Origin of the sequence: Rhodococcus sp. ARC_M6 (genome assembly GCF_022810305.1) — a bacterium.
Lineage (GTDB): Bacteria > Actinomycetota > Actinomycetes > Mycobacteriales > Mycobacteriaceae > Rhodococcus_F.
Window position 1 is genome coordinate 1 of sequence record NZ_JALGQH010000041.1, and the last position, 41,896, is coordinate 41,896.

The window sequence follows — 41,896 nt, forward strand, 5'->3', positions numbered from 1 at the left end:
CCCCGAACCTGTGGGCACTGCGGCATGAACGAGACAGTGTGGTGGGCGTTGACGGTAGGCGGAACCAACCCGGGCATGCTGACCGACACGCAACGCGCGACCATCGAACGCATCAACGGCGAGCCTGCATCGATCACAGTCGAGACCGAGCCCTGACCACCACCGAGTAGTACGTCCGCTCCCCCACCCTCCGCACCGCGCTCCTCGAACTGTGGGACCTCTGATCAACCGGAAACCATGTCGTGGTCGAGTGCCGATCGGCGCTACCCCGTTGCCATTTTTCACAGTCGGTACACCCGTTTCTGACCACGCCATGCTCCGAGACGGCACCCTCTATCGAACGCCCCAGCGGAACTTCAGCGGCTGCGTGACGGGCAATGTAAGGGCAGCAAAATGCTGCTACGAACGGGCCCCGACTGCCACGAGGCTCGGGGTCGGACACCGCCGCCTTGGGCTCAGAACCTCCGAAAGATGCTGTCCTCATCGGCAGAGGATGCAAATTCTTCGAAATCCATACTGGGCAGCGATAGATTGTTCTCGATCGCCGCCATTTCGCTGAGCGCCACCCGCAGGGTAGGGATCTCATCTCGTTCCGGATCTCTGTTGCTCGTACCCATGGCGAGAATCAGATGCTCAGGATCTGACAGCGTCCGACTATCCGCGAGCTTGGCCACGGGTTCGCCTTTTTCGGACGCCAGTACCACTTCGAGGTCGGTGAACAGGACTTCTACATCGACCTGTTGTTCGGCCAACTGGGGCAAGCGAGGTTTCGTCGTCGAACTGAAGGTGGGAAGATTCGAACCAGAATACGCCGGAAGGCTCGGGCTCGATGATGATTATTCGGCGGCCATTCGGTAGAAGTGCAAACCGATCACAGCCGGTATCGTTTTCTCGAATTCTTCGAGGGTTCTACGATAGTCACCATGAAGGATTCTATGCGTTTTCAGATATGCGATAACCTGTCCTGTTTCCATCACATTTCATGCACTGATCTGTTGAAGTTTTCCTGCTCGTCAATCAGGTCCTAGTGGGATGGTTTCTTGATGGGGTGATCAGGTGCTTCCGATATGGCCTTTGCCGCAGAGCCAGTTCTGCGGGTCCAGGGTCTCGAGCACGCCGGACAAGTCCAATGAAGCACTGTCGGAGATCCAGACCAACCGACCGGACCGGTCTCACGCTACCTGCACATGTACGCCAGTCGCATTGTGCTTACCGGAGCGCAACTCGGGTGCATTCGAGCAGGAGCAGCACGGAAGCAGTGTTCCGTCGACGATTCACCCGGTGGTCGAGAGGTCTTGCGCAGTCGACACCCAACGGTCGGTGACCCTGCGATCACCAGGGTCGGTGCGTTGATCACCCGCGAGATCGCGTCCTGGGACACCCCGTGATGTCCGGACCATTCGTGTTGCACGTGATTCCGCCGTAGGTATGTCAATGTCACTGCCATCGCTTCTAACAGTCCGATGATCAATGGGCACGAATACCAATTTTTCGATGATTGCCTCGCGGTGTGGATCACTGCCCGCGGTCCAGTGATGTCACCTTTTCGAAACCCGTTGCACGACACATTCGCGGTAGTCTTTTCTTGGACTATTCTTTAGTGATTCAATTCTTTCAAGAATAGATTTTCCGATCTAATTGACACGCTTTTTCGGGTTTTAATTCACCGCCGCTGAATATACATCTATTCCAGTCGGCCGCCCACACTGGAGCCGACCGAGGCTGACGCAACTTGGCCACCTCATTCCGTCGTGCTATTCTAATGCCCTAGATAGTCAAATTTGGAGAACCTTCCAACTTATGGGTACTATCAATTCCTGGTTCAGGAACCATAATATCTGCATACGGTGCAAATGAGATGGCGCCTGTTTGCGTGATATAAAGATTGAATTAATTTCCTATGGATCGTCCTATCCGCATGATGCAACAAATTTTAAGGAATATCAATGCAGCACACGCTAAAAGAAACTGCGAGTGACCCGATTCATGTACTGATTGATAGCTGTCGCAAGGCAAAGTACGGACCTTATGCCGATGTGATCGAGCAGGCTACGGCAGTCGAGGCGCTGGTCGGCGCGTTACCCTCGGCGGCGAACGCCGCACGCCTTTTGGGCACTAGCCAGGCCTGGGTATCTCAGCGTCGTGCGTTGCTGCGACTGGCACCCGAATTGCAGGCGGGACTGCGGGCGGGGGAGATAGGCATCCGCGAAGCTCGCGCCTTGGGCAAGGCACAGGCCAGTTCGCAGGCTCTGGCGAGGGCGAGGACTCTAGCGAGGGCAAAAGCAAGGGCGATCGATGAGATCGTTCAGGCACTCCAGGGTGCGGAGCCGGAGAGTGTGGTCGCGGCACTGAAAAAATGCTTCGCCGCGGAGGATTTGATCCAGCTCAGGAATTTGATCGGGGAATGACCCTTTTTCTTCAGCATTGCCCTGCGCTTCGCGGCCCGCTCACGGTCCTTCTAGAAGCGGTAGAGGTTTCCGAACCGTCTCCCAATACCGCCGCCTCAGGCGAGCTGGCAGACGCACCAGAGGTGCTAGTCCGGGCTGGCGATGCCCGTACAACGGGCGCCTGGGATGACCAGGGGTAGCGGCAAATAGATGCGGGGACCAGCGACTCAGGCTGCCCCGCCCCACATCTCGCCGTTCAACGCTTCGAGGACCAGTGCCGGACCGGAGACTCGGATCACGTCGATTGGGCGAGCCCCGCCCAAATAGACGTTCGCGCTCTCCAACCACGTCCGAGCAGCTGCCCCGCCCCACACCAGACGGGCGCGGGCCAGGACATGCTCGAGGTCGATCAGCAGCGGCGCCGCACCCGGCCCCGGCCGCTGCTCCCCCGCCGCCCAGCGCAAGAGTTGCAAACGGTGCACACCCACGATCGACGCCAAATGAGTGTCGCCGAACTCCGCCAACAGGTACCGCACCCGCAGCGCCGACAACGAATCATCCGCGACCACACCCGCAGAGCCTGACCGGCCGCCCGCCAAACCGGTGCGCCCGGATGACGCCGACGAATGAACCCGCTTCGTAGCGGCGGATTTCTTCTTCGGACCGGCCATACCCCAAAACTACTCAACATTTGTGTTACGTCGATGCGATGACAGCTACCTGACTACCGATGCGACGGGTGATCATTGCCAATGCCTGCAGCAATCACGGCATCACAGCCACAGACGCCATCTCGATGCCCGACGCACGACCCGCCTGAATTGCTCTCAGCACCGATGACCGCGAGACCTACGAAGGTCGACGTTTCGTGACGAAAATTCTTTCCTGGCAACGCTATTCACATATCCAGGCGGGATTTAATGCGGCGAGCGTTCACCGCGCGGTTGCGCAAGGGGACGGGTTTCGTGGTCTTTGGCGTGGCCGCCAACAGAATCCTCGTTCTCGTCGATGCCCGCACCCTGTTCGTCGTAGCGGATCCCGCCGGCTGTGCGAGTCCGAATCACCTGGTGGTCTGATCGCCCGCCCGGATCCGTTTCTCACTGGTGGAAAATGCCAGAACCAGAGGCTCTTCGAAAATGAATGCGGCCCTGCTTTCTCGTCAAAGAGCTCTACTCGGTTTCCTTCGGATGCCCAGTTACACAACGCTCCATCAGCACCCGTCCCGCGTTCTTCGACTTCGCGCCCTTCGGTGCCGGTTCGACGAAGAACCAGATACGCCCGCCATCGGTCACCTTGTGCTGGTAGCGGGCATAACTTCGGCCTTCATACGTGCCATACGCGAAATCACCCTTGAGCTGGTACAGCCGCGCAGATTCGACCGTCGGATCGTGAGTGAGGCTGTCCCACGCATCCGCAGTCGCATTGCGAGCATCGGCGAGCAGATCCGACCATCCCTTTTGCGCTTCCCTGCTCGCGAACACGATCAGCCATTCGGCCCGCTTGATCGGCCGAGGAACCTCCGACCCGCGTTTGCTCACGCCTCGGAACGTTCGGGCGCAGCAACCAGTTCAGGCGTCTCGAGGTACTCCAGATTCGACCCGTCAGCCATCAGCCGGGGATCGGCATATGCCTCCGCCGTCGCCTCCCACGCGTGCAGAAGGATGGACAGCCGCTCGAATCGGCCCACCGAAATGCATGCACGTGCGGTGTCCTGAAACTCGGCCACGAACTCCGCATGAACCGCCTTGGGAAGCAGTGCGATCCACGGCAATGTCACCGATAATCTGGTGGCGACGCGATCGAGCGCGCTCTCGTCGAGTGAGGCCGCGAACAACTGCCCCACCACTCCGAGCGTGGTCAATTCCTCACGACTCGTCGATTCCTGTGTCAAGCGCAGCGACGGTGCACTGCGGCGCGTCAGTACGACCTCGCCGGCATCGGCGAGGACGCCGAGGACGTCATTCGGGGCCCGCAAGAACTCCGAGAACGTGGTGGTAGCAGCTGTCTTACTCATACACACCATTACATCAGAACTAGTTCAGATATTCCAGGTGTCGTGCATCTCCCCTCACTTCCGGAGAGGATGTCGGTCGCGCAGCCACGGAGACGCAGTACTTCCCCGCCACTTCAGACAGCTCGTGCGATGCGGCTTTTCTTCATCAGGCTCCGTTCGTCGAGCCTGACAGGACGGGAACGAATGGGGAAGGCTTACATCGAAATCGGATATCCCGCCCACAAGCCACCGCACTGCCACCCGCAGAGCTCAGATGCTGTGCAGTACGTGGAGCACTCACGCCGAGAGCCGTTCCGCCATCCGCCGCGCCAACGCCGCGACATCCGGCACCTCGCCGGCAACGAGAGCCGCGCGCGGTGTTCGTCCACCCAACTCCATCTGCTCCGTCGACATCCACGACGCAACAGTCCACGGGTCCGCCGCGGCAGAAATCCAGGCGGTGAGCACTTCTTTGATCCCCGCGATCGGGCGATGCGGAACCGTATCGGTCAATCCACCCGACCAATACCCTGACGTCGTTCCGTCCGCCGCACGCAGACGCAACACTCGATTCTCCTTGACTGCCTGGCTGAGGTACTGCTTCGACCAGCCTGTCGCCTCGAGCGCCTGCTTGTGGGTGAAAATCGGGCCGACATGATTTTCCCAGACGCGGCGCGCGCGCAGGCTCGACAGCACTTTTCTCACCCCGGCGGCGACGTACTCGGCGTCATCGGCGTTGAGCAGTTCCGCTGCCATTGCGCTGGCCTCTACTTGGTCGTCGACGACCTTCTTCAGCGGTGTGCTCATAACCGAAATCTTCGTTGGTCAACCTGGTCAAGTCAACCAGGTCAAGTCGATGAATGCCCGCGCAGCACGGTGCACCGATCTCGAGAATGCCTTCGGGGTGTTCGATCCACAGATCCTCCGCCTGATCATGCCTGGGCGCCGGCAATACCCCCCGTTATCTTTTAGGTGGTCCTTGAAACCGAGGACCACGGTCGCCAGACCTGGTATGACTTCTTGCCCCTGTCATCAATGATCCGGGGGGTGGTGTCGCCAGGTGTGGTGGCGTCGATGGACCGCTGATAGGGACAGGGCCGCTGATCGTGAGCAGGTCTCCTCATAACGTGGGTGTCGGGTGTTGACGTCAGATCGGCGACCGGATTAAACCGGACGAAGGACTGCTTTATGGATACGAGTTACGCCGTATTTTGCGGCATTGACGTGGGCAAATCCGAACACCACGCCGTCGGAATCGATGCGGCTGGAACTCGCCTGTACGACAAGGCTCTGCCCAATAACGAGAACCGATTACGGGCGGTCTTCGACCAGCTCGCAGCGCACGGGCGGGTGTTGATCGTGGTCGATCAACCCAACACAATTGGCGCGCTGCCGGTCACCGTAGCCCGCGCATGCGGGCACCCGGTGGCGTATTTGCCGGGTCTGTCGATGCGGCGAATCGCTGACCTGTACCCCGGGCAAGCCAAGACCGACGCCCGCGATGCGTTCATCATCGCCGATACCGCCCGGACCATGCCACACACCTTGCGACGAGTCGATACCGGTGATGACACGCTCACAGAGCTCGGCGTACTCGTAGGTTTCGATGACGATCTCGCCGGCGAAGCCACCCGTATCAGCAACCGAATCCGTGGCCTGCTGACCAGCATTCACCCTGCCCTGGAACGAGTCCTGGGCCCTCGGATTGCCCACCTGGCAGTCCTGGAAATCTTGTCTCGCTGCGGTGGTCCGACCGGAATGCGCACCGCAGGTACCCGCAAACTCACCGCGATTGCCACCAAACACGCACCGCGCATGGGTTCCCGGTTGGCCGCCGACATCCGTACAGCGCTCGAGGCACAGACCGTCGTCGTTCCGGGAACCGCAGCAGCGGAGATTGTGCTACCCAAGTTGGCCGATTCATTGAAAGAGACTCTCCAGCAGCGTAAGTCAATCGGCGATGATGTGGAGAGGATGCTCGATGACCACCCTCTTTCCCAGGTCCTGACTTCCATGCCGGGCATCGGGGTCAGGACCGGCGCACGAATCCTACTCGAGGTCGGTGACGGATCAGCGTTCGCCTCGGCCGGGCACCTGGCCGCCTACGCCGGCATCGCACCCGTGACCCATCGATCCGGAACTTCGATCCGTGGGGAACACCCCGCCCGGACAGGTAATCGCAAACTCAAACGCGCACTGTTCCTCTCGGCGTTCGCCGCCTTGCACGACCCCACCAGTCGCGCGTACTACGACAGAAAACGAGCCGAAGGCAAGAAGCACAATGCTGCCCTCATCTGCCTGACCAGACGTCGCTGCGATGTTCTCTACGCCATGCTCAAGAACCACGAGCCCTACCGATCACCCGCAGCAGCCGCTGCTTGACGAAAACCATAGGGACACCCCCCGGTCGCGCTCCGCCGTTCCAGACGCGGAAATCTCTCTCCCGGCAGGTACTGGTGGTCGCCGACCCACGTTCGACTGACCGGATAAGTCGTCGGATTCAGACCTACCCACAGGGTCGTGCCGTCGAGTGCGATGGTCCATTCTTCAGTGATCCTGCCGAGGAGGTACCTGATCCAGATCCGGCCGAAGGTAGAACGGGAACCCGCGCGAGAGCTCAAAACTCTCCGGCAGGTAGATACCACGAAAACGCTGCTACCCGGCCCCTCGCAACATCAGTCCACACGCGGTCAAGATCGACTCAGTCTCACTTCGCCACAAAATATACTCCGCACGAACGTACTTCGCGTTTCCTCACATCAAGTACATGCACCATAGTCCGTTTCCTCGACCGGCGGGATCCATGCCAACCCTCGGCCGCAGATCGCATCAGCGGAAAGCACGTCGAGAGCGGTGACATCGGATCCGGTCGACCGATCAGGCCGACAGAAGATGCTGTCGCCAAGGTGGAGCATCAGGGAGAGAGTAGGAGCCGCCCGATAGACGAAAATCTGATGCCCACAACGAAATAGACGCAGAGTCGCGATCGCCAAGGGATGTCGCCATCGCCGACCGGAACATACTCGCAACCCTTACCGGCAATGAGTACGTACACGGCATACTGGTGCCATCGGTCTTCGTCGCTTTCGAAAAACGAAAAACACTGTGCTGCGGCAATGACCGACAAGAATTCGGTTGCCGACCAGGTCGCCCCTGCTCTGCATATCTACCGAGAAGGCTTGAGTGAATGTCGCAGAACCGTCACACCCCACCGGAGTTGACCGACCTCGAACAAGCTCGCCTGCAGGCGATGCAGGCAATCGGCGATTCTGCATCATCGGCCGCTCGGCGCCGAGACATCGAGGGTGTCGCGGTCTCTGTCATCCGGATGAGTCAGATCGACCTCGATGGCGATCGCGCCAGGAACTCGCTGCACCTACCCACAGATGCAGGTGAACATACCGAAGCGCTGAAAGAGATCTTGCTGCGGATCCCTGACGGGTGGGGACGGTGGATCGGCCACCGTAAAGGTTGGTATCCCCTGGTCGTCGGCCTCGACGCGGCGTTGGCCGAGATCGACCCGGACTACGACGTCTGCCAAGTCAAAGAGAAATTCGGGGTCCTGCGGTACTACTACAATCCGCACATCGACAACAAGGAACTGTGTCAGCAGATGCGGACCTTGGTCGATGCCGCCGAATCGGAATCCGAAGCTACCTGTGAGGAATGCGGAGCGACCAGCTCTGACGTGCAGCTGCGAACCGGTCGCTACATCGTTGAAACCCTGTGCGATGCATGCGAAGACGCACATCCTGGCCACACGACTGCCTCGGATGACAGTTAGTCCCCGGGCGGTGCACCCCCACCTGGTCCTCGCCATGATGTTCGTGGACAAACGCGTGAAGGCGCCGGGGATTGGGCACTCAGTTGAGCACCGTTGCACGAACTAGTCAACAGTGCAAAACACAGGGAAACTGAGTTTACGTCAGTTCTGTTCGCGGTTGCCGAGCAGCGAGCCAGCGGAGACTTCCGAGCACTTGGTCGATGTCGAACAATCGCTCGTAGAGCAACCCTCGCCGACCGTGTTCGACATGGATGGGTCACTCACGCGAGTCCGCCCTCACTCCGGGCCTTTGAGCACGATCTCATCAAAACAGCCGGCATGCTGGACGGATCCGCTCCGGACCACGCACGAATCTACGGCACATGAGGTCACCTCGCGGAGTGCACGTGCTCTGGCGGTACAGAACACGTCGTGAAGATGCTCGGGGCAAGCCGTCGGCGATCATCACGTCGATCTGTGCGACACGCTATGACGAAAGTCGGTGAATTTTTCTGCCCTCCCACTGAAGATTTGCAAGCCGTATCGCATGTGCGCCAATGCATTTCGCACGATGGATGTAGCGGCAAATGCTCGCCGACGGACAGCGGAACCTGGTAGGTCGACTCGGTGGACACCACTTTTCCGTTGCGGATCAAGTCACGGCTGATGATTGTCGTCTATCGCCACCTTTTCGGTGAGAAGTCGGGCAGTGATATCGAAAGTTTCGACGGCCTCGACCAAAGCGCCGAGCATCTCCGGGAGAAGGTCGATGCCGCAACGTTCGATATCGTCCTCGACCTCTGCGCCCTGACTTTTACTCATCCCCATAGTCAAGAGGTCCGTGCCGTGCACAACCGCCACCGACGCCGCATAGTCCGCGGTGGACGTGGCTGTGTCGTAGGCGCTCGGCTGAAAATTCATCAGGTCGATCACTGCGGCTCCGGTGCCTTGATAGAAACCGTCGGCGAGTTTCACCGAGTCCGCACCGTCGACCACCTGAACCGGGTCCGTGGGGTGACCGTGGTCGACCACGACGGTCAGGTGCTTGATTGATTTGACGGGAAGAGCGCTGAGGTGGATATCGATGTCCGGGGATTTCGCCGATGCGTTGTATGTCGCGGCCCACCGTTGAACACACGGGCCGGTGTCCGATTGCAGACACATATCGCGGCTGAGATGGTGCGTTTCTCGAGTGCAACGGTGCGGGGTTTCACGATGGTCATCAGCCCCGGCTCGGAATCCTCATGAAGAGGATTGAAGGTTCCGTGCAGACGTGTTCGTGGCCGAGACAAATCGACTGACTACTTTTGCCCAGAGCCGCGTCGGCATCACCGCCGATATAGCCGCCTGCTGACGCAACGGGGTTTCCCCGTATTCCGAGTGGACGGACACCGATCTTCATGACGACGAAAAAAATTCGCCGGCGGCAGTGATCTCGGCACAACCATGCGGTAGCGCATCAGGCGAGTGCTCGACCCTGGGCGATCGAGACGCGCGCCCGCAGGCCGCAGTCGACCACACATTCTCGTCGGCACATGACCGATCACGGTGAACGCACCGCTGCCGGCCGACGACCTGTGCCACCAGAGACATGGCCACAACCTGTGCATGCCAACAGGTTTTTGGGTTAGTAAGTTCTCGGGTCAGCGTCGCAGGACACCTCGAAGCCAGTCAATGGAGCGGGAGAGTTTCGTGCCGTCATGCGACTGAGGTGACTGGTCGATCACGGCCGAATGTTCACGAGTTTCCTTGCGGGCGAGATAAGCGCTCCGGCGGCGCTGGTAGTCGGCATCGAGATCCGCGCGTAATTCGGCGCGTAGATCCGCGAGCGGCGCGGTCGCTCCCAGCAATCCGAAAAACGTCGGAAGGGTAAACGTACGCATGACGCCATGTCTGGTCCAGTAGATCCCGACTCGTTCGATGTGGTGCTCGTCGTCGAAGTCGAGCAGGGTGTAGCCCGCCAACTGATAGACGTCGGACTTGCTGATGGTCGTCGCAGCGTGCGCGGATTTGAAATCGAGGAGCAGGCCGTCAACGAGAAGGTCCGCGTCGGCGCCACCGATAAGCACCGATCCAGCGAAACTCATCCCGGCGTCTGCTCGGGTTGCGTTGGCGTGCAATGGACCGAGGCTCATATTTGCGATGCTCACCTGGTCGTGGATCTGGTCGATGACGAACCAGGGGACTTGGGCGCAGGCTTGATCGAAGGTGACGATGCTCCCGGCGTCGAGCAGTGCTGTCTTGTCGATGACGAACGGGTAGTTGCGGTAGAGCTGATCGAGTTGGCCTGCGACGACACACAGTCGAATCAGGTCGTTCTCGAGCGATTCGGGAAGTTCGATCCGATCGGCGGCGAACGGAGCTGCATCTGCGAGAACGACGGCCGTCGCCGTGGCCAGATCGACGAGCAGCGAGGATGATTCGGGATAACTTCTCGAAAGGTCGGCGTACCCGCGCCGCGCCGACGGCGGGACGAGATCTGTGGTGGTGAACGCGAGCCGCAGCCGGAAGTCGATCGCCGTGCCGATCAGACCCCAGTCCGGTCTGGATCCGGTGTGGCTGGACTTGGTTTTCACCGCTGCCCGGTGAACGCCGTCATGGACCGCGGTGACTGCGCTGGAATTGGGGATCGAACGTTGTGCGAAGCGCATAAACGGCGAGTCGGCCGATTCGATCTGGGAGGTCAAGGACACCGGCGAACCGTAGCCGATCACGAAAACGGCAGGGCTGCGAGCGGTCCTCCTACCTGGTTGATAGGAACGAAATTCGCGCCCTCACACGAGCACAGTTCCCTGCCACGACATAGGGAAACCCGGGTACGTCAGTTCTGTTCGTGTTCGTCGAGCAATGAACCAGCAGAAACTCCGAGTACTTCGGCGATGTCGAACAACCACTCGTAGAGCAAACCCCGCCGACCATGCTCGACATGGATTAGCACATTTCGTGTGACTCCCGATTCGAGCGCGAGCACCTCCTGCGTCAAGCCCTTGCTCGATCCGCAGTCTGCGGATACGGGATCCCACTTGCACTCGGTATTCATCCCAGCGGCGCGCACGCGCGGGATCTGTCTGCAATGCATAACAGCCAGTGGTAGCGACTACGCAACTCATTCGACGCCCATTCCTGTGGGATACCGCGGAGGTGCCGGCGCAACGTCGGCGAGGGTGCGACGAAAACGCTCCGATCTCGTCCGCAGATCGCACCTGCGGTAAGCAAGTCGGGGGTGGCCGCCAGAAGCAATAGGTTCTCGCCTCCACCTCGAATATTTGTACGTCACTGCGCGGTAAATACTTCACCGGCGGAGAACCATCCGGCAGAATATCGGCCACGAACTTGCACGGAGCTTCACTCGATGCATCAACGCCACCAGCATCCCCGACCGCACGGCAAACATGGTGTGTTCCTGCTTCGACGGCTCCACGGTCGCGATCACCAGATCCCCGGCATCGCACCAACGCATCGCCAACGATTAACCGGGTGTCCGCAACTCCGCCACAGACCAGGAGCAACCGCCTGAGAATTCACAGACAAATTTCGCACACAATCATGACGGGTGGGTAGGCGGACGTCGCCGGAAGCCAGCGATGATCGGTGCGGGAAATTTTCGAGCTCCGCAGCGAGTGGGATGAGGCACGATGCACTCCGCAAGGTCGTCTCGTGCGCTGCCGACCCTGGCGATGAAACTCGGGCACGTGCGTTTCAGCATGCTGGTGCGCTGGTAGCTTTTGCCATCTCACAGTCGTCCATCCCGCATACCGGTAATGCGGCATCCTCACGATGTCGCTCCCAGATTCTTTGTTCGACCTCGGTCGGATCCCTCCGGTTGGCCGGTGATATGGCCCTCGTCATGGCGAGGGCCATGGCGAGGGCCATGGCGAGGGCCATGGCGATGATGTGCCCTCCTGGAGGGGTTAAAATCCCGAAAATATTGAATGTTTAGCCAGTTCAGAGCACTCCATTGGATTCTAAGTCGATGCGCTAGCTTGCACACAGGACTCGTGCTTTGGCGGTAGTCATGGCAGTGGTCATGGCAGTGGCAACAACCGGGTTATGGCGGGGTTATGACGGGCATATATCCGATCAGTATCAGCCACATTGCCAAGCCGATCGAGCTGACCGACACCAAAAAAGTGCGCTTGCACGCGCACGAATTGCCATTCGATTCTCGGCAGTCCACATTTCGGGGCTGTGACGCCGACGAGGTGACTGCGTCCTTTTTCAGATCGGATGCATCGACCTCAGCACCGACATCGAAGCCCGTCGGCAGCAGTTGCAAACGTTGGTCAATACTTCCGAATCATTATCCGAGCGCACTTATGAGCACTGCGCAGCGACCGGTGTCGACGTGCAGCCCAGGACTACGCGGTACCGGGCCGTCATCCTCTGCAATGCCTGCTAAGCCGAGCATCCCGACCACACCACTAATTAATATCTAGAATGCATTAAATTATTGGAAGAATATTCCAGATGCCCCGGATTCGACGGCGCCGAACTCGGGAACCCCACGTCTCCCGATATTTCATCTACCGGATCGTGTCCGAAGTCGACCCGATCGCCGCCCACAAAAATCCTCGGCCCCGCACGCAGCACCCGCGCCACAAAGATCCACCCTTCCTGCTCACTTTTGTGTGCGGCGGTCATAGCCGCACACATTCCCCCATTGCTTTCGGCAGCCGAGCAAAAATCAGGACTGCGCACGACATCGCGTCCCTTGTCTTTACTTTTCGATTTTTCGGGCTTTGTGTTTTCGCCGGGTTCACCGGATGCGTGACGGGAGCACAGTCGCATTCGGAACGCTTGACCGCGCAATGATTCGGTGATGTCGATGTGCCGCCGACAGAGGGTGCGCGCACACGAATCGTCCGTTGGAACCTCCCCCGCCCATTTTTCCCTCGTTCTGCACGCGAGCGCCATCCTCGCTTGGGTATACCGGCACGGCGACGCTGCACATCGGTCACTACGAGTCGTCGGACTCTCGGAAGCCGGCCTTCCGGATTAATGTCCCGACGGCCGGTCCGGCACTGATGTCGGCTACGGCCCGCAGAGTGGAAGGGGACCGTTCACAGTGCGCGCACTGGTCCTCGGCCTTCCGCCGCGCCGGCAAAACGAACCACCTTCCCATTCCTCTTCCATCTCCGAAAGAGTGTGGTGCCCGATGCGACAAGCCGACGAAAAATTCTTCGCACAATAGATTCTCGGGGAAGGTAAATAACTCCGTTCGGGTAGTGCTGAGCCGTCGTGTCGGGCTCTGACGCGCCCGACATGGTTGAAGATCCCGGCCGTCCGGCAACTGATAGTGTCGACCTCGTACTCCCCGGCATCGCGCCCCTCTTGGTCCTAACCATGGCGCCGTCGGGGTTTTCTTTTTGGCAAGAAGAAGGCGCCGTTCCCTCATCGGCGACAGCGGCTTCGAAAACCCGGGCTCAGCCGGGAATACCTGCCTAAGACGAGCGCTCCGCGAGTGACCATCACCTCCACTCGAAATTCGGCTGCACCAAAAAACGTGCACTCGTCACGTGGTCACGTGGTTTTCAGTCGGCAGTCTGTCGGCCCAGGCTCAGCAGGCAATGGGAATGGGAAACGAACTTCTTCACCGGAACCCTTTTTTACCGAATTCGGAACGAGATTTTCTCGGCACCAACGTCCGGAGCGCCGTTCATCGTGTGCGGGCCCACTCCCCGACTGATTAACGGTCCCGTTCAAGTCCAACTGAAAAAAACTCAGATACCGACGAAGTCCTACCGACAATCCCGCGCATCATGAATTACGCGCACCTTCAACTGTTCCATCCCTGCCCATCCGAGCGGAGTCATCACCATCGGTACACGAAATTCGGGTGCGAACGCGAGGAAAATGATCGTCCGCCGGTCCGGAAACGTCGCGCTCCACCGCAGAAGGACGTCCTCACAGGCCAACGGGTCTCACCGGTGCCAGTGGGCGGGTTTCGAAGTCGCGGCCGGTATGCAACGTCTCTGCCGATTAGTTTCCCCTCCCACCGCGGATCCGCCGCTGACTGTGTGGAGGTCAAGTCTCACCCCGGCCGTCGGCGTCACCGAAAAAATCCGATGGCAGTCGCGATGATCCCGCAGCTATGCCGATGGGCCCGCCCGCCGACAGTCAGTCCGGAGTCGGGGGCCCATCCCCCGATCTCTTCGACCTGTCCCGTCCCTGTGTGGCCATTACGATTATCGCTCCCACCAGGCAGCGTGACTATGTCAATCCCATTCAGGTCCAGTAGGGCGGCTTGATCCGAACCCACCTTGCGTATGGATCAGGCGGATTGCTGAGCTCGGGTATGAGCAAGTCGGTAGGAGTCGGTGCCGGTTTCGATGATGTTGCCGCCGAACGTGAGCCGGTCCACGATCGCCGCGCAAAGCCGGGGGTCGGTGAACGTTTTGGTCCATCCGGAGAAGGATTCGTTGGAAGCGATGGCGACGGAATTCTTTTCTTCCCGTTCGGTCAACACCTGAAAGAGCAGCTCAGCACCTCGCTTGTCGAGTTCCATGTAACCGAGTTCGTCGAGCAAAAGGAGATCTACTCTCCCGTAACGGGCGATGGTTTTAGCGAGTTGTTTCTCATCCGCGGCTTCGACGAGCTCGTTCACCAACCTGGTGGCGAGGACGTATTTGACGCGGTAGCCAGCTTCGGCGGCCGCGGCTCCGAGCCCGATGAGGAGATGCGATTTCCCGGTCCCGGAGTCCCCGATCAAACACAACGGTTGGCCTTTGCGGATCCAGTCGCCGGTGGCGAGGGTGCCGATGGTGGCGGGATTGATATTGGGGTTGGCATCGAAATCGAAGTCGGCCAACCACTTTTCGCGAGGAAACCCCGCTCCCTTGATCCGCCGCACCACACTCCTGCGGTCGCGGTCGTCGCATTCGGAAAGCAGAAGCTCCGCAAGAAATCCGTAGTACGACAGCTGGTCCTTGCGGGCTGCTGCGGCGGCGTCCTCGACGACGGCACGAATAGTAGGCAGCCGTAGCCGGCGGCACGCTTGATCGACCGCAGCGGTGGCGGCTTCTTCGGTCAAACCTCGACGGCGCAACGTGGTGGAAACCGTGACGGGTGGACGAACCATTCTCGGACCTTCTTTCACTCGGCTCGGGCGGCGGACTGGGCAGGATTGCGGCGTTCGGGCAGGCGCAAGAGTCGGTCGTAGTGATCGACCGTCGGCGCGGGCCGAGAATCGGCCGGCAGACCAGCGATGACCGCTGCCGGATCGGCGAGACGGCGTTGGGTCAAACTGACAACGCGTTGCTCACTTCCGGTGCGGCGAGCAACGAGATGACGGCTTGAACCGGGCCCACCCGCATCGACCTCTGATGATGCGTGTCGGCGGGCTTCGACTGCGACGACATCGGCGGTGACCGCGCCCACGGTCAGAGCTGCTTCGATGCCCGCGATCACGTCATCTGCGCCGATCGTTCGGTGCAGGAGTAGGACATCGATGAGTTGGCGGGTTCCGCCGGCGTCACCGTCGGTTTTGCGGGCCGCCGCCCAGAACGCGTCATTAGCTGCGGTGAATGTTCCGTTCCTGCGGGCTGCGGCCAACGCACTCGCCCCGGGCAGGGCACCGGGTTTGGTGCGCAGTACTTCTAGGTAGTGGTCGAGATCGAGGCTCTGGCCGCCGCGGGCGACGACCCGCCCGTGGCGGGCGATCACCGTTCGTCCGTCGAAGACCACCAGTTCCGATGCCCGCAACGAGACTCGCACTTTCCTGCCGATGAAACGTGCGGGGACAGAGTATTTCGCCATCCGCACCGTGATCAACGCTGACCGATCGACCCGCGGTTCCAGCGACAATCCGGGATCGAACCCCTCGACTGGAACTGGGCGCAGAAGTGGCGCTTCGGCGGCGAAATCCTGCCCGACAGTGCGGATCCGGTCATTGATGCGGCGGCCGTTGTCGGCGGTGTCCCAGCCGCGGATCTTCTCGTTGAACTCATCGAGCGAGTCGACAACAGGCATCGGGGACAACCGATTTCGGCGGAACCGGCCCACCTCGCCCTCCACACCGCCCTTCTCGTGCGCCCCGGAGACACCAGGTTGGCAGTAGAACGGATCAAACTCGAAATGCGAATGGAACAACACCCACCGCGGGTTCTCCACCCGAGCACGAGATTGCCCGTAGATCACTTTCTGCACCGCGCTGCTGAGGTTGTCGTAGCGGATGTGACGGGTCGGGACACCGCCGATCTCGTCGAACGCGGCGATATGGCCTTCGAGGAACGCTTCCTGCCCTTGCGTCGAATACACGCGGTGCACAGCTTTCCCCGAATGCGAGAGGCGGAAGGCGAACATGTGGCATTTGGTTTTCACCCCGGCCAATATCACCCACACTTCACCGAAATCGACTTCCGCTTCGGCGCCGGGTGCGTGTTCCTGCGGGACGAACACTTCGATGCGGCGTCCGGCTTCGACGTCGATCTGTGCTCGCCGAACCCGCACGTAGTCACGCACCGTTGAATACGAAAGGTGCTGCGCTCCATGTTCGTCGGCCAGCCTGGCGAGGATCCGTCGGGCCGTGTGACGTTGTTTTCGTGGTGCCTCGATATCGGCGGTGAGCATGGCGTCGATCGCGGCTTTGAACGGATCGAGTTTCGGTGAACAGCGCACCGGAACTTTTCTCGGTGGCGGCGCCGCCTGCGCCAACGCCATCCGCACCGTTGCCCGGCCGACCTGGTGGCGGCGGGCCAACTGCCGGATCGAATATCCCTCGACCCGGGCATCACGTCGAATACGAGCGAACAACTCCACACGAGTCTCCATCACTGCCCTCCAGCCGTTGCTGGCATCCGAAAAAAGCCAGATGCCACAACACTGAGGTGGGCTCAGCTCAAACCGTCACTACCGGTCCGGCGAGTCGCAGATGGACCTGAGTCTGGCCGTCACGGTGGTCTCGACTCAAGCTGTCATAAACACAGCGTGATGCTCATAGTGCAACCACCCGATGTTTTTCGTGGGCGGGCCAGGAGCGCTGCGGCAGGTCAGCACCGACATGACCCTGGCCCTGGCGGCATATCCGGGTTCATCGCTGTCCCACGATGAGATTGGCGCCTCCGGCGGTGTAGTCACCGTGCTGCGCACCATATTTCGTTATGTCGACTGCGCGACGGGGTCTGCACGCGATCGGTGACGATGTTGTGGAAGATCATCGCGAAGGACGGCGCCGGGCCACGGCAGAGATCAGGACGTCACGATCGGCTTCAGGAACGAAAGTAAGCGTCCAACCGAAACAGTGGCGACCCTTGAGACACGTCCGTCGCCGATCCCGCCGAAAGTATGGCCGTACCCTTCCGTTGATACGTCAGGAGTAGACGCCGTGTGTCGCGAGATCGGTCAACGGAATTTCGTCGAGTTGGATTCGGCGCACCATCTCATCCCCACCTGATGGATAGGTGCCGGGCATGTCGCGGGGAAGTACATCGACTCTGGCACCGAGAAGATCGGTCAATGCATCTGCAAGATCGGTCATCGCGATCGCCTGGTCGAAGAATGAACCCGGCAGGTTGACCGATAGATCGATGTCACTGTCCTGGTCTGCTTCGCCCCGTGCCACCGAGCCGAACAGCGCGATGTCGGTGGCCTCGTGTCGGGCTGCGATCGCAGCAATTTCGTCGCGGTGCGTAATAAGCAGTTGCCGCAAGCGGGTGCTGTGGCTCGGATCAGGAGGTGCTGTCAATCGTCTCTGAAGTTTCTGGGCGCGCGAGGCTTTCTGATCGGCGCGGATACGCCGCATTTTTTCGGCGTCTACCGCAAGGGCGCGCCGTTCCTCTTCCCCATTGAGTCGCTGCGACTCAATGGGTTGGTGGCGTTCACTGTGACCCATCGATCCATATTCCCTCATCATGCGCTAAAATGTGCAGGTCACAGAGTGTCCGCCCTGCATATGCGGGGATCAACCCAACTGAATAACGCCTTTCGATGCAAATGATCCGGTCCGCCCTGCATATGCGGGGATCAACCCTCGGATTCCCAGCGTCGCGGCTGGATGTGGCCGTCCGCCCTGCATATGCGGGGATCAACCCAAGAGCATTACGGGATAGGTGGTCACGGCCCTGTCCGCCATGCATATGCGGGGATCAACCCATCGACGAAGGGTTCATCCTCAAAACCGTCCGGTCCGCCCCGCGTATGCGGGGATCAACCGGGACTGACCGCGGTTAGGACGTCGACGTTGTACCTACCCTGCTTGTGCGGGGATCAGCTCGATTTACTGCCACACGAACCGCACCCGCGGTTCACGCCCCGCGTATGCGGGATCGATTTGGCAGGCAGTATCCCCGCAGAGGTCACTCGTAGTCGGGGTTTCAGCGGTCGCTCCCTACATCCGACGCTACTTGGCCTGTTGTACGCGATCACTTTTTCGACTTTGCGCGGAATCCGAGCGCGAACGTGCACTCACCCGATCAGGCCGAGATCACGCTTCACCTCATCCCAACGGCACCATATCCGGGTCCGGATCAGCCGCATGCTCAGCCAACGCCCGGTAGTCGTCGGCGTCATCGGCCGCGTCAAGAAGTGCCTCGAACAGATCGGGAGCAATCAGTACCGCCACGACACGGCCACCGTCGACGAGTTCGATCACCGGCACTTCGCCGAGCTCGGCAATCGTCGATACGAGATGTTCGTGAGTGTGCGTCACCGAACGAGTGGCGCGCGAAACTGCAGACATGCCGGCAAGCGTACGCATCGGACGTCTTGGGAAACGTCCGCAAACCAGGCCAAGGAAACGGCTAACTATCGACAACCGTCGCGGGTAGTGACTGTGCTGCAGGTGCCCAGCACGAATAGGTGATATTTTGAGCTGCGAGCAAGGAACTGGCCCTCGGGATTTTCTGTCCTGACAGTCGCTCTGGCCGCCGGTAACAGCCACGGCCCCCGGCGGTTGCTCTGCAGATATTGCGCCGACTTCACCGGAGTCGATCGTCCGCACCGCCCGACCACAGTTTCGTGAGGTGATACGGATGCCGCGCACCACCCGCGAGATCCTCGACCACACCGACGAACTCGCGAAGCGCTTCGAGGACTACGGCCCGAAGCCCGAGGATCGACGCAACCCGCAACTACTCGCAACAATGCACCTTCCGGGTGATCGTCATGGGGCGCAACCACTCCCGGGGAAACATCTCCCGGCGATGACAGCGCACCCTCTCTCCCCCATTCATCCTGGCAAATTCCTGCTCGCGAACTTTCTCGAACCCGCAGGTGTCTCACCGGATCGCCTCGCGCATCAGATCGGTCTCACTCCACGTCGGATCGAGGAGATCATCGATGGCACGCATGCCATCGATGCCGGATCTCGCGCAACCACTGTCCAGAGCGTTCGGTAACAGCGCGCAGTTCTGGGTGGCGCTGCAGGACCAGTACAACCTCGATAGCGTTTGACCGCGAAGCACTTTCGCGGTCTTTGCCCGTCGATCCCCTGGATTCGCACCGAGTCGCTTCCGGCCGAGTCGGCGGCCTTACTCAGCGCCGACGCCGACGCCGCAGCCGTCCGTCGCAAGCAATGCACTCGGCGGCCACGGGATCTGCCGACGTACGTCACGCCCGAATGTCGACGGGAATGCACTGTTCAGCTCCGTGATCTTGCGGCACCGTTTACCGGGTAAACACTCCCCTACCGGGTGTGGTCCAGAACAGACAGTCCACATCGGTTCGTTGCTACGTATTTCCGGGAGATATCTTCCGGAAATACGTAGTAACGAAAGGCGGTTCGTGAACTCGTAGCGTGAAGCTATGCAAGAGCGAACGTCGGCGTCAGGGATCATCTGGGATCCGAACGCGGTCCCCGACGTACCCGTTGTTTATGACAGCTTGAGTCGAGACCACAGTGACTGGCAGGGTCGAGGTCATCCACCGCGCCACCAAAAATGCTGCCGACCACGTCTGGAACGTCATCGCTCTCAAAGGGAACACCCTCACCTTCCGCGAGGTGCAGAGCCTGATGGGCGGTGTGACTGTCGGTGGACACACCACCGCGGACCTTCACCACGCCGAGAACACTGCCGCCGCACACACATTCCTGATCGAACGACTACTCGACGACGACCCTCGTGAGCCGGTCCGGTCCGTATTCGGCCGGTTCAACGCGATCTTCACGCGCAGCGCGTTCGGCACAATATGGCGGTTGCGAACCCACCCCGTACACCCGGAGTTCGGCGCCGACGGTATCGACGGATCCCCATCCCGAGCACGGCACGGCACGGAGTACCGGGCCGGCCTCGACGCGCTCGAGCACATCGAGCGGCCCGGTGAGCGTTCCCTCGCCTACTTCACGTTCGCCGCACACGGCCGCCTCTACCCCAAAGCCAACCCCCCTGACCGCCATGAATGTGATGGACCTGCTGCTGATGACCACCGGACATCACTTGATCACCGCCCTCACAGTTCGCCGGCGTGAGTACGAGAGTGTCTGCGCCGCGCTCCGCAACGACGGTGACGCCACTGCGGTGAAGACCTTCTAGCCTCCCGCCAATACATGTGGCATGAAAATGGGCGTTGCGGCCACCGCCGGCGCCGAATTCGGCGCCGAACAGTACGGAGCCATCACTACGGCGCAGGCACGCGGACTGGGAGTCACCGCCGTGCAGATCAAACGCCTGGCCGATCGCGGCGCACGAACGGCTCCATTACGGGATCTACCGCATGACCAGAATCCCCCACGATGCACGCCAAGACCTACGAGTGGTCTGGATCGCACTGGACCGCCATTCCCCCGCGTGGCAACGCCTCACCCAGCATTATCCCGGCGGCATCATCTCCCATCGGAGCGCAGCCCGCATGCACCAAACCGACGACATCGATGCCGACGTCCTCGAGTTCACCTGCAGGCGGCGCGTCCGAATCAACTTGCGCGACGTGCGAATTCATTCCGGTGAGATGGAGCGGGACGGCTGGACGATTGTCGACGGCCTCCCCGTCACCTCGGCGCGGCGCACGGTCGCCGATCTCACTGCTGCGGGAATCGACGGCGGGCACCTGGCCACCGTTGTTCGCGACGCCCTCTCCCGTGAACTCGTTTCGGCGCCGGAGCTCGAAAAGACATTGGCGACCTTCGCTTTTCGATACGGCCACCCTCCGGGCGACGGCCGCGAGTTCCTCGATTCTCTGATCGCGCAGGCCGGGGTTTCGGTGAATACTCTCTTCCTTGCGGACGCGTACCGACGAGCCACCGGGGCCGGCGCTGATTGACCTGGCCCTATTTCCCTGCGTACTTCACCTGCGGGAGGCCGCCGAAAAATGGTCCGCCCCTTGCGAGGTACCCGCGTTCATAGTCTGATGCTGCTGATGCATCGACTGTGTCGGTATCGGTGGGGTGCCGTAAACCGGATAACCCGCCGTCGGCGGCAGTGACGTCGGAGGTCTCGCGCTCAACGGCCTCGACCGGCGATCGTCGCATCACGTGCACCGGCGGTCAGCCGGCACCGACAATCTCGAATTCTTTCATTCTCCGTGCGCCATATCGACACTATCGATGTAGCGACTACGACGCGCCCGCTGCTCATTGACACTCTCGACCTGATCTGCAGCCAACGCGGCGTACCCAGCCTCGAGTGCCACGTCTTCCACGACTCCGAAATCCCCGTCGGACGGCGCCGACAGAACTTCGGCCACCTCCGGAGTCGCCCACACCTCAGCGGTGCGGCGCCACGTCTCGACCACCAGCATCATCTCCGCCGGACCCGATTCGAGTGCGCCGGCCAACTCGTCAACGAACTGCGCACCATCCCCGTCCGGCAGATGCCTCATCCAGGGAAAGAGCGCCCCCACCCGGCGACTCCTACCAGGCTTTTGCGCGGCGTCGCCGGCCGCCACGGGAGGTCCGCCGACGGGTACCTCGCGGACCGCATCACGCACCCTGCCTGTCAGCATGTGTGCGTCGACCACGTCTACATGCTGCTCGGTGCCGTTAGCGGTGACGACGCGGTTCTGCTCTGAATGGGTATTCGGGGTCGGTGGGTTGGTCATGAAGTGGCCACTTCCTGTGGTTGATGCCTTGTCCCGTGCCTCAGATAAGTAGTCAGGGGCGGTAGCGGACTGGGCATGTCAACAACGTGTGGATTTGTCGCTGCTCAGATCTTCCATAGCTGATACTGCCCCATCATGCCTGCCCGATTCGATCCGTATGAGATGCCCACAGCCTGGTTGTAGGCGCCGATCATCGGCCACCGAACTAGGCTATCGTCCCGCACTTGACCAGCGGCGCAATTCGCAAGTAGTTGACACGGTCAGTCACGCTGACGCACCGGAGCCGATCTGTCGTGAGCGATACTACGTCGACTCCCACAGCGCCGTAGTGATCACGTCGACTGCCCGACTCGCGACCCTCTCGGTTCCGCCGCGCCTCTCACAACTCGACTGTCCCCTAGCGAAAAACGCGCCCGAGCCGACGAAACCCGACGCAAGGAAATCGCTGAACGCCAGGCCGAACGTGCACGCAGAGACGCAGCCGCCTCGGTTGCGAGTCGTGCAACTGCCCGCGCATCCTTCCCGCAGCACCTGGCCGACGCCGAATGGCGCGTACGAATTGAACTCGTACCCGCATCTGCGCAGGAAGTCCCATCGATTGCCGTCGACATCGCATAGTCTCGACGGCAATCGTCACGCCCCGAACCCGCCAGTCAGTCGACAGCGAAGGACCCGGCAACACAACTCACGCACACGACCCGCTGGGTTCCTCCGCTGGAGACTGGCACAGATCGACTGGTCAGCTCACCCCGTCGTCATCCACCGCCAAACCCTGTTCCCCGATGACGATATCGCCGCAATAGGCCCACGCAGACATTCGGCACCTGAACGGAGGATGGACCCGCGAAGAAGCTCATCAGAGCGTCGGCCGAGAACCGATGGGGCGTAGGCTCCGTCGTAGTCGCCGTCCTATTTCGTGACGTCCACCGGCGGTATGCCGTTGGAGCGGGTCGCCGCGTACGTTCGCGACCAACTCAAACCTTCCCGTGCCCCGAGGAAACCGAAACGATCATGTCAATCCAACTGCTGGCGCCGAATGAAATCTGCCATCCCCGGAACCGTGAACGCTATCCGCCCGCGTTCAGGCGACCAGATCAGACCACGCTTGATCGCCGAGTCACGCACCTCACTGGTTCCTGCGGCAGTCGACCCCATCGCCTCGGCTACCTTGCCCGACCGCGGCTGATCCTCACCGAGAGTCGACATCGCCGCCAAATACTTCCGTTCCCTCGGCGTAGCCCGATCCCAACGCGACGGGAAGAACCCATCGTCGAGGTGCCGGCGGCCGACCTCCACCGCGCCGAGCGCATCCGCAAGTTCAAACGGTGTGCCTGGCGCGATGTTCCAGATAGCTTTGCCGTACTCCTGCAGAAAATACGGATAACCGCCGCTCGTCTCCACGAGCACGTCCAACGCTTCAGGAGTGAAATCGCCGCCATGTGCTTGGACAGGTAGCCGAAGTGCGTCCGCCGCGTCTACAGACGCCAACGGCCCGATTGTGCTGTACAGGAACTGTCGTTCGGCATAGGAACGGCAGTCCGCGAGAACGGCGGGCAGGTTCGGCAGACCAGCACCGATGACGAAGAACGGCCACTGCCGCTGATTCGCCTTATGCTGGACCGCGAGCAGCGCCGTGAGAAGGTCCTGGTCGAGGTCCTGCATCTCGTCGATGAACAGTCCGAATGCGCTGTTTCGGGGCCGCAGAACCTCGCAGATCGCCTCCACGAGCTCTTCGAGGTCTATCGCAATATCACCCGGATCTACCTGCGGCCGGGGCGCGGAAATGTTGACCGCGGCACCCGCAACCGACACGCCCACCGAGAAGTTCCGAGCCAACGCGATCAGATCGTCAACACTGTCCTTGAGTCGCTGTTTGCGACTGTAGCGGCGCAGCCCCAACGACAATTCCTGCGCGAGTGTATTGCGGACCGCTGCGATACCCGAGGAGCTGGGACGGCCCTCGATGCTGATCGTCAGCCAACCCTGACTGTCGGCATGATGGGCCAGGTAGTTGAGCAGAGACGTCTTGCCGACACCGCGCAATCCGGAGAGGATCATGCCGCGGTCGTAATTGCGCCGTTTGCTGCGCGCGACAAGAAGATCGAACGCCTCGATCTGGTCGTTGCGGCCTTCGAGGGCGGGCGGGCGGAGCCCTGATCCTGGGGTGAACGGGTTCAACTCAAGGTCCATATCCACCACTATAGGTGAATATCCATTTTTTTGGATAGTTACCTATAAAGGAGGATAGTCACTGACACACGACTTCCGAACACATGCAGGCCAACAGAGCCCGAAACTATACCGTCCGGCCCACCAAGGCGGGATCGGTCTTACTCACGGTAACCGCGTCCAACGGCACTGGAATAGCGGCGACTCTCGAGGTAACGGTCGAGGTCACCGCTACCCACCGTACTGCCGCTAGTTGGGTCCCTCGACTCACTCGGCACGGCGACGTTGACACCACAACCTTTGGATATTTATATGATCGGATCTACTACTCCGAGTCGATATCTCTCGAAATCATCAGACCCATGCATCCCTTGATCGATCAACCCACACAAGATCGAGCAGACGCATCGCCTCGACAAGGGAAGGATCACGAGCGTCGGCGGCACGTTGCCGATCAGTGTGATGCTCGGAGGAAAAACCACTGGGCCGCCCGGATGTTCGTAGAGCGCCCCACAACGTCAACCCGTCACCGTGGTGGGAGTCGAGCTCGATACCCGCAATCGGTATTCCGTCCGGCGACCGTCGCATGGCAATTGGCCAACAACTGTTGGCCAATTGACCCTCGTGCCTGCCTGAGTCGATCAATCCACACTGCTCACCTGCAGAAACAGTTCGACCTCACTACCGAAGATCACCAGACCATCGAACACATACTCACCATTCGTGTCGCCGCTGCGCTCGCAAACTCACAACCTGAACTATTCCAAAGATCGGCCCTTCGTCCAGGACGAGACCGTGATCAAAAGCCCGATCCACGCACGATACTGCCGATCAACCTGATCGGCAGCGAGGCGATGTCATCGGCGAAACCAGAGTCGCCATCCAGAGGGCTCTTCACTGAAAGCTCCCTCACTTCAGGACAACTCGTATCAAGGAAGGCACAACCAGTTTCCGAGTACGGAGCATCAAACCAGTCAAAGATCGAGCGCTCATACTGATCGGGTCCACTCTCACTCAATCGCACTGAACGTAATCTCTCACTCCCGAGGCACTAGCGAGACACCGACGTAGTCCAATTGTGATCACACGACGACACCGAAATCGGGCCCTTCCGACGTAGCAGGGACAAAGCCACCTGCCGCGAGGTGACACTCGCTGCGAATGACGATAAGCCATCGTCAACAAGTAGCCATGCATGCAATGCATGCAATACGTGCTGCGCATGGCTTGCATGCGCTGCCGACAGTCGGGAAATACGAAACCTGGTGCGGGAACCTTACGGACGGACACTCCCCCTCGAACTCAGATCGTCGCTTTCTTCGATTGGCCATAAGCACGCAGTTCGTTCGCCTCGTCGGAGCCGTAGCGGTAACGGTGGCCCGAGACTGCGGAACGAGAGCATCTATTTTCCTTGCAACAGAATCGATTCCACCGATTCATTCGATCACAGCCCTGCGTTGGGCACGCTCATTGACAATCTGGTGAGGGATGCACCCCTGCTGATCCCACCGTCGCAATATTCGATCCGACAGAGGTGTCCGGACAGCCTCGATCGCTGCTTGGCGCAGTCCGCCAATGCCGATTTCCGGGCGAATTTGCCGGATGGACACTCTGGTGATCAGGCCCGCCAGGCCACCACTTTTGACAGTTTCGGATTTCTCGAACCCACTGGTCGCAGCCGTGGAGACGGACACCTTGAGCCCGTCGAGTCCCGACTGTCTTTTGCGCAGGTTCGGTTGATCGTGGATTCGAAAGGTGTAGTGCCACTAATTGTTTTCTTCATCGACGCCAACAAAGACCGCCTTGATAGCGAGGTCGATCTTGTGCGTATCGCCGGCGCCTGCAAGCGCAGCCATCAGATCATCGATAAGGGCGGCACGCTTCTCGACTGCCATCTTGCCGCGCGCATCACTGTCATCAGCGCAATAGTCGCTGCACGCCAGAACTGTTGGCCGTGGTGTTGCATCTGTTTCGCAGTCCGCATGTCGGGGTTGACCATTCGGCCGATACCCCCTTGGTCACACGTCCTGACGAAACGTTCAGGTACGCCAGTCACGTCATTCCAGGTGACGAATCGGCCGGTCAGGTCGGGACGGAAGCGCTCATTGTGAGCAGTGCCGGCCAGACCGAAAGTGCGGCGATCCCGCTGAACGCCAGCAAGAATCGTTGCGCCACACCCGGCGAGCGGGAGAACCTCATCGCACGTCCACGCTGCCTGACGGCCTGGTGCGAGTTCTCGGCCCGCGTATTGACGTATATCGACGCCGGCACCCGGCCGACGGCATCAACTCCCGATGCGCCACAACGTAACTCGCCAACTTTCCACAGGCCAGTACCCATAATACTCGACCCAGTGTTCGCATTAGCTTGGACGAAGAACGTTGCGCCGCCTTCGCGCGACGGTGCGACTTGACTGCGATGTCTAGGACGTTCCCTTCGGGCAATTGTTGCGGCACGCACCGAATCCAGTCGCGCGAGTCGCTGCCGTCCGCTACCGACCGCACCTGGATGAACATCTCGTCGAGATACCATGTGCCGCAAGGCTGGAAAGCACACCGCCGGCGGGCCCACGATATATTCGCCGCCTGTACTTAGTGCACCATGCGGGTCGCCTCGCGCGAGACGACGATACCGCGCGCGAGAATCAACTCTTCGACGTCTCGCACGCTCAATCCGAACCTGTAGCACAGCCCCGGAGCGCACGATTATGTCCGCGGGACAGCGGTGCCATTTGCACAGCGACCTCGGCGAATCCGCCCCTTCAACTACTCATCCGATGGTCGTCGCTGACACGCGGCCAAGTTAAATCGACGGGCCGTCCTGGATTGTGTCCTATTCGCCTGCGATCACGTCTACGGTCTGCGTTCCGCGGCAACGAACTGATGCCGTGTTACTCGAAGCTCACCCACTGCCGTCGACCGAAGAATTCATCGACACGGTCCTCGGCGGAGACCGCACCTTTCTCATTTTCGATGACGGAAGCAGCAAGAACATCATCATCCGCCCAGACCCGCGACGGACTCACAGGCCTTCATTGTCGTCGGCGGCGCGTCAGGTATGGGCACGACCGGCCGACACAGCACACAATCAACGTGACTGATATCACAGCAATTGTGATGCGTTGCGGCACGTCACCCTCCCCTGCGGCCGTCAGCCCTTCAATGCCTGCGCCTATGCCGCCATGTTCCTTAGTGTCGTTGACCTGGCCATATTTGCCCCAGAGTCCGGATCCATCGAGGAGATCCGCAGTGTCATGGCTGTAGTTTGCGGCATCACCTTGCTGCAGTCAGTGAACCCTCGATGCAGCCATTTCGAGCAACGGCAATCCGGAACGACTCCAGGAAACGGTGAATTTCGTGGGAACATCAACCACACGCGACACACCGAGTGGGCGCGCCTACCCGTATCAGTTACAGATTGGTTCTAGTCTTTCCTCATGGCACAGCACAACAAGGGACCTCGCGGACACATCGCGACTCGTGCGCCCCTCACACAACACAAGGTGTACGAGGATCGGGCCGCCGAACTCGGAATCCCTGCTGGGGATTATTCCGTGCTCATCTTGGCCATCACCCACGGACTGGACATACCGGATTACATCAGCGACAAGCTGCATCCGGACCAGCTTCGATTGCTCGAAATCGAAGCTGTGGGCTCATTGCGGCGCATCGAGCAACTCGCAGTCGGCGCATGAACTACCCCTAGACAGCGAACAACCCCCAGGGCTTGGCGGCATCGGGGGCTGTCCGTTTATGCAGTTGCGGGAACTTCCCAGTTCCCCGACCCCCACTAACCCAGTTAAGGAAGAGGCGGTGCTTACTCGATGATATCCCAGAAACGCAATTCCGCCATACCTACTGGCGCGTTCACGGTGTCATTTTCGGCACATCCACATCACAATTCAGTTGGCATGACGCCCACGTCACACTTTGGCGTCCCACAAATCCGCGAATCCGATCAGGTCAGCAACGTGCCCATGAAGGCACCCTCCCGCGGCCATCGGATTCCGACACACGTCCCTGCGCACTGCGAATCCACACAATCAGTGGATTCGCAGGATTCGGGGCCGCCTGTAGCCAAGTAATCGACGAACGAACTCGATACCTAACTACACAGCGCAGACCTCTTGAAACACCAAAGCCCCCAAAGGGGGTGATTGGGAGCGGACCGCATCGCGGCGAATAAGGACTGGCAGGTCCTTGATGTCGACTGAGAACTGGCAGGTTCTCCGTCATCTGTTCTCGAAACGTTCTCGAGAGATGAGCTCCGAAAGTTGACGCTTTCTCGGCTCGTACTGCATCCCTTGGAAGGACTACCTATGGCAGGTACGTCTCAGGATAACCCATACCCTGAATACGGATTAGCACGTTCCACATCCCCCACCTTCGGCGTGTCGCACACCCACACCCACACCGCCGTCCCCCAATCGGCCGAGGTCGACGAATGGCATGCGACCGTCGATGCTGTCCTCGTTCGTGTCGCACACATCGACTCAGAGACACGACGAATCAATGAGTCCTCTGACCAGCGCGGACGATCCTGGGCATTGCCCGTGGAACCAGCCGAACAAGCGCGGATCCCTGTCTGGACTTCGCGCCGTGAATGGCTCCGTCAGTTCCGGCACCACATCGATACCCCCGCCGGCAAGACCCTGTGCGCACGCCGCCTCATCAAGCCCGACAAGGCCTACGCCGTCGCAGAAGCGCATGCACATTTCGCTGAATCCCGCACCGGTCGCGGAGTGACCGCGGCAAAATCGACGATCGCCGCACGCGCCAAGGTCAGTGAATCAGCGGTCAATCGAGCCCGCCGCGTCCTCATCGATCTCGAGATGGGTATCGAACACGTTCGGGGGCGGAACCTCAAAACCCTCGAATTCCTCGCCGCAGAGGCTCACCACGGGGGTCAACAGCACCGTGCAGCATCATCGTGGTCGCTATCCTCACCACGATGCATCGTGGAAGCGACACCGCTTGCCAAGTCGCCGAAGAAGCTCCCATCCCGCTCCGCCGAACGAACTGCCCGATACCGAACCCGGAAAGCCCTACGCACCGGCTCCATCGCCCTCGATCAGCCAAACCAAGGCCCACCAGCAACGACAGTCGCTGACACCCTATCTAGTGTTGGTTATTTATCTTGTGAAGTTCTTCCGTTAGGAAGAACTCACCAACGCGCACGCGCGTGGACACCCCCACCACCAAGAAAAAAACACACCACCCCAGCCAAGACCCCCCGCCCTCTCGGACTCCAACGGGCAGCGGCAGAACTCATCAATGACGCCCCTGCCCTCTCACCACCTGGCCACATCGGCGCAGTCTGCGACATCCTCCAGAACGCAGGAATTGACCCCACGCGCTGGACAGGTCGTGATATCGCCCGGACGCTTTCACGAGATACGGCTCAACGGGGGTGGATCTGGCCAACAGCGGCCAGCCTCTCCTCGCCGCTGGCGTACCTCAAACGCAGACTCGGTTCAATCGACTGGACTGGGAAATCACCCAGTGAACAGCGCAAAGTCGCAGATCTAGCCAGAAGGAAGGAACAGAAAGAACTAGAAACGGCACACGAAGAACGCGCCAAAGCTGTCGCGAATCCCGAGCATCGCGCAAAAGCCCTGGCCAGCATCCGAGCGCATCTGGCCGAGAAGTTGCGTCATCAATGACTTTGAGAACCTTCGATTGCGCTTCAGCACTCAACCTGAGCAGACGCCTGTTCGACGAGCCGCTGACAGCGTTCAGGCCCGCCCGATCCGGTGAGCTCGAACTCTCACAGGCAGAAGCGATTCTCGCTGTGAGCTGCGGAAATGCATCCACAATTGAAGTGATCCACAAACAAGGGTGTCGATGCATGCGATATCTCAGTCCATTCCGAGCAGCTAGCCCAGCTCATAACCCGCCGAGACGGAAACGAAAAAGGAACCGAACCTGACCAGTCTCATGTCGATCCACGCAGGGCAATCAAGGCCCTCAGAAGCGCGCTGACGAGCTGTAACGCACCCAAGGCGGTTTCCCTATATGGACTGACACAACTCACTCATTCGCTCTAACCGACAAGGTGCCGTTCTCGATATGCCTGGTCAGAGCGATATCTGCTTGCTCTTTGTCGTCGAACTCAACCGACATAGAATGCTTTTGCGTGGAAATTTCCCGCTGCTCCTAGTGCTTGCAACACCTGCATGGGGTGCATGCACCGCGTAGCAAACGTGTATCGCGTGCAGTGCACGCATGGCGTGCATCGCGAGCGTTGCGTGGACACGAATCTGTGAACTTTCGCCGCCCTCTTTCACCGTGTGGGGTCGCTGATTCGCTGGATTCCATCCCCTGGGCGTCGGTTCTTCCGCCCAAATATCTGTGCTGAGGCGGATGATGAAGGCATATTCACTCCCCCACCAAGGGGGGGATGTCGCGCAACGATGCCGTAAATTGGCCGTTCGTCGGTCCGTCCCAGGGCTGCAGATGCGCGAAAGGGCCCCGAATTCGCTCGAATTTGGATGGAAGACGGCGACTTTATTGACCCAATCCCTAGCGCTCATTACGTCACTGTGACGTAATGAGCGGGCTTAATGGCAGTTGATTTTGCATGGCCATACGTCGGTATGCCGAGAATTTTGTCTCGAAAGATCGCAACCCTCCCCTCGCCCCAGGAGATAATTGATATCCGCCCCTCGATCACCGCCTCGATCTCACGTCAACTGAGGTTGCTGTCGCCAGATTCCAACGAAGATCCGCCGTACCTCGACCGGTTTCGTTGACAAAACTGAAACTCCCCCATCGTCGTCCTGTCGAGAGATTGAAGATTCTGCAGATGCGCCGCAATCTACGAAACCCAGTTCACTCCTGTGCTGAGGCCGCGCACCCGATCGGCGGACCGAGTCGAGGCAGACCGCTGTTCGTTTCCGTGAAGAATCACCGCGCTGCCTCGGCCGTACGCATCGGATATTTCCGGAATCAGGAGAGACAAACACAAACTCGATCGGCCGAAGTGATCAATTCTGGTCCTCGAATCGAGTTCGTTCAGCGTTGGCGATCGTACCTTCGTGGTCTGCTCGAGCTCATTTCTCGGTTCTTGGCAATTCGATTGCCGGCTGAATCAGCCGCTTCGACTGGTTCGAGGATGCGATGCGGATGGGCTTTGGTGACAGGTATTGCAACCTCGGTACATAAGAATCGTTGCGCGGCGATACAACTTCCGGAATCTGTAGCTCCCAATATGTGCCCATTTCATGCCTCATTGAACGAGCACCCAGAAGATCTGGAGGATCTCGATCGAATCGTTTTGAATGACCTACTGCTCCGTATGCCTATGAACACATCGGGTCCTGGACTGAGAAAGTGGCTCTACCTGCAGTTATATTGAATGCATGCAGTGCGTGGTGTGCATGCAATGCGATTAATGCATGCACTGCGTGTGTGATGATCAGACGCGGGGCATGCATTGCGTGCATTGCATGCGGAGCGTGCGGTACATGCAATGCGTAGAGTATTGCATGCACGCGGCGCACGCAATGCATGTTGAGCACGCAGTGCATGCAATGCATTGCACGTAATGCTCGCCATGAAAGCATGCATAGCGATGCAAGCGTGTCATGCGTAGCTTGCTCGCCACGCATTGAGTGCTGGACACGCTATGAACGCATGGCATGCAGGTAATGCACAGCATGCGCGTCATGCATGGATCGCATGGAGTGCAAAGAGAGAACGCCACGCAATCCATGCAAGGTGTGCAACGAATGCAGCGTTTGCAATCTTTGCAAGGCATGCGCGGCATGCGAGAGGTGCGCTGCGTGCGCACAGTGCACGACACGCAATGAATGCACTGCACGAACTGCGTGCATTACATGCGTGTTATGCTACGCGCGCACGTAATGCACAGTGTGCGTGCATAGCTCGCAGTGCTTGCCTCGCACCAAATGCACGCACGACACGCAATGCGGGCAGTGCATGTAGCGCATGGCAAGCACGCTATGCATGTCTAGCGTGCAGCGCATGTATTGCAAGTAACGCACCTACCGCATGCAGTGCGAGCAATGCAGATTGTGCACGTACTGCATGCAATGCAAGCAATGCGGATCGTGCACGTACTGCATGCCGTGCGTGTTTCGCACGCAACGCACGCCTCGCAAGGTTGAATACACTCGACGAAAGGTCCGCAATGCAGCCACGCAAAATCGCACTGGGCAACCAGAAGGGTGGCGTCGGCAAAACAGCGTCCACACTCGGACTTGCCAGTGCCATCACCGCGGTCGGCGGAAAAGTACTTGTTGTCGACATGGACCAGCAGGGCAACACCACCAGCGGACTCGGCGTCGAACTTGAAGACGGAATGCTGACGGCCTACCACCTGATGAACCAGACCAGGGAAGGCATTGCAGCTGAAGCGATCATCGCGACCCCCTGGGACGGCGTCGATCTCATTCCCGCCGATGAAGAACTCGGCAAAATCGAATCGGACGGATCCAACGATCTCGTATTCCGCCTCGACGTCGCATTCGAGGGCCTGGACCTTTCGCCCTACGACGCAGTACTTTTCGACTGCCCACCAAACATGGGTAAGGTCCTGTTCGCGGTCCTTATTGCAGCAGACGGCGTCGTAGCCATTACAGAGCCGACCATCGACAGCGTCCGAGGAGTCCAGAAGCTCGAGCAGACCATCGATACCGTTCGTAAACGCGCCAACCCTAAACTTGCCTTTGACAAGATTGTGATCAGTCGCCGGCGTGTGACGGGGGAGCACGAGTTCCGCGAGAACGAACTCCGCGAAACATACGGCGACCTCGTGGCGAAGACGGTCATTCCGGAACTTGCAGCTCGCCAGGACGCGCATTCCAACCACACGCCCATCCACCAGTTCAAGGGCGGAAAGGCGCTGACACTCAGAGTCGCTTACACGGACCTCCTCTCTGAACTGCCCGTCGTGATCGGAGCCACCGCATGAGCGTCAAACGCGAACCTGCGATCCGCAAAACTCACCCCGCGGAACTCATCCCGGAGCGACCCCCGAGAGGGGAGTCGGCGCCCGTCGTCGCGGCGCCTGCGACCCCAGCACCGGCCGATCCCAGCGGACGCAAGGATGAGGAGGAGAAGCTGTCGATGACGCACAACACCCGCATCAAGCCCTCTACCAAGGATCGTCTCCGTCGTGGTGTCGACAAGTTGCGATACGAGACCGGTGATCGTGAGATCAGTGAAGCGTCTATGACAGAGGCTGCGCTGGACGAGTATCTGAAAGCCAGGGGACTGTAGCTAACTGCGTGCCGTGCGTGCATTGCGTGCGTGCATTGCGTGCACTCCGGAGTGGTTGATGTCGTGCCGATCGAGCAGTGAACGAAGCACAGACCGAAGTTGCGCGCCTCGCTTCGTGCTACGCACGAGATCTCGCCTCCAGTCACATCAGGGGGACGGATTGCACTGCGTCGTGCGAGAGCAGCACGCAATATTGCAACCCGACCTTCTGCTTCGGCCAGCCGACCCGTTGCGGCCATCTAACGGGCGAGTGCGCTACCCCTCAGCGGCTTACACACAAGGGCCCGTTGCACGCACAGTGAACAAAGCGCCAAGTGTGCTTCTTTGGCCATTCCGTGAAACGGCGCACCTATGCATCATCGAAGCGCTTGTATTGCGTCCAGACGCTTATCCGTACGCATTTCACACGCAAAATGCCAGCTCAAGGCATTCCCCGACGGTTCAGAACGTATAAACGCGACCAGTCGAGGGCCGGACATTGAAGGCAGGAAACGCAACCCCGACACCCGAAAAATCAAAGAGGAGCCTCGCCGGCTGCAACCAGCGAGGCCCCAGACCGAGAACACCCCTTTAGGAAGGAAAACCCGATCATGGGTGATTTTAGTCTGCGCGCTGCGCGGATCCAGCTTGGAGCACTGATCGCGGCGCTTTTCATTGCAATCCTCATTGCAATCGGAATCACCGCCGGCGCCTTCGTCCTCTCGTTCGCGGTGCAACGCGACCTTGCGCGGCAGGGAACTTTGCCCGAAAATCTTGCATGGATTTTCCCCGTCATTGTCGACAGTGCGATCCTCGGATCCACGATCGCGATCGTCATCTTGAGCAAACTCAAAATGAGCAAATGGGACAAGGGCTTCTACATCGCTCTGGCTGTCACGGTTGTCGCGATCAGTATCCTTGGCAACGCCTACCACGCATTCCATGCCGCGTCTGCAGCGCAAAGTCAGGTTGCAGCAGGAACCGATATCGGATTTGTTCCCCTCGACCCAGCGATTGCCGCCCTCATTGCGATTATTCCGCCGGCGCTTGTGCTTGCATTCACGCACGGACTTGGGATCCTCATCAAAGCAACGGGCATCGCGTACACCGACTACAAAATGCAAGCCGATGAACACGCCGCGCAAGACGAGGCACCCACAGCGCTAGAGAACCGGAACTCACACAAACCGGCGACCGCCGTTGCACAACACCTGCCTGCGATCGAAGAGCCCCCGAAAATCGCTGTCCGCGTCCATCCGCCGCACCCTCCAGCAGGCGACACGGTCATCGATGTCATCGACCCGCCCGCAACGACACCGGATCTGTCCGCAGATCTCGACTGGTTCATCACGCAATCCGACTTACCCGCTGCAGTCAAAGACACAGCGCGCCGCAAACTCGCAGACCCAAACCTCACCTGGGAATCCATCGCTCAGACATCAAACCCGCCCGTTGCAACGTCAACTTCCTGGCGGCGTTACGAAAAGTTCGACACGGCGGCCCGCGCGGCTGGCTTCGAAAACCCGCCACTCATCGATATGCGAGCATCGGATATCGACTGCGCTGACGATCTCATCGCCTCAACCTGAATCAAGCAGATCGACCTCTCGAGGCTCCGCCTCGGGCTTGTCGTAGCCATGACATTTTGGCTTCAGGTCTCGGAGCGTCGCGGGAACCTTTTGAATCCCAGATTGGTACCATTTAGGTATGAGCACGCAGATCGCGGTACGACTACCCGACGAGATGGTGGCATTCCTCGATGGCGAAGTGACCAGCCATCGAGCGCCGTCCCGCGCAGCTCTGGTGCTCCGTGCGCTCGAGCGTGAACGCCGCAGGCAGATCGCAGCCAGGGACGCAGAGATTCTCGCCAAGGCGTCGAGCCGAGATGATCTGGACTCACTCGCCGCATACGCCGAAGATCGATCGGCCGACCTGATCTGATGCGACCGATCCACGAAGCGAAGCTGGACAAAGTTCGCCCAGTCCTCGTACTGACGCGGGAACTTGTGCGCCCGCACCTGACCCGCGTAACAGTTGCACCGATCACCACCACCATTCGAGGACTATCCACCGAAGTGGCAGTTGGGCGCGCGAACGGCCTGGACGCAGACTCCGTGATCAACTGCGACAGCATCACGACGATTCCCGTGAGCGCGCTCGGGCAGGGAATCGGCTACTTCTTTCCAGCACAAGAAGAATCGCTGTCGGAAGCGATTCGCGCAGCCTTCGATCTCGAATGACAACTACGACTACCGCTGGGGGCGGACTATGGCGCTGAAGAAAGGCGAGCAGTTCGCCCTATTCGAGGTCGACGAGCCCGAGGTGGTTCCCGCCGAGACCGTTACCGCCGAACCGGTGCAACCTTCGCTCTTCGATGATGTCGATGACGAAGTGCCCGAACATGCTCAGTCGGAAGCCGAATCCGACGACGAGACAGCCGAATCGGGAACTCCCGAGGCCAATGTCGCGGCCGACGAACCGAGCCTCGACGAAGAACTCCGAGGGAGCGCACCTACACGCGCGTCATTGCCGCCCGCGGGGGAGAGCGCCGACGGGCACGCCATCATCGTCACCGCCGCCGGAACGTACACACCGTCCGGGCAGGTGCTCACCGGACCGGTCGACTCCGTCGAGAAACTCGACAAACTCATCCGCTGGGCAACACTGACGCCCCTCGGCGCCCCAGCACAAATCTGGGTCGTCGGAATCGACGCATGCGAGATGCTCGGATGGACCATCGACCCAGGCGACGAAGACGACGTCGACGACATGGAAGTCCTCCGCACCCGCGCCGCCGAAGAACTCACCGGCGTCCTACAAGCCGCACTCACCCCGATGCTCACCGCAGGGTGGGAACTCCGCGGAGATCCCGGCCACGTCGTGCACCTGTCCCGCACGACCGGAAAATTCACATCCATGGTCGACATCGTCATCGAGCCGTACGTATGGACATACTGGAACAAAGACTTCGGATGGGGCAACCGTGTAGGGGACATGGGGATCCTCGGATCACCCACCGCCGGAACATATCTCCCCGACGACGACCTCCCTGCTGCGCAAGAGCTCGGGCGCCGGCTCGCATGGTGCGCACAACATCTCGGCGTCCTCCCCGGGCCCACTCCAGCCCGCACCGGCGCAGCGGTCGTCGACAAGATCAAACGCGAACGGACCCGCAGCGGCAAAGGCATCGTCGTCACGGAGGCAGGTCCCGTCCCGCCGCTCGACGGTGAGCATCGTGGTGATCTCGAACCCGCCGTCGGCTGGACCCGCGTCCCCGATCCCGAAGAGCTCGACGACGCAACCCGATTGGTGTCGATCGACCAACGAGCCGCGTACTTGGCCTCCGCCGGGATGCTCGAATTCGGCTACGGGAAACCACGGCACCTGCGCGCCGATGACGCCCGTGATGCAGCAGAGGCCGCGAAAACCCCGTTCGGGCTCTGGCACGTCACCCTGCCCGCGGGAAACATGCTCGCCCTCCCCGACAAGCTGCCACTCCCGCACCCCCACATGCTCGCCGATCAACCCGTGGATACGTGGATCACATCCGTCAGCCTCGATGCCTTCCGCGCTCCCGTCGCCGACGGCGGAATCGGCGCAGAACTCGACGACCTCGACATCACCGAAGCATGGGTGTACCCGGAACAGGGACGCGCACTGGACAAGTGGGCGAAAATCCTGAGAGAAGCCCGCAAGGTAGCCGTCGACACCGACGACACGGCGATGAAACGTTTCCTCGGGGCCTGCTACAAGGGGTATATCGGGCGAATGGTCAACCCGGACATGTGGACTGCGAAACAAATGCAACACCACCACCAACCGCTCTGGCGGGCCGCGATCATCGCGCACTGCCGCTGGCGTGGCCGCCGCGTCGCGATGCGCATCGCTAGGGAAACCGGCCGGTGGCCACTGCGCACCGTCACCGACTCCTGGGTCTACCCCCTGCCCGAAGGGATTAATGTCGCTGACGATAGCGATGCGCTCGGCAAGATGACCCTCGAAAAACATGCCGCACTGACCGATGATCTGGTGGCCGCGTTCACCGAAGCTCGCGATACCCACGAGATCAATCTCGCTATCAAGGCAGTCTTCGCCGACGACGATGAAGGAAACAACTAGTGGCACTGCACCTTCCGAAGCCACGAACGAAGCAACCCGCGCAGAAGACCGTCGGGCTCGACGGACTCAAGGTGTCCGTCTCCACTGCTGCGACGAGTGGCATCGAAAAATCCAAAACCGTCAAAAGCGGTGGCCTGGCCGGCCTGACCAGCAAAGTCTCCATCCGACAAATCCGAACCGAAATCGGCAACGACGGACTGCGCCAAGCAGCTATCGACGCCGGCAGAACGCCGCCCTCGGATCGAACGTTGCGGCGGTGGGCTCAGCAGGGACGCATCCCACACCCGGAGGTCAACGAACGCGCCCAGCGCCGCGCTGCGATTGAACGTCTCGGCGGAATCGACGCTGTCGCAAAGAAAATCGGGCGCTCACGCTCCGCAGTATCCCGCTATCGGTCGGGGGAGACGAACGAGTTGCGTGCTGACGCGAAGAAGAAACTCAAGAATGTGAAAGCTCACGACATCATGGACCGCGCCGGCGTGCTGCGCGCCGATGGACAACCGAAGAAGGCCACGATCCGGGTCCGTGGGGGAGTGTCCGTCCGTAACGGTTCCGAAGAGGGCTACGACTACCGAGTTCGTACTCTGGATTTCGCGAACTCGGACAGTCCGTTCAGCGTTGACGAGACGCGGGAGCTCGCTGCTGCCCTTGCCAACGACGATCATGCAAGGGTTGTTGCGATCCTGGAGCGGCACGCCACGATGGACTATCCGGAGAACAAGGGCTTCGATCAGTACGGCGATGCCTTCGGATTTCACTTCGATTCCATCGAGTCCGTCCACATCGACTGGACCTAATTCGGTAGCTGCGGGGAATCTGAGCTCTCCACAGGTGGGTTGAGTGCCTCGAATTATGTCGCTGACCTCGTGTCGGAACTGTTCGGATAGATGTCGACGCTTTGTGCCTGTTCGTGTACGACACTGCCGTCGATGATTCCTGCGAAGAGTGTTTGCGCTCAGTTGCCCAGATCGACAACGCGCGAGTAGTTCTGGTGTGCTCCGGAGCCGAAGAACTACGCGGTGTCAAACCCCTCTGCTACCAACGATGTGAGGCCCGATGCCCCCTGTGAGTTCGCCATTGTCGTCAAGGATCCGGACAAGGCCGGAGGATCGAGGATCTGCGCCCGAGTAGCGATATTCGTTGCGGCGGTGTTTGATCGCTTGCCGAGCATTACCAGGATCAGGAAGTTGGCCGGGCGGTGACATTGGCTTTTCGATTTCAGCCCAAGTGGTTTCCTGAATCTGGCTGCCGAACTGGTGACGCCGACGCCTCTAAGGATCAGGTGGCCAGCGATGAGGCTCGGAAGTGCAGATGCACGACAGTGCTCCGAGCAATCAGAGTTCCTTCTGGCAGCCGCACGCGAATCGGAGAGCCTGGAACTTCGCCGAAACGGTTCGGTGGGTTAGAGCGCCACGTCAGTGGACTCGTCTGCCGTTGATGACGGTGGCAATTGGCTCGTGCTCTCGGGAAACAACAATGAGATCGGCCGGCGCGCCGGCCGATCTGCACGCGGCGGGGTGTGCCGCCCGGATCACCCGGACTGCTCAGGTAGGCCTCGAGGGCCTGGGCGTAGCCGATCGCTTCGGTCCCGCCGAGGACGACGCCTCTCGGCGTCTGACGTTCCTGTGCTGCTGCGATTACTGCCCACGGGCTCAACGGCCCGTACGGGGCATCGCTGGAAAAGGCCACGGGTACAGACGAACTGAGTAGAGTTCGGCAGCGGTAGAGGCCGCCGATATCCGTCGGGTCGACGTGTTCGAGATAGTCGTCGCCGCGATCGGCGATGAACCCGGGTTGAGTTACCACGGTCAGTCCGAGGCGGCGGATTTCATCGATGGACTCAGCGGGGATCAGTGCTCCGTGCTAGATCCGGTCACGAGGTTGACCACGTCGAACGCGTAGCATCGGGTTGCTCACGGGACGTCGATTCCGAGGGACGTATCGATGACTGTTCGGGCTCACACCGCGGCCGAGGCGGTGCCGCGCGAGGGCCGGTTAACCGATATCGGGTTGTTCGACCAGATCTTCTGCCAATGAGATTTGGGGAACGCGGTGAACGCCAGAACGTCAGGTTTGGCCTCCCTCATCATCTCGGCCACTTTCGGAAACGACTCGTGCAGGGTGTCGGCGACCTGATCCCACTGCTGGTGGATAGCGTCGGGTTCGGCGTGGGCGAAGATCGTTTTGACTGCGGCCATGACCGGCTGGATCTGTTTGGCTGAAACTTTGCTGTGCAGGTTCCGCATGAAATGGACTCGGCAGCACTGCCACGCCGAGAACTCCAGAAGTGGACTCTGGTTGTTGTTGGTGAGTACAAGTCCCCGCCCAGATTAGGAGTCCACGATGCCCTCATCGCCGATCCGCCATGGCAGTCTTAGGCGGCGGCCGGACATGGGCGGACATTCCGTTCCGTCGGCATCCGAACACGTCGAACACTTCGACGACATAGACGACATCGACGCCGTGTAGATTTACCCACTGAATGTCCTTGCAGAACATGAATTTCCGGGAGGTGAGATCATCCCCGTGCAACGTCTACCCACCGTACGGCTTATTCTCGTACGGGGTCGAACCAATGCCAATCCGGATTTGTGGGGATGGCTCGACGCGCACGCGACCTGATCGACCACGCGGATCGATCGCCGTCGGCTTCCCTCCTTGTCAGGATCTAATGAGACACTCAGAGACAACCGATATCACTCACTGAGGGCATGAAACGAGCACCCCCGATGACCAGCCCGAACCCCACGACAACACCAGATCCGCCGGCGGATCCCGCACCGAAACCGACCCGCCGAACATTCACCACCGACTACCGCAACAACATCCTCGACGAATACAGCAACGCCCCACACGGCGAAAAATCTGCCGTCCTGCGCCGTGAAGGTCTGTACCAATCCCAACTGCGAGAATGGGCGCAAGCCAGAACCGCCGCGCCCGGAAAATCGCAACCGAAAGCCGCGGCCAACCCCGACACCGGCACCGCGACCCGCAAAGAACTCGCTCGCCTGACACGCGAGAACGCTCGTCTGGCAAAGCAATTGACGCAGACGGAGGCCGCGCTAGAGATCATGGGAAAACTTCACGCGCTCTTGGAATCCATCTCCGAGAGCACGGACACACCGCCCTTACCGAAGGCGCCCTGAACAGTACCTTCGCAGACCTGAGAACCGCCGAAATCCCCACTCGCAGATCCTGCGTCCTGATCGGACGATCCCGCGCCACCCACTACCGGCAGCAGCAACCACCCGTTCTGGGCCCCAAGAAACCAAGGGCAATTCCCAATAACGGCCAAGCGCTCACGCCGTCCGAGCGAGCCCAGGTTCTCACTGTCATCAACAGCAACAAGAACGCTGACCTCGCCATATGCCAGATATGGGCCCGGGAGCTCGACGAAGGCAACTACTGGTGTTCACTGTCGAGCATGTATCGCATCGCCGCCGCTGCGGGGCAGAACCGCGAACGCAGACGAACGGCGACACATCCACCGAAGGCGATCCCCGAACTCCTCACAGACGGACCTTCGCAGGTGTGGACCTGGGACATTACCAAACTCCGCGGGCCCTCCAAGGGTGTGTGGTTTCACCTGTACGTAATCATCGACATATACTCCCGTTACAACCCGTCCTGGATCGTTTCCACACACGAAAGTGCTGAACTGGCAGCTGAATTCATCGCGGAAGCAATCGAACGTAACGGCATCGCCCCACACACCGTCCATGCTGACCGCGGCACCTCGATGAGGTCAGGTTTGGTGTCGGAACTGCTTACCGATCTCGGCATCGTCCGGTCGCATTCACGGCCGAGGGTGTCGAATGATAATCCATTTTCCGAGTCGCAGTTCGAGACTCTGAAATATTTGCATGATTTCCCGAAATCATTTGCATCACTGGATGATGCGCGAGTGTTCCTGGAAGGATTCTTTGGGCGAGTACAACCACATTCACCGTCATTCGGGAATTGCCTGGCACACCCCGGCCTCGGTGAACTTCGGGACCGCTGACGCGGTCGACGAGGCTCGTCAGATCACTCTGAACGAGGCTTACGTCGCGAACCCTGAACGGGTCTCTCGCCGGCCGAGTCCGCCCGAGGTGCCGACCGTTTTCTTCATCAACGAGCCTGCCGCCGAATCTCAGATCAACTGATCGTCACTGTCTCACTTGACTTGACACATAGGTGCGCCGTGGAAAGCGCTGATTGACCGAGTGGAGGTGAAAGACCTGCACCGCGAGCCCTATCGCAGTGGGGTGAGCGTAGCTGACGGCAGCCTGAC

Annotated in this window: 35 protein-coding genes, 5 pseudogenes and 1 CRISPR repeat array; of the genes and pseudogenes, 19 read left to right on the forward strand and 21 right to left on the reverse strand. The window is 60.0% G+C overall.

All coding sequences use genetic code 11. The features are described from left to right. Positions 1 to 455: 455 nt before the first annotated feature. The gene (locus tag MTX36_RS30635) at positions 456 to 704 is read right to left on the reverse strand and encodes a hypothetical protein (protein WP_374230553.1); all 249 of its coding nucleotides are present in this window, start codon (positions 702 to 704) and stop codon (positions 456 to 458) included. Between MTX36_RS30635 and MTX36_RS26960 the strand changes: the two are divergent. Both MTX36_RS26960 and MTX36_RS26965 read left to right on the forward strand, forming a co-directional pair. Further along, a pseudogene (locus MTX36_RS26960) lies at positions 663 to 825 on the forward strand (PDDEXK nuclease domain-containing protein); the annotation flags it as partial. The gene MTX36_RS30635 and the pseudogene MTX36_RS26960 overlap by 42 nt on opposite strands. Before the next feature lie 1,121 nt (positions 826 to 1,946). Then, positions 1,947 to 2,408: a hypothetical protein gene (locus MTX36_RS26965; protein ID WP_243622735.1), complete on the forward strand. Its 462-nt coding sequence runs from the start codon at positions 1,947 to 1,949 to the stop codon at positions 2,406 to 2,408. A gap of 206 nt (positions 2,409 to 2,614) precedes the next feature. On the opposite strand, the gene MTX36_RS26970 is transcribed toward MTX36_RS26965, so the two are convergent. The 4 genes from MTX36_RS26970 to MTX36_RS26985 form a co-directional block, all read right to left on the reverse strand. Then, on the reverse strand, positions 2,615 to 3,058 hold the full coding sequence (locus MTX36_RS26970) for an antitoxin Xre/MbcA/ParS toxin-binding domain-containing protein (RefSeq protein ID WP_243622736.1): 444 nt from the start codon (positions 3,056 to 3,058) through the stop codon (positions 2,615 to 2,617). Positions 3,059 to 3,556: 498 nt separating this feature from the next. Continuing rightward, positions 3,557 to 3,925: a hypothetical protein gene (locus tag MTX36_RS26975; RefSeq protein WP_243622737.1), complete on the reverse strand. Its 369-nt coding sequence runs from the start codon at positions 3,923 to 3,925 to the stop codon at positions 3,557 to 3,559. Further along, a complete protein-coding gene (locus MTX36_RS26980; RefSeq protein WP_243622738.1) occupies positions 3,922 to 4,401 on the reverse strand; it encodes a hypothetical protein in 480 nt (159 codons plus the stop codon). Before MTX36_RS26980 ends, MTX36_RS26975 begins: the two co-directional genes overlap by 4 nt. Positions 4,402 to 4,677: 276 nt before the next feature. Next, the gene (locus tag MTX36_RS26985) at positions 4,678 to 5,187 is read right to left on the reverse strand and encodes a hypothetical protein (protein WP_243622739.1); all 510 of its coding nucleotides are present in this window, start codon (positions 5,185 to 5,187) and stop codon (positions 4,678 to 4,680) included. A 381-nt stretch (positions 5,188 to 5,568) separates the two neighbouring features. On the opposite strand from MTX36_RS26985, the gene MTX36_RS26990 reads away from it, so the two are divergent. Then, the gene (locus tag MTX36_RS26990; protein ID WP_243622740.1) at positions 5,569 to 6,762 is read left to right on the forward strand and encodes an IS110 family transposase; all 1,194 of its coding nucleotides are present in this window, start codon (positions 5,569 to 5,571) and stop codon (positions 6,760 to 6,762) included. Between the two features lie 805 nt (positions 6,763 to 7,567). Further along, complete coding sequence (locus MTX36_RS26995) at positions 7,568 to 8,164, forward strand: hypothetical protein (protein ID WP_243622741.1); 597 nt, start codon at positions 7,568 to 7,570, stop codon at positions 8,162 to 8,164. Between the two features lie 141 nt (positions 8,165 to 8,305). Here the strand turns inward: MTX36_RS26995 and MTX36_RS30345 are convergent. The 8 genes and pseudogenes from MTX36_RS30345 to MTX36_RS27030 all read right to left on the reverse strand — a co-directional run. After that, positions 8,306 to 8,417 (reverse strand): annotated as a pseudogene (locus MTX36_RS30345) (transcriptional regulator); the annotation flags it as partial. Between the two features lie 383 nt (positions 8,418 to 8,800). Beyond that, positions 8,801 to 9,307: a hypothetical protein gene (locus MTX36_RS27000; protein ID WP_243622742.1), complete on the reverse strand. Its 507-nt coding sequence runs from the start codon at positions 9,305 to 9,307 to the stop codon at positions 8,801 to 8,803. 479 nt (positions 9,308 to 9,786) lie between these two features. Beyond that, complete coding sequence (locus MTX36_RS27005; RefSeq protein WP_243622743.1) at positions 9,787 to 10,836, reverse strand: hypothetical protein; 1,050 nt, start codon at positions 10,834 to 10,836, stop codon at positions 9,787 to 9,789. A 128-nt stretch (positions 10,837 to 10,964) separates the two neighbouring features. Next, a pseudogene (locus tag MTX36_RS27010) lies at positions 10,965 to 11,253 on the reverse strand (helix-turn-helix domain-containing protein). Positions 11,254 to 14,414: 3,161 nt separating this feature from the next. Continuing rightward, positions 14,415 to 15,221 (reverse strand): IS21-like element helper ATPase IstB, encoded by an 807-nt coding sequence (istB, locus tag MTX36_RS27015; RefSeq protein WP_243622745.1) that lies wholly within the window; start codon positions 15,219 to 15,221, stop codon positions 14,415 to 14,417. A gap of 14 nt (positions 15,222 to 15,235) precedes the next feature. Beyond that, positions 15,236 to 16,912 carry an IS21 family transposase gene (gene istA / locus MTX36_RS27020; protein WP_243622746.1) on the reverse strand — a complete coding sequence of 559 codons (1,677 nt, stop codon included), beginning with the start codon at positions 16,910 to 16,912 and terminating at the stop codon, positions 15,236 to 15,238. Between the two features lie 538 nt (positions 16,913 to 17,450). Next, complete coding sequence (locus MTX36_RS27025) at positions 17,451 to 17,993, reverse strand: nucleotidyltransferase family protein (protein WP_243622747.1); 543 nt, start codon at positions 17,991 to 17,993, stop codon at positions 17,451 to 17,453. A 26-nt stretch (positions 17,994 to 18,019) separates the two neighbouring features. Continuing rightward, a CRISPR array of direct repeats spans positions 18,020 to 18,293; the repeat unit is 29 nt; unit sequence GTCCGCCCTGCATATGCGGGGATCAACCC. A gap of 282 nt (positions 18,294 to 18,575) precedes the next feature. After that, entirely contained in the window at positions 18,576 to 18,818 is a 243-nt protein-coding gene (locus MTX36_RS27030) for a hypothetical protein (RefSeq protein WP_243622748.1), read from the reverse strand. Between the two features lie 292 nt (positions 18,819 to 19,110). On the opposite strand from MTX36_RS27030, the gene MTX36_RS27035 reads away from it, so the two are divergent. The 3 genes from MTX36_RS27035 (at position 19,111) to MTX36_RS27045 (ending at position 21,337) form a co-directional block, all read left to right on the forward strand. Further along, positions 19,111 to 19,476 carry a hypothetical protein gene (locus MTX36_RS27035; protein WP_243622749.1) on the forward strand — a complete coding sequence of 122 codons (366 nt, stop codon included), beginning with the start codon at positions 19,111 to 19,113 and terminating at the stop codon, positions 19,474 to 19,476. A gap of 500 nt (positions 19,477 to 19,976) precedes the next feature. Then, positions 19,977 to 20,546 (forward strand): hypothetical protein, encoded by a 570-nt coding sequence (locus MTX36_RS27040; protein WP_243622750.1) that lies wholly within the window; start codon positions 19,977 to 19,979, stop codon positions 20,544 to 20,546. Positions 20,547 to 20,791: 245 nt separating this feature from the next. Then, a complete protein-coding gene (locus MTX36_RS27045) occupies positions 20,792 to 21,337 on the forward strand; it encodes a hypothetical protein (RefSeq protein ID WP_243622751.1) in 546 nt (181 codons plus the stop codon). Between the two features lie 252 nt (positions 21,338 to 21,589). Here MTX36_RS27045 and MTX36_RS27050 read toward each other — a convergent pair whose 3' ends face one another. From MTX36_RS27050 to MTX36_RS30020, 6 genes are all read right to left on the reverse strand, one after another. Beyond that, positions 21,590 to 22,114, reverse strand: coding sequence for a hypothetical protein (locus MTX36_RS27050; RefSeq protein WP_243622752.1), 525 nt, complete (start codon positions 22,112 to 22,114; stop codon positions 21,590 to 21,592). 1,014 nt (positions 22,115 to 23,128) lie between these two features. Beyond that, positions 23,129 to 24,304 carry an ATP-binding protein gene (locus MTX36_RS27055; RefSeq protein ID WP_243622753.1) on the reverse strand — a complete coding sequence of 392 codons (1,176 nt, stop codon included), beginning with the start codon at positions 24,302 to 24,304 and terminating at the stop codon, positions 23,129 to 23,131. Between the two features lie 333 nt (positions 24,305 to 24,637). After that, positions 24,638 to 24,871 carry a hypothetical protein gene (locus tag MTX36_RS27060; protein WP_243622754.1) on the reverse strand — a complete coding sequence of 78 codons (234 nt, stop codon included), beginning with the start codon at positions 24,869 to 24,871 and terminating at the stop codon, positions 24,638 to 24,640. Positions 24,872 to 26,049: 1,178 nt separating this feature from the next. After that, positions 26,050 to 26,178 carry a hypothetical protein gene (locus MTX36_RS30355; RefSeq protein WP_308198257.1) on the reverse strand — a complete coding sequence of 43 codons (129 nt, stop codon included), beginning with the start codon at positions 26,176 to 26,178 and terminating at the stop codon, positions 26,050 to 26,052. Positions 26,179 to 26,365: 187 nt separating this feature from the next. Then, on the reverse strand, positions 26,366 to 26,623 hold the full coding sequence (locus tag MTX36_RS27070; RefSeq protein ID WP_243622755.1) for a hypothetical protein: 258 nt from the start codon (positions 26,621 to 26,623) through the stop codon (positions 26,366 to 26,368). A 550-nt stretch (positions 26,624 to 27,173) separates the two neighbouring features. Beyond that, positions 27,174 to 27,308: a hypothetical protein gene (locus MTX36_RS30020; RefSeq protein ID WP_279395068.1), complete on the reverse strand. Its 135-nt coding sequence runs from the start codon at positions 27,306 to 27,308 to the stop codon at positions 27,174 to 27,176. A 411-nt stretch (positions 27,309 to 27,719) separates the two neighbouring features. Here MTX36_RS30020 and MTX36_RS27075 point away from each other — a divergent pair, with 411 nt between their 5' ends. From MTX36_RS27075 to MTX36_RS27110, 8 genes are all read left to right on the forward strand, one after another. Then, positions 27,720 to 27,977: a hypothetical protein gene (locus MTX36_RS27075; protein WP_243622756.1), complete on the forward strand. Its 258-nt coding sequence runs from the start codon at positions 27,720 to 27,722 to the stop codon at positions 27,975 to 27,977. A 4,457-nt stretch (positions 27,978 to 32,434) separates the two neighbouring features. Beyond that, on the forward strand, positions 32,435 to 33,217 hold the full coding sequence (locus MTX36_RS27080; protein WP_243622757.1) for a ParA family protein: 783 nt from the start codon (positions 32,435 to 32,437) through the stop codon (positions 33,215 to 33,217). Beyond that, on the forward strand, positions 33,214 to 33,525 hold the full coding sequence (locus MTX36_RS27085) for a hypothetical protein (protein WP_243622758.1): 312 nt from the start codon (positions 33,214 to 33,216) through the stop codon (positions 33,523 to 33,525). The genes MTX36_RS27080 and MTX36_RS27085 overlap by 4 nt, the downstream gene beginning before the upstream one ends. Positions 33,526 to 34,115: 590 nt before the next feature. Next, entirely contained in the window at positions 34,116 to 35,093 is a 978-nt protein-coding gene (locus tag MTX36_RS27090) for a DUF2637 domain-containing protein (protein WP_243622759.1), read from the forward strand. A gap of 118 nt (positions 35,094 to 35,211) precedes the next feature. Further along, on the forward strand, positions 35,212 to 35,445 hold the full coding sequence (locus MTX36_RS27095) for a YlcI/YnfO family protein (RefSeq protein ID WP_243622760.1): 234 nt from the start codon (positions 35,212 to 35,214) through the stop codon (positions 35,443 to 35,445). Next, a complete protein-coding gene (locus tag MTX36_RS27100) occupies positions 35,445 to 35,744 on the forward strand; it encodes a type II toxin-antitoxin system PemK/MazF family toxin (RefSeq protein WP_243622761.1) in 300 nt (99 codons plus the stop codon). The genes MTX36_RS27095 and MTX36_RS27100 overlap by 1 nt, the downstream gene beginning before the upstream one ends. Before the next feature lie 28 nt (positions 35,745 to 35,772). Then, positions 35,773 to 37,623, forward strand: coding sequence for a hypothetical protein (locus MTX36_RS27105; RefSeq protein WP_243622762.1), 1,851 nt, complete (start codon positions 35,773 to 35,775; stop codon positions 37,621 to 37,623). Next, on the forward strand, positions 37,623 to 38,420 hold the full coding sequence (locus MTX36_RS27110) for a hypothetical protein (RefSeq protein WP_243622763.1): 798 nt from the start codon (positions 37,623 to 37,625) through the stop codon (positions 38,418 to 38,420). The genes MTX36_RS27105 and MTX36_RS27110 overlap by 1 nt, the downstream gene beginning before the upstream one ends. Before the next feature lie 481 nt (positions 38,421 to 38,901). On the opposite strand, the gene MTX36_RS27115 is transcribed toward MTX36_RS27110, so the two are convergent. Further along, positions 38,902 to 39,429: an amidohydrolase family protein gene (locus MTX36_RS27115; RefSeq protein WP_308198258.1), complete on the reverse strand. Its 528-nt coding sequence runs from the start codon at positions 39,427 to 39,429 to the stop codon at positions 38,902 to 38,904. A 197-nt stretch (positions 39,430 to 39,626) separates the two neighbouring features. Then, a pseudogene (locus MTX36_RS27120) lies at positions 39,627 to 39,899 on the reverse strand (transposase); the annotation flags it as partial. A 67-nt stretch (positions 39,900 to 39,966) separates the two neighbouring features. Between MTX36_RS27120 and MTX36_RS30025 the strand changes: the two are divergent. The 4 genes and pseudogenes from MTX36_RS30025 (at position 39,967) to MTX36_RS27130 (ending at position 41,768) form a co-directional block, all read left to right on the forward strand. Continuing rightward, a complete protein-coding gene (locus tag MTX36_RS30025) occupies positions 39,967 to 40,092 on the forward strand; it encodes a hypothetical protein (protein WP_279395069.1) in 126 nt (41 codons plus the stop codon). Positions 40,093 to 40,352: 260 nt separating this feature from the next. Then, a complete protein-coding gene (locus MTX36_RS27125) occupies positions 40,353 to 40,769 on the forward strand; it encodes a hypothetical protein (protein WP_243622764.1) in 417 nt (138 codons plus the stop codon). A 278-nt stretch (positions 40,770 to 41,047) separates the two neighbouring features. Beyond that, positions 41,048 to 41,419, forward strand: a pseudogene (locus MTX36_RS30640) (DDE-type integrase/transposase/recombinase); the annotation flags it as partial. A 67-nt stretch (positions 41,420 to 41,486) separates the two neighbouring features. Then, positions 41,487 to 41,768, forward strand: coding sequence for a hypothetical protein (locus MTX36_RS27130; RefSeq protein WP_243622765.1), 282 nt, complete (start codon positions 41,487 to 41,489; stop codon positions 41,766 to 41,768). Positions 41,769 to 41,896: the final 128 nt, after the last annotated feature.

Excerpts from the sequence above, each read along its gene's own strand:
- MTX36_RS26965 (WP_243622735.1), top strand. The coding sequence starts at position 1,947 with ATGCAGCACACGCTAAAAGAAACTGCGAGTGACCCGATTCATGTACTG.
- MTX36_RS26970 (WP_243622736.1), bottom strand. The coding sequence starts at position 3,058 with ATGGCCGGTCCGAAGAAGAAATCCGCCGCTACGAAGCGGGTTCATTCG.
- MTX36_RS26980 (WP_243622738.1), bottom strand. The coding sequence starts at position 4,401 with ATGAGTAAGACAGCTGCTACCACCACGTTCTCGGAGTTCTTGCGGGCC.
- MTX36_RS26985 (WP_243622739.1), bottom strand. The coding sequence starts at position 5,187 with ATGAGCACACCGCTGAAGAAGGTCGTCGACGACCAAGTAGAGGCCAGC.
- MTX36_RS26990 (WP_243622740.1), top strand. The coding sequence starts at position 5,569 with ATGGATACGAGTTACGCCGTATTTTGCGGCATTGACGTGGGCAAATCC.
- MTX36_RS26995 (WP_243622741.1), top strand. The coding sequence starts at position 7,568 with ATGTCGCAGAACCGTCACACCCCACCGGAGTTGACCGACCTCGAACAA.
- MTX36_RS27000 (WP_243622742.1), bottom strand. The coding sequence starts at position 9,307 with ATGTGTCTGCAATCGGACACCGGCCCGTGTGTTCAACGGTGGGCCGCG.
- istB (WP_243622745.1), bottom strand. The coding sequence starts at position 15,221 with ATGGTTCGTCCACCCGTCACGGTTTCCACCACGTTGCGCCGTCGAGGT.
- istA (WP_243622746.1), bottom strand. The coding sequence starts at position 16,912 with ATGGAGACTCGTGTGGAGTTGTTCGCTCGTATTCGACGTGATGCCCGG.
- MTX36_RS27025 (WP_243622747.1), bottom strand. The coding sequence starts at position 17,993 with ATGATGAGGGAATATGGATCGATGGGTCACAGTGAACGCCACCAACCC.
- MTX36_RS27030 (WP_243622748.1), bottom strand. The coding sequence starts at position 18,818 with ATGTCTGCAGTTTCGCGCGCCACTCGTTCGGTGACGCACACTCACGAA.
- MTX36_RS27035 (WP_243622749.1), top strand. The coding sequence starts at position 19,111 with ATGCCGCGCACCACCCGCGAGATCCTCGACCACACCGACGAACTCGCG.
- MTX36_RS27045 (WP_243622751.1), top strand. The coding sequence starts at position 20,792 with ATGACCAGAATCCCCCACGATGCACGCCAAGACCTACGAGTGGTCTGG.
- MTX36_RS27050 (WP_243622752.1), bottom strand. The coding sequence starts at position 22,114 with ATGACCAACCCACCGACCCCGAATACCCATTCAGAGCAGAACCGCGTC.
- MTX36_RS27055 (WP_243622753.1), bottom strand. The coding sequence starts at position 24,304 with ATGGACCTTGAGTTGAACCCGTTCACCCCAGGATCAGGGCTCCGCCCG.
- MTX36_RS27060 (WP_243622754.1), bottom strand. The coding sequence starts at position 24,871 with ATGCGACGGTCGCCGGACGGAATACCGATTGCGGGTATCGAGCTCGAC.
- MTX36_RS30355 (WP_308198257.1), bottom strand. The coding sequence starts at position 26,178 with ATGGCAGTCGAGAAGCGTGCCGCCCTTATCGATGATCTGATGGCTGCG.
- MTX36_RS27070 (WP_243622755.1), bottom strand. The coding sequence starts at position 26,623 with ATGGGTACTGGCCTGTGGAAAGTTGGCGAGTTACGTTGTGGCGCATCG.
- MTX36_RS27075 (WP_243622756.1), top strand. The coding sequence starts at position 27,720 with ATGGCACAGCACAACAAGGGACCTCGCGGACACATCGCGACTCGTGCG.
- MTX36_RS27080 (WP_243622757.1), top strand. The coding sequence starts at position 32,435 with ATGCAGCCACGCAAAATCGCACTGGGCAACCAGAAGGGTGGCGTCGGC.
- MTX36_RS27085 (WP_243622758.1), top strand. The coding sequence starts at position 33,214 with ATGAGCGTCAAACGCGAACCTGCGATCCGCAAAACTCACCCCGCGGAA.
- MTX36_RS27090 (WP_243622759.1), top strand. The coding sequence starts at position 34,116 with ATGGGTGATTTTAGTCTGCGCGCTGCGCGGATCCAGCTTGGAGCACTG.
- MTX36_RS27095 (WP_243622760.1), top strand. The coding sequence starts at position 35,212 with ATGAGCACGCAGATCGCGGTACGACTACCCGACGAGATGGTGGCATTC.
- MTX36_RS27100 (WP_243622761.1), top strand. The coding sequence starts at position 35,445 with ATGCGACCGATCCACGAAGCGAAGCTGGACAAAGTTCGCCCAGTCCTC.
- MTX36_RS27105 (WP_243622762.1), top strand. The coding sequence starts at position 35,773 with ATGGCGCTGAAGAAAGGCGAGCAGTTCGCCCTATTCGAGGTCGACGAG.
- MTX36_RS30025 (WP_279395069.1), top strand. The coding sequence starts at position 39,967 with ATGCCCTCATCGCCGATCCGCCATGGCAGTCTTAGGCGGCGGCCGGAC.
- MTX36_RS27125 (WP_243622764.1), top strand. The coding sequence starts at position 40,353 with ATGACCAGCCCGAACCCCACGACAACACCAGATCCGCCGGCGGATCCC.
- MTX36_RS27130 (WP_243622765.1), top strand. The coding sequence starts at position 41,487 with ATGATTTCCCGAAATCATTTGCATCACTGGATGATGCGCGAGTGTTCC.